52 protein-coding genes and 1 tRNA gene (1 of these 53 running past the window's edge) are annotated in these 55,976 nt (G+C 69.0%); 27 read left to right on the forward strand and 26 right to left on the reverse strand.

Annotated features, from left to right (window positions below; translation table 11 throughout):
* Positions 1-14: 14 nt before the first annotated feature.
* From AC3A5K_RS15100 to AC3A5K_RS15130, 7 genes are all read right to left on the reverse strand, one after another.
* The gene (locus tag AC3A5K_RS15100; RefSeq protein WP_487618373.1) at positions 15-962 is read right to left on the reverse strand and encodes an HNH endonuclease; all 948 of its coding nucleotides are present in this window, start codon (positions 960-962) and stop codon (positions 15-17) included.
* A 137-nt stretch (positions 963-1,099) separates the two neighbouring features.
* Positions 1,100-1,999, reverse strand: coding sequence for an ADP-ribosylglycohydrolase family protein (locus tag AC3A5K_RS15105; protein ID WP_487618374.1), 900 nt, complete (start codon positions 1,997-1,999; stop codon positions 1,100-1,102).
* Between the two features lie 99 nt (positions 2,000-2,098).
* On the reverse strand, positions 2,099-2,482 hold the full coding sequence (locus tag AC3A5K_RS15110) for a hypothetical protein (protein ID WP_487618375.1): 384 nt from the start codon (positions 2,480-2,482) through the stop codon (positions 2,099-2,101).
* Between the two features lie 16 nt (positions 2,483-2,498).
* A complete protein-coding gene (recD, locus tag AC3A5K_RS15115; RefSeq protein WP_487618376.1) occupies positions 2,499-4,700 on the reverse strand; it encodes an exodeoxyribonuclease V subunit alpha in 2,202 nt (733 codons plus the stop codon).
* Positions 4,697-8,320 carry a UvrD-helicase domain-containing protein gene (locus tag AC3A5K_RS15120; RefSeq protein WP_487618455.1) on the reverse strand — a complete coding sequence of 1,208 codons (3,624 nt, stop codon included), beginning with the start codon at positions 8,318-8,320 and terminating at the stop codon, positions 4,697-4,699. The genes recD and AC3A5K_RS15120 overlap by 4 nt, the downstream gene beginning before the upstream one ends.
* On the reverse strand, positions 8,311-11,709 hold the full coding sequence (gene recC, locus AC3A5K_RS15125) for an exodeoxyribonuclease V subunit gamma (protein WP_487618377.1): 3,399 nt from the start codon (positions 11,707-11,709) through the stop codon (positions 8,311-8,313). Before recC ends, AC3A5K_RS15120 begins: the two co-directional genes overlap by 10 nt.
* Positions 11,710-11,764: 55 nt before the next feature.
* Positions 11,765-12,136: a winged helix-turn-helix domain-containing protein gene (locus AC3A5K_RS15130; RefSeq protein WP_487618378.1), complete on the reverse strand. Its 372-nt coding sequence runs from the start codon at positions 12,134-12,136 to the stop codon at positions 11,765-11,767.
* Positions 12,137-12,611: 475 nt separating this feature from the next.
* On the opposite strand from AC3A5K_RS15130, the gene AC3A5K_RS15135 reads away from it, so the two are divergent.
* The 14 genes from AC3A5K_RS15135 to AC3A5K_RS15200 all read left to right on the forward strand — a co-directional run bounded on the left by AC3A5K_RS15135 (position 12,612) and on the right by AC3A5K_RS15200 (position 23,068).
* Positions 12,612-13,409, forward strand: a complete 798-nt coding sequence (locus AC3A5K_RS15135) for an ABC transporter ATP-binding protein (RefSeq protein ID WP_487618379.1) — start codon at positions 12,612-12,614, stop codon at positions 13,407-13,409.
* Positions 13,409-14,152 (forward strand): MlaE family lipid ABC transporter permease subunit, encoded by a 744-nt coding sequence (locus AC3A5K_RS15140; RefSeq protein WP_487618380.1) that lies wholly within the window; start codon positions 13,409-13,411, stop codon positions 14,150-14,152. Before AC3A5K_RS15135 ends, AC3A5K_RS15140 begins: the two co-directional genes overlap by 1 nt.
* Positions 14,153-14,230: 78 nt before the next feature.
* Positions 14,231-14,785 carry an outer membrane lipid asymmetry maintenance protein MlaD gene (gene mlaD, locus AC3A5K_RS15145; protein WP_487618381.1) on the forward strand — a complete coding sequence of 185 codons (555 nt, stop codon included), beginning with the start codon at positions 14,231-14,233 and terminating at the stop codon, positions 14,783-14,785.
* A gap of 14 nt (positions 14,786-14,799) precedes the next feature.
* The gene (locus AC3A5K_RS15150) at positions 14,800-15,447 is read left to right on the forward strand and encodes an MlaC/ttg2D family ABC transporter substrate-binding protein (RefSeq protein WP_487618456.1); all 648 of its coding nucleotides are present in this window, start codon (positions 14,800-14,802) and stop codon (positions 15,445-15,447) included.
* A 20-nt stretch (positions 15,448-15,467) separates the two neighbouring features.
* Positions 15,468-15,734 carry an STAS domain-containing protein gene (locus AC3A5K_RS15155; protein ID WP_487618457.1) on the forward strand — a complete coding sequence of 89 codons (267 nt, stop codon included), beginning with the start codon at positions 15,468-15,470 and terminating at the stop codon, positions 15,732-15,734.
* Between the two features lie 58 nt (positions 15,735-15,792).
* Positions 15,793-16,866 carry an MlaA family lipoprotein gene (locus AC3A5K_RS15160; protein ID WP_487618382.1) on the forward strand — a complete coding sequence of 358 codons (1,074 nt, stop codon included), beginning with the start codon at positions 15,793-15,795 and terminating at the stop codon, positions 16,864-16,866.
* Between the two features lie 205 nt (positions 16,867-17,071).
* Complete coding sequence (locus AC3A5K_RS15165) at positions 17,072-17,218, forward strand: hypothetical protein (RefSeq protein WP_487618383.1); 147 nt, start codon at positions 17,072-17,074, stop codon at positions 17,216-17,218.
* A gap of 38 nt (positions 17,219-17,256) precedes the next feature.
* On the forward strand, positions 17,257-17,418 hold the full coding sequence (locus tag AC3A5K_RS15170) for a hypothetical protein (protein ID WP_487618384.1): 162 nt from the start codon (positions 17,257-17,259) through the stop codon (positions 17,416-17,418).
* Between the two features lie 223 nt (positions 17,419-17,641).
* On the forward strand, positions 17,642-17,788 hold the full coding sequence (locus AC3A5K_RS15175) for a hypothetical protein (RefSeq protein WP_487618385.1): 147 nt from the start codon (positions 17,642-17,644) through the stop codon (positions 17,786-17,788).
* Positions 17,789-17,893: 105 nt separating this feature from the next.
* Entirely contained in the window at positions 17,894-18,310 is a 417-nt protein-coding gene (locus tag AC3A5K_RS15180) for a hotdog fold thioesterase (protein ID WP_487618386.1), read from the forward strand.
* A 55-nt stretch (positions 18,311-18,365) separates the two neighbouring features.
* A complete protein-coding gene (locus AC3A5K_RS15185) occupies positions 18,366-19,166 on the forward strand; it encodes a lysophospholipid acyltransferase family protein (RefSeq protein ID WP_487618387.1) in 801 nt (266 codons plus the stop codon).
* The gene (locus AC3A5K_RS15190) at positions 19,163-20,275 is read left to right on the forward strand and encodes a YheT family hydrolase (RefSeq protein WP_487618388.1); all 1,113 of its coding nucleotides are present in this window, start codon (positions 19,163-19,165) and stop codon (positions 20,273-20,275) included. Before AC3A5K_RS15185 ends, AC3A5K_RS15190 begins: the two co-directional genes overlap by 4 nt.
* An 81-nt stretch (positions 20,276-20,356) precedes the next feature.
* Positions 20,357-22,426 (forward strand): tetratricopeptide repeat protein, encoded by a 2,070-nt coding sequence (locus tag AC3A5K_RS15195; protein WP_487618389.1) that lies wholly within the window; start codon positions 20,357-20,359, stop codon positions 22,424-22,426.
* Positions 22,427-22,450: 24 nt separating this feature from the next.
* Positions 22,451-23,068 (forward strand): YbhB/YbcL family Raf kinase inhibitor-like protein, encoded by a 618-nt coding sequence (locus AC3A5K_RS15200; RefSeq protein ID WP_487618390.1) that lies wholly within the window; start codon positions 22,451-22,453, stop codon positions 23,066-23,068.
* A 45-nt stretch (positions 23,069-23,113) separates the two neighbouring features.
* Here the strand turns inward: AC3A5K_RS15200 and AC3A5K_RS15205 are convergent, their stop codons facing one another.
* The 5 genes from AC3A5K_RS15205 to AC3A5K_RS15225 all read right to left on the reverse strand — a co-directional run bounded on the left by AC3A5K_RS15205 (position 23,114) and on the right by AC3A5K_RS15225 (position 26,946).
* Positions 23,114-23,932, reverse strand: coding sequence for a DUF4377 domain-containing protein (locus AC3A5K_RS15205; RefSeq protein ID WP_487618391.1), 819 nt, complete (start codon positions 23,930-23,932; stop codon positions 23,114-23,116).
* A 252-nt stretch (positions 23,933-24,184) separates the two neighbouring features.
* Positions 24,185-24,979 carry an undecaprenyl-diphosphate phosphatase gene (locus AC3A5K_RS15210; RefSeq protein ID WP_487618392.1) on the reverse strand — a complete coding sequence of 265 codons (795 nt, stop codon included), beginning with the start codon at positions 24,977-24,979 and terminating at the stop codon, positions 24,185-24,187.
* 111 nt (positions 24,980-25,090) lie between these two features.
* Entirely contained in the window at positions 25,091-25,744 is a 654-nt protein-coding gene (locus AC3A5K_RS15215) for a hypothetical protein (RefSeq protein WP_487618393.1), read from the reverse strand.
* 34 nt (positions 25,745-25,778) lie between these two features.
* Positions 25,779-26,438, reverse strand: a complete 660-nt coding sequence (gene pyrE, locus AC3A5K_RS15220; protein ID WP_487618394.1) for an orotate phosphoribosyltransferase — start codon at positions 26,436-26,438, stop codon at positions 25,779-25,781.
* Between the two features lie 7 nt (positions 26,439-26,445).
* Positions 26,446-26,946 carry a GNAT family N-acetyltransferase gene (locus AC3A5K_RS15225; protein WP_487618395.1) on the reverse strand — a complete coding sequence of 167 codons (501 nt, stop codon included), beginning with the start codon at positions 26,944-26,946 and terminating at the stop codon, positions 26,446-26,448.
* A gap of 83 nt (positions 26,947-27,029) precedes the next feature.
* On the opposite strand from AC3A5K_RS15225, the gene AC3A5K_RS15230 reads away from it, so the two are divergent.
* Genes AC3A5K_RS15230 through AC3A5K_RS15240 form a run of 3 tightly spaced genes read left to right on the forward strand, consistent with a single transcriptional unit; the run spans position 27,030 to position 29,418 of the window.
* A complete protein-coding gene (locus AC3A5K_RS15230) occupies positions 27,030-27,848 on the forward strand; it encodes an exodeoxyribonuclease III (RefSeq protein ID WP_487618396.1) in 819 nt (272 codons plus the stop codon).
* A complete protein-coding gene (locus AC3A5K_RS15235) occupies positions 27,845-29,167 on the forward strand; it encodes an AmpG family muropeptide MFS transporter (protein ID WP_487618397.1) in 1,323 nt (440 codons plus the stop codon). The genes AC3A5K_RS15230 and AC3A5K_RS15235 overlap by 4 nt, the downstream gene beginning before the upstream one ends.
* Complete coding sequence (locus AC3A5K_RS15240; RefSeq protein ID WP_487618398.1) at positions 29,164-29,418, forward strand: hypothetical protein; 255 nt, start codon at positions 29,164-29,166, stop codon at positions 29,416-29,418. Before AC3A5K_RS15235 ends, AC3A5K_RS15240 begins: the two co-directional genes overlap by 4 nt.
* A gap of 18 nt (positions 29,419-29,436) precedes the next feature.
* Here AC3A5K_RS15240 and AC3A5K_RS15245 read toward each other — a convergent pair whose 3' ends face one another.
* Positions 29,437-30,570: an anhydro-N-acetylmuramic acid kinase gene (locus AC3A5K_RS15245; RefSeq protein WP_487618399.1), complete on the reverse strand. Its 1,134-nt coding sequence runs from the start codon at positions 30,568-30,570 to the stop codon at positions 29,437-29,439.
* Positions 30,571-30,626: 56 nt separating this feature from the next.
* On the reverse strand, positions 30,627-32,093 hold the full coding sequence (locus tag AC3A5K_RS15250) for a peptidoglycan DD-metalloendopeptidase family protein (RefSeq protein ID WP_487618400.1): 1,467 nt from the start codon (positions 32,091-32,093) through the stop codon (positions 30,627-30,629).
* Positions 32,094-32,292: 199 nt separating this feature from the next.
* Here AC3A5K_RS15250 and tyrS point away from each other — a divergent pair, with 199 nt between their 5' ends.
* Positions 32,293-33,501: a tyrosine--tRNA ligase gene (tyrS, locus tag AC3A5K_RS15255; protein ID WP_487618401.1), complete on the forward strand. Its 1,209-nt coding sequence runs from the start codon at positions 32,293-32,295 to the stop codon at positions 33,499-33,501.
* A 19-nt stretch (positions 33,502-33,520) separates the two neighbouring features.
* Here the strand turns inward: tyrS and AC3A5K_RS15260 are convergent, their stop codons facing one another.
* From AC3A5K_RS15260 to AC3A5K_RS15280, 5 genes are all read right to left on the reverse strand, one after another.
* A complete protein-coding gene (locus AC3A5K_RS15260; protein ID WP_487618402.1) occupies positions 33,521-33,820 on the reverse strand; it encodes a DUF4326 domain-containing protein in 300 nt (99 codons plus the stop codon).
* Positions 33,817-34,263 (reverse strand): HAD-IB family phosphatase, encoded by a 447-nt coding sequence (locus tag AC3A5K_RS15265; RefSeq protein WP_487618403.1) that lies wholly within the window; start codon positions 34,261-34,263, stop codon positions 33,817-33,819. The genes AC3A5K_RS15260 and AC3A5K_RS15265 overlap by 4 nt, the downstream gene beginning before the upstream one ends.
* Before the next feature lie 187 nt (positions 34,264-34,450).
* Positions 34,451-34,846 (reverse strand): MAPEG family protein, encoded by a 396-nt coding sequence (locus AC3A5K_RS15270; RefSeq protein WP_487618404.1) that lies wholly within the window; start codon positions 34,844-34,846, stop codon positions 34,451-34,453.
* 81 nt (positions 34,847-34,927) lie between these two features.
* Complete coding sequence (locus tag AC3A5K_RS15275; protein ID WP_487618405.1) at positions 34,928-36,631, reverse strand: M28 family metallopeptidase; 1,704 nt, start codon at positions 36,629-36,631, stop codon at positions 34,928-34,930.
* Positions 36,632-36,745: 114 nt separating this feature from the next.
* The gene (locus AC3A5K_RS15280) at positions 36,746-37,486 is read right to left on the reverse strand and encodes a DUF4097 family beta strand repeat-containing protein (RefSeq protein WP_487618406.1); all 741 of its coding nucleotides are present in this window, start codon (positions 37,484-37,486) and stop codon (positions 36,746-36,748) included.
* Between the two features lie 106 nt (positions 37,487-37,592).
* Here AC3A5K_RS15280 and gpmI point away from each other — a divergent pair, with 106 nt between their 5' ends.
* From gpmI to AC3A5K_RS15310, 6 genes are all read left to right on the forward strand, one after another.
* Positions 37,593-39,140 (forward strand): 2,3-bisphosphoglycerate-independent phosphoglycerate mutase, encoded by a 1,548-nt coding sequence (gpmI, locus tag AC3A5K_RS15285; protein WP_487618407.1) that lies wholly within the window; start codon positions 37,593-37,595, stop codon positions 39,138-39,140.
* Positions 39,141-39,145: 5 nt separating this feature from the next.
* Positions 39,146-40,414: a murein hydrolase activator EnvC family protein gene (locus AC3A5K_RS15290; protein ID WP_487618408.1), complete on the forward strand. Its 1,269-nt coding sequence runs from the start codon at positions 39,146-39,148 to the stop codon at positions 40,412-40,414.
* Between the two features lie 341 nt (positions 40,415-40,755).
* On the forward strand, positions 40,756-41,232 hold the full coding sequence (locus AC3A5K_RS15295; protein WP_487618409.1) for an endonuclease domain-containing protein: 477 nt from the start codon (positions 40,756-40,758) through the stop codon (positions 41,230-41,232).
* A gap of 298 nt (positions 41,233-41,530) precedes the next feature.
* Complete coding sequence (locus AC3A5K_RS15300) at positions 41,531-42,979, forward strand: S41 family peptidase (protein WP_487618410.1); 1,449 nt, start codon at positions 41,531-41,533, stop codon at positions 42,977-42,979.
* A gap of 576 nt (positions 42,980-43,555) precedes the next feature.
* On the forward strand, positions 43,556-45,604 hold the full coding sequence (locus AC3A5K_RS15305; RefSeq protein WP_487618411.1) for a TonB-dependent receptor: 2,049 nt from the start codon (positions 43,556-43,558) through the stop codon (positions 45,602-45,604).
* A 145-nt stretch (positions 45,605-45,749) separates the two neighbouring features.
* Positions 45,750-46,889, forward strand: coding sequence for an acetyltransferase domain-containing protein (locus tag AC3A5K_RS15310; RefSeq protein ID WP_487618458.1), 1,140 nt, complete (start codon positions 45,750-45,752; stop codon positions 46,887-46,889).
* A gap of 91 nt (positions 46,890-46,980) precedes the next feature.
* Here the strand turns inward: AC3A5K_RS15310 and AC3A5K_RS15315 are convergent, their stop codons facing one another.
* The 3 genes from AC3A5K_RS15315 to AC3A5K_RS15325 are packed head-to-tail and all read right to left on the reverse strand — an operon-like array spanning position 46,981 to position 49,035.
* Positions 46,981-47,643, reverse strand: a complete 663-nt coding sequence (locus AC3A5K_RS15315; RefSeq protein ID WP_487618412.1) for a hypothetical protein — start codon at positions 47,641-47,643, stop codon at positions 46,981-46,983.
* On the reverse strand, positions 47,640-48,674 hold the full coding sequence (locus tag AC3A5K_RS15320) for an ImmA/IrrE family metallo-endopeptidase (RefSeq protein WP_487618413.1): 1,035 nt from the start codon (positions 48,672-48,674) through the stop codon (positions 47,640-47,642). The genes AC3A5K_RS15315 and AC3A5K_RS15320 overlap by 4 nt, the downstream gene beginning before the upstream one ends.
* Before the next feature lie 31 nt (positions 48,675-48,705).
* Positions 48,706-49,035: a hypothetical protein gene (locus AC3A5K_RS15325; RefSeq protein ID WP_487618414.1), complete on the reverse strand. Its 330-nt coding sequence runs from the start codon at positions 49,033-49,035 to the stop codon at positions 48,706-48,708.
* Between the two features lie 71 nt (positions 49,036-49,106).
* On the opposite strand from AC3A5K_RS15325, the gene AC3A5K_RS15330 reads away from it, so the two are divergent.
* Positions 49,107-49,667 (forward strand): sce7726 family protein, encoded by a 561-nt coding sequence (locus tag AC3A5K_RS15330; RefSeq protein ID WP_487618415.1) that lies wholly within the window; start codon positions 49,107-49,109, stop codon positions 49,665-49,667.
* Here the strand turns inward: AC3A5K_RS15330 and AC3A5K_RS15335 are convergent.
* The 3 genes from AC3A5K_RS15335 to galE all read right to left on the reverse strand — a co-directional run bounded on the left by AC3A5K_RS15335 (position 49,664) and on the right by galE (position 52,694).
* The gene (locus tag AC3A5K_RS15335; protein WP_487618416.1) at positions 49,664-50,683 is read right to left on the reverse strand and encodes a beta family protein; all 1,020 of its coding nucleotides are present in this window, start codon (positions 50,681-50,683) and stop codon (positions 49,664-49,666) included. The two genes, AC3A5K_RS15330 and AC3A5K_RS15335, sit on opposite strands and share 4 nt — an antisense overlap.
* Before the next feature lie 704 nt (positions 50,684-51,387).
* A tRNA-Arg gene (locus AC3A5K_RS15340) sits at positions 51,388-51,464 on the reverse strand.
* A gap of 252 nt (positions 51,465-51,716) precedes the next feature.
* Positions 51,717-52,694 carry a UDP-glucose 4-epimerase GalE gene (gene galE / locus AC3A5K_RS15345; protein ID WP_487618417.1) on the reverse strand — a complete coding sequence of 326 codons (978 nt, stop codon included), beginning with the start codon at positions 52,692-52,694 and terminating at the stop codon, positions 51,717-51,719.
* Positions 52,695-53,213: 519 nt separating this feature from the next.
* Between galE and ubiA the strand changes: the two genes are divergently transcribed.
* Complete coding sequence (gene ubiA, locus AC3A5K_RS15350) at positions 53,214-54,134, forward strand: 4-hydroxybenzoate octaprenyltransferase (protein ID WP_487618418.1); 921 nt, start codon at positions 53,214-53,216, stop codon at positions 54,132-54,134.
* Positions 54,135-54,153: 19 nt separating this feature from the next.
* Here ubiA and AC3A5K_RS15355 read toward each other — a convergent pair whose 3' ends face one another.
* Complete coding sequence (locus tag AC3A5K_RS15355; protein ID WP_487618419.1) at positions 54,154-54,882, reverse strand: ComF family protein; 729 nt, start codon at positions 54,880-54,882, stop codon at positions 54,154-54,156.
* Positions 54,883-54,931: 49 nt separating this feature from the next.
* On the opposite strand from AC3A5K_RS15355, the gene bioB reads away from it, so the two are divergent.
* Positions 54,932-55,976, forward strand: partial view of a biotin synthase BioB gene (gene bioB, locus AC3A5K_RS15360; RefSeq protein ID WP_487618420.1) — the 5' portion only. The gene runs 32 nt beyond the window's last position; the window shows 1,045 of its 1,077 coding nt (coding positions 1-1,045); it begins with the start codon at positions 54,932-54,934; the stop codon falls past the right edge of the window.

The raw sequence follows: 55,976 nt of genomic DNA on the forward strand, positions 1-55,976 counted from the left end.
AGCGTGCGTGCTCGCTAAGCGTCCAGGGCTTCGAAGCCGAACCGGCTGCGGTGATCCTGCAGATACGCAGCCTGCGCACTGCTGATCGGGCGGGACAGCTGCACCTGCACGCCGATGACCCCGGCTTTCACCAGCTCGGCGACATCCAGGTCGTCGGCGTACAGCGCAGTACCGTCGTCCGCGAACGACAGCAGTCCGCGATCGAACAGGGCATCCAGGGTTGCGACCAGCGGCAGCCCGTTCTGCGGATCGTGGCGCTCACGATCGTTGGCGTCCCGCCAGGGCTTGATGTGCGATGCGCGCAGCAGCTCGCTGCGATCACAGCCGGTCACCGCGCAGCGGCCGTCCCACAGGTCCAGGACATCGCGCCTGAAGCCGCCTTGTCCGATGCGCGCGAGGATCTCGCTCAGCCGCTCGGTGCCGCCTTTGATGATCTCGGCGATATCGTCTTCCAGGCGCGGCTTGGAATCGACGGTGGCATGCGTTTGCGCAGCGCCGGGATCACCGGCAACGGAGGCTTCGTAATCTGCCGGCATGGCGCCGCTTCCCTCGGTCCAGCGCGCGGTCTCTGCGGATGCCAGACCCGCCTTCAAAGTGTCCAGCATGCGGCCGAACGCCGGATCGCCGTCGATGTCCGCCAGCTCGAAGACATCCGCGCGAAGCGCCTTCCATGACTTGCCCAGAATAGTCTTGATCCGGCCTCTCAGTGCCTCGTTCTCGGAGCGGAAGGTGACATAGCCCCGTCCGTCCCGGTGATAGATGCCGAACAGCGGGCTGCCATATCGCGCGTCACGCGGCTTGCGGCCGAAGGTGACCACATGGGTCGCATTCTTGGCCAGATACACGTCGATGGTTGGAAAGCGCACCCGGATCTGGTGCAAGACCTCGTCGAAACCGCGCCACTCGGCCTCGGTGAATTCGGGATAAGTGGCGTTGGCCACGGGATCCTGCTGCATCTGCATTGCTGTCTATCTTCCTTGTCGTTGCGCGCCCAGCCGGGTTGGCTATGCGATGTCATGAACTGCGCATGCCTATCGGCACCGCTGGTCTCAACTTGAGTGGGCGAGATACGCCGCGAAGCGGACGTGTCGCAGACGGGTCACCGCTGCCGGAGTGCCAACGCCAGTGAGTGAATTGCGTCGTAATGGAACAGGATCGCGCGCCAGTCCTGTGGAATGGCTTCGAGGCCATGGAAAGCGCCGGCAATCTGACCGCAGACGGCGGCAGTCGAGTCCGCGTCGTCGCCTAGGTTTGCCGCCATCAGGACGGCTTGCTCGAAATCGGTGGCGTGCCAGAAGCACCAGAGTGCGGCTTCCAGGCAATCGACCACATAGCCGCGTCCGTGTATTCGGTCCGCGCCCGCGGTGAGGTAGTCCTTGCGGGCAATCCTGTCCATACCTGGGGGCAAGGCCACGTCATCCGCGGCCGCGAGCACCGTCGCTTTGTCTGCTGCACCGTGCAGCGCGGCATGCAGGATCGCGACGAGATAACGGCAGGCCGCCAGGCACTCGTCGGCGGCGTGGGTCGTGCGTGAACTGAGCACCGCCGCATCGAGTGCTGCCTGACGATCATCGAAGAAGTACATCGCTACCGGCGCTAATCGCATCAACGATCCGTTGCCCGCGGTGGCCGGATCGCATGGGCCGGCCAGCGGATTGCCACTCCGACGGAAGCGCATCAGTGAGGCGGCGACCGTCTTTCCCAGGCCGAACGCATGCGGACGCGTCGAGTGGTGGCCCGTCTCCGCCCAGCGCCAGTAGCGCTGCATCTGGTCCAGCGGATCGCTGCCACCAGAGGCAATCAAGCTCTCACCCAGGCAGAGCGCCATGGCCGTGTCATCGGTCCACTCGCCGGGCCGGAGTTCGAACTTGCCGCCGCCGTGCATGCCCTGCACCGGCGGAAACCTGCCACGACGATAGAACTCGACGGGTCCGCCGATGGCGTCGCCGCAGGCGAGACCGAGCAGGCATCCTTCGAAGCGCTGTTGCGTGTCGGTCATCGATCTGTCGGTCACGTTCGGAATGCGATCGACATTCTCGAGAAGTTCTGTCTCAGGGACTGACACCACGGTCGACGGAGTCGCACACGCAGTGTCACGTCAGCCTTCGGGATCCAGCCGGGATGACAAGCGCCCAGCCAGATCGATCATGGCGTCCTGGCGCTCCGACCTCGGGCCCAATGCCTGGAACCGCAGTGAGCCGAACTTTTCCTTGACGCACGCGGCGACCAGCTGCGGTGCAGCGTTCTCGTCCGTTTCCCATTGCAGTGCTTCGCACAAGGCATCGACGATCGGAAGCCACGTATCTGGACAGCTGAAGCGACGCGCGGGCTCAGGAAGTAGATGGCGGCTGTCGGTTGCGAAGATCTGTGGATACTTCCGGAAAAGACGCTCTACAGCCGGGTCTTGCATCAGCGCATCTCCTGGCACGTGTGGGCAGGGCAGGTTGCCGATGGCGCCCGTCCGCGCGCTGGCAAGCGCCATCGTGTTCTGCGGATCGTCAGAACAGCAGACCCTGTGCCGGCGCAGAGGTTGCGCCGGTGTCCACGTCGCCAGGCGAGGCGACGTCGTTATCGCTATCGCCCAACCGCCAGCCCAGTCCCGACCAGCGGCTGGCGTGCCGCGCGAGCGCTTCGGTGATGACGTCGGCACGCGCGGCGATATGCAGCGCGCTGCGGGCGCGGGTCATGCCGGTGTAGACGAGTTCGCGCGACAGCACGCGGTTGAAGCGCTCGGGCAGCACCAGCCAGACCTCGTCGAATTCCGAGCCCTGCGCCTTGTGCACGGTCATCGCGAATGCACTGTCGTGCGCGGGTAGCGCGGCGGGATGGAAGGGGCGCGGATGCGCCGGATCGTCGCCGGGGAACCACGCCATGACCGCGCCGCTTTCGTCGGCGAGGCAGATGCCGATGTCGCCATTGAACAGGCGATGGCGATAGCTGTTCTCGGTGACCAGCAGCAGGCGGCCGTGGAAGTAGCCGGGGCCGGCGCCGCGACGCGTGCTGCCGCCGAGCCCGCTGCCAGACAGCATGGCCTCGATGCGCGCATTGAGTCCGCGTGCGCCCTGCGGCCCTTCGCGGACGGCGGTGAGGAGGCGCAGCCGACCGGCGAGCACGAGCGCTTCGGCCGGATCTGTGGTGTCGGCGAGCGCGGTCCAGTGCGCGAGCAGATGTTCGCGGTGCGCGGCGAGCGGATCGGACTGGCCGTCGTGGAAGTGCACGCCCGCGAGTTCGCCGGCGCGCAGCAGCGAGAGTGCGGCGGTGGCATCGCCGTCGCGCACGGCAGTCGCGAGCGGCGCGAGATCAAGGGCCGCGCTCTGGCGGTAGCCGCGTTGCAGGTGGATGCGGCGGCCGGGGAACATCGACGTGTCAGGGCTTTCTCTACCGTCATTCCCGCGCATGCGGGAGGTGCTTTCCAACAGTGCGCCGCGCTGGTCATCCAGGGACTTTGCGTTTGCTTCGTCCAAGGGCTTCGGATGACTCGTAGCGGGCGCTACTGAAGCACGCGTTGCGTCGTGCGCGGAGAGAACATCTGAAGGCCGATGCAGAGTCCCTGGATTACCAGCCATTCGGTTGTTGGAAGCCCCGCCTGCGCGGGAATGACGATCCGAAGAATGTGAAGCCGAAGTCGCTGGGCCCCGGCCTTCGCCGGGGCGACGGGCCGGGGCACCGAGCAGTATCTGCAATGCATCGGCGTCGTCAGCAGCGATGTCCGTGCCGTTCCCGGCCGCACGCAGAATCCCGCTGAGCACATCGCCGGCTTCGACCGAGGGCAGCTGGTCGGGATCGCCGAGCAGCACGAGGCGCGCGCCGTCGGCGACGGCTTCGACCAGTTTGGCCATCAGCGGCAGATCGATCATCGAGGCTTCGTCGACGACGACGACATCGAACGGCAGCGGGTTGTCGGCGTGGTGGCGGAAGCGCGGGCTGTCGGGAATCGTGCCGAGCAGGCGGTGCAACGTGGTGCCGGCCGTGGGCAATACGTCGAGCAGTGCGGCATCGACACCGGCTGCCGCGAGCGTCTGCACAGCCCTGCGCACGCTCTCGGCCATGCGCTCGGCGGCGCGGCCGGTTGGCGCGGCGAGCGCGATGCGCGGCACGGGACTTCCGGCCTGTTGCGCCTGTGCGGTGAGCAGGGCGAGCAGACGGGTGATGGTCGTGGTCTTGCCGGTGCCAGGGCCGCCCGTGACGAGGACGAGGTTGTGGCGCAACGCGACCGCGGCGGCGAGGGCCTGCAGATCATCGCCTGTGCGGGTATCGGGAAACAGGCGCGCGAACAGCGGCGCGAGCGCATCGGTGACGTCTGTTTCCGGGGTCTGAGCGCCGATGCGGCGCAGGCCGAGTGCGAGGCGGCGTTCGTATTCGCGATAGCGGCGCAGGTAGAGCAGGCCGTGTTCGAACACCAGCGGCGTATCGGCGATGGATTCGGTGTCGCCGTCGCCGGGTTGCGAAATCCACGGCGAAGCCTCGAGTGCCGCGCGCCAGGTCTCGGGTGCGGGCCAGTCGATGTCGGCGTCGATCAGACGCTGCGGCGAGCCGGGATCGAAACCGGCGTGACCGTTGGCGACGGCGAGCGATGCCAGTGCGGCTGCAGCGAGCACGGTGTCGGGCGTGGCGGGATCGAGGCGCCGCAGCGATTGCGCGAGCGCGTTGTCGAGCATGCGCAGGGCGCCGGCGTCGCGGAGGGCCTGCAGCAGCGTCATGCCGCAATCTCCGTGTCATGGCCCGCGAACAACCGATCCAGCGCATCCACCAGCGCCGGCGCGAAGCGCCACGCCTGCACACCCGGCGCGTCGTCGCGTGTCGCGTCCAGTCCGCGGCAGAACAGATAGCGCACGCCGCCGAAGTCGCGCGAGTAGTCGTAACCCTCTCCCAGACGGAAGCGCAGCCAGCGATGCAGCGCGACGGTGTAGATCAGCGCCTGCAGGTCGTATTCGCTGTGTGCCATCGCGGCGTCGAGTTGCGCGGGGCCGTATCCGGGCAAGCGGTTGGTCTTGTAGTCGAGCACGTACCAGCGGCCGTCGTGCACGTAGGTCAGATCGATCAGGCCAGTCATCAGGCCTTCGAGCTGGCGACGCGTGCCGAAACCGCTGCGGGCGCGCAGAACATCGTGACGATGCAGAAGGGCGAGCAGGGCGTCGATGCGCGTCGGTGCGAGCGCGAACTGGAATTCGATTTCCGGGCGACGTGCGTCGGGCGGCACATCGGCGAGGCGCACGCCTTCGGGCAGGGTGACGGTCAGCGTCTGGCCGACGAGCGGGGTCAGGACCTCGATGCCGTCATCGAGATCGGCGTCGGCATACCCGGCGGCGCGCAGGCGCTCGACGATGACATCCGCATCGGCCTCGGGTGCAGGCGCACCGGGCGTCCACGCGGACCAGTGCGCGAAGTCGCTGCGTTCGAGGACATCGTGCAGCACCACGCCGAAGCGTGCACCGGCGAAGCGCGGATCGTAGGCATCGGTCTCGACCGCAGCGTCCGGTGCGGCATCGGGATCGACAGCGGGTTCGTCCAGGCCACCGGGCGCGGCCTGGGTGGACGCGCTCGATGCATCGTGGCCGGACTCGGCATTCGCCAGCTGGGTGAAGCTGTAGACCCACCAGTCGCTCAGCAGCGAGCGCGTGGCGACGCGCGCGGGCGGCACGGCGTCTTCGGATTCAGGCGGCAGCCACGGCAGCGATGCGGGCGGGGTCTGCGTGTCGATGCGGATGGCAGCGCCCAATGCTTCGGCCAGCGCGTCCGGGGTGTCGATCATGTGTGCGATCGCGGCCTTGTCGTAGCCGTAGAACTTCCCGCCCGCGAGCCACAGCGCGTGCCGCGCGCGGGTCAGGCCGACGTAGAGCAGGCGTGCGTCTTCCGCGCGCTGGCCGTCCTGCCAACGCTGCTTCGCCTCATTCCAACCCGAGCGCGACGGCAGCAGTTTCCAGTGCAGGGCGCGGCCGTCGTCGTCGGCCACGGTGACGTGGCGGCCGGCGTCCCGCGGCTTGCCGCCTACGCCGGCGAACGGCAGGAACACGAGTGGATATTCGAGACCCTTGCTCTTGTGCAGCGTGACCACCTGCACCCGGCGCGCGTCGGATTCGAGGCGCAGCAACTGGCTGTCGTCGTCACTGCTGGCAGCGGCGATCGCGCGCGACAGCCAGTCGACCAGACCGTGCAGGCCCAGCGCATGCGCCTGCGCTTCCTGCAGCAGTTCGGCGAGTTGCAGATAATTCGTCAGGCGGCGCTCGCCATCGAGCAGGCCGAGCAGACGGCCTGCGTGCGCGGCGCAGAGATCGGTGATCAGGGCGAGCGGGCCACCGCGTTGCAGACGGTCACGCCAGCCGAGCGCGGCGAGCTGCCAGGTGCGCAACGCGTCACCGTCCTCGTCGAGTGCGGCGACCTGCGTCGCGTCCTCGCCGACCAGCACCGTCGACAGCGCCATGCGCAGGCGGCCATCGTCGGCGCCGTGCAGCAGTGCGAGCAGCAGCGCATGCACATCGCGCGCCTCGGCGGTTGCAAACAGGCTCTGCTTGCCGGCCGCGACCGCGGGAATGCCGACCATTGCCAGCGCGGCACGGATGCGCGTGGCCTCACTGTGCGAGCGCACCAGCACCGCGATATCGCCGGGCTGCACCGGTCGACCTTCGATCAACGCCGTGCCTGCCCTCGCCTCGCTGAGCACGTGATGGATCTCGGCGACGCAGGCCTGCGTGGCGAGTTCGCGCGAACGGCCGGCGCTCCAGGGTTTGACCTTGCCCTTGTGGTCGGGCGGCGGATCGGGCGCCTGCCATAAGGTCAGCGCGGGCGCAGGCGCGCCATCGCGCAGATAGTCGTCATCGCGACGCACGCCGCCCGGGGCGACTTCGCGAAACCGGATGCGGGCATCGACGAACGGCGGGTGGCCTGCGCCTTCCGCCTGCGCGTACAGCGCCGCGACTGCGCGCAGCACACCGGGGCGCGAACGGAAGTTCAGCGCAAGCGGCGGCGCGAGTTCGGCCGAGGCCTGCGCGGCGAGATAGGTTTCGACATCGCCGCCGCGGAAGCCGTAGATCGCCTGCTTGGGATCGCCGATGACGAACAGCGCCGGCGCGCCACTGGCGGCGCCGAACACGCGTTCGAAGATGCGCCATTGGCGCGGATCGGTGTCCTGGAATTCGTCGACCAGCGCGACCCGGTACTGCGCACGCAACTGCGCGACCAGCGCATCGGCCTGTGGGCCGTCGACGGCATCGGCAACACGGTCGATCAGATCGTCGTAGGTCTGCACGCGCTGCTGCTGCTTGAAGCGGTCGACGCGGGCACGCGCGTCATCGCGCAGGCGATGCAGCAGTTCGACGCGGCGCGCGTCCTGCCATTCGGCGATTTCGTCGAGCGCATCGAGATATGCGGGAATCGCATCGCAGATCGGCGAGTCCGGCGTGCGTCCGGTGCCGGCCTTGTTGGTCTTTTCCAGTAACCGCTCGCGATGCAGATGCGGCAACTTGGCGTGTTGGAACGGGGCGTCGTGATTGCCGGCCGCGCACCAGGTGCGCAGATCGGCGAACAGCGCGGTGATCCAGTCCGCCTTGTAGCTGGCGCCGTGCAGGATTTTGTTGTCGACGGCCTCGATCAGCGACGCGCGGAAGTCATCGCCGTGCGCCTGGAACGCATGCGCGAGCGCGGCACCGGCGGCGCGCAGACGCGGCGCGGGATCGTCGGGCAGGTCGGACAGTGCAGGACGCAGCACGCGTTCGCGCACCAGCGGCGACAGATCGCCGGCGAGGGCGAGCGGGCCGCCCGACCACAGGCTCAGCAGATCATCGGCGGCATCGGGCTCGACGCCGTGCGAGCGCCACAGATCGGCGGCGATCGCTTCGCGCAAGGCGGTGTCGCTGGCCATCAGCTCGGGCGCGTCGAAACCCTGCCCGGCTTCCAGCGCATGTTCGCGCAGCACGCGCGCGCAGAAGCCGTGGATGGTGAAGATCGCCGCGAGATCGATCTCGTCGGCCGCCGTGCGCAGACGGCGCCGCAAGGCATCGGCGCTTTCCTCGCCGCGCGCGAGATGCTGCGCGAGCACGGTATGGGTCAGCGCGGCTTCGGGCGAGGCGTCATCGCCGATGTCGGCCTCGACCAGTGCCTCGGCCATCTTCAGGCGCGTGTGGATGCGGCTGCGCAGTTCCTGCGTCGCGGCTTCGGTGAAGGTCACGGCGAGAATTTCGCCGATGCGCAGACCGCCTTCGACGACGAGCCGCACGACCAGCGTCGCCAGCGTGAATGTCTTGCCGGTGCCGGCCGAAGCCTCGATGGCGCGCACGCCATCGAGCGGCAGCAGCAGGTAGGGATCGGCGCTGCTCATTCCGATTCCTCCACGTCGAGTTCCGCGGCGATCGCGCGCAGCGCGTCGGGATCGGTGCCGCCGTAGACCCTGCCGGAGACGACCGCATTGAAGACCGTCAGCGCCTGATCGACGAATGCGACCTGCGTGGCGGCGTCGGTGAAGGGATCGCGCCCGCGCAGCGCGAGGCGCAGGGCTTCGGTATTGCCTTCGCCCCAGCTGCGGTCGCTGCCGTGCCACTTTTTCGCCGCGTTCTGGAGACCGCGTTCGAGCGTCGGCGCGTTGAACAGTTCCCAGCCGCTGTAGGGCGCGAACGGTAACGGCGCGCGCAGGCCCTGGGCGCGCAGCGCGATCAGGTGCGAGAGCAGGGCGCAGGCCTCGTGTGGCGCGAGCGTGGCGCGTGTGTGCGGACCGGCGCCTGCATCGCCGCCATCGTGGAACTGCACCAGCGGCGTCTCGAGTCCGGCCGCGCTGGCGAGCAGCCAGTCGAGACCGTCGCGGATGGCGGAATTGCCGTTCGGTGCATCGAAGCGGATGCGCGCGATGCCGTGTGGATACACGTCGGCGAGTCGCCCGTGCAGGCGCACGCCTTCAATTTCGGTCTCGATGCGCGGTGCATCGGCTATCGCATCGCCACGCCAGGCGCCAAAGGCCTCGGCGTAACCGTCGACCTCGCGTCGTATCGCTTCGAGCGTGCGACATCCCAGCGGCCCGGTCGGCAGCAGGCCGCGTGCGCGGAGCAGGGCCTGCGTGGTCGCATCGTCGTCACCGCGCAGACGCGCCTCGAACACCGCGCGCTGCAGCTGCTGTTTCGCGAGGCCGCGGCCGGGTGCGAGCAACGGTTCGACATCGCCTTCGAGCGTGTCGACCTCGGCCAGTCGCATGCCCAGCCGCTGGCGCAGGAAGGTCTCGGCCGGCGCCTGCAGGAACCGGCGCAGCGCATCGAGCGACAACGCGTCGTCCGCGTCTTCGATCGGCGGCAGCACGGTGCCGTCGAACCAGGCCGGCAATGCACTGCGCCGCTGCACCGGCTGCGATGCGGCCTGCCACCACTGCTGGCGGTACGAGAAGCGACGCGGCTCGTCGCCGGCGCCGAAGGCGGCGGGCGCGAACGGTTGCAGCGGGTGATGTACGACGAGACCGGCTTGCGCATGTGCGTCCGGCGCGTGCTGCGCATCGGCGGCGGCCAGCAGTTCGGTGACCAGCACCGAAGGCTCGCGCACGCTGCCGTCGCGCGGGTCCGCGCCCTGGTAGCTGACGTAGAACACGTCCTGCGCAGCGGCGAACAGCTGCAGGAACAGGAAGCGGTCGTCGTCGCGCGTGCTGCGGTCGCCGATCTGGCGTCGATCGGTACCGAGTTCGGCAGTCAGGCGATTCAAGCCGGCGGCCGAATCGCGACGCGGGAAGTCGCCGTCGTCCATGCCGAGCAGGCAGATCGCACGGAACGGCAGCAGGCGCATCGGCACCATGCGGCCGACGCTGACGCCGCCGGTCAGCAGCGGTGCGCGCGTGTCGGCCTCGCCGAGCACGGCGGCGAAATGCGCGCGTACGGCCTCCGACGGCACCGGCGCATCGAAACCGGCGCGCGTGGCATCGGCGGCGAAGGCATCGATCAGGCTGCGCAGGCGATCGAGCGCGCGCTGGGTGGCGGGCGCGGATGGCGGTTTCGGCAGCAGTGCGTCGAGCAGCCGCAGCAGGCGATCGCGCCAGGCATCGGGCGGCATCGCATCGCCGAGGTCCTGCGCGTGGCGTGCGAGTACGCGTAGCAAACGAATCAGCGTGTCGAGCGCGTCGAGCGCGCTGCCTTCGAGTTCCGGCAATGGTGCGATGAGGTGGCCGGATGCGGTCGCGATCGGCGCATCGCTGCCGCTGGCGTGGCCGAGGAGCAGGCGGTCAAGCGCGAACGCCCAGGTGTAGGCATCGTCGGCCGGCGCGTCGAGACGCGCACGATGCGCGGCGTCGATGCCCCAGCGCGCACCGGCCGCGAACAGCCAGGCATGCAGCCGTGCGAACGCGCCGGCATCGAGCCCGGCGGATTCGGCCAGCGGTGGGCTCGCCAGCAGATCCAGCGTTTCCTCCAGACCAAACCGCGCGACCGGCAGTGCGAGCAGGCGCAGGAAAACATCGGCCAGCGGCTCGCCGGCGAGCGGGCTGGCATCTGCCAGCGCATAGGGAATGTGCTCGTGCGCGGCCTGCCCCTCGCGGCCGCGACCGCCGAACACCGCATCAAGATACGGAATGTAAGGGTCGATGTCCGGTGCCAGCACCGCGACATCGCGCGGCTGCAGCGGCGGATCGAAGCGCGGATCCTCGAACAACGCGCGCAGCTGGTCGTGCAGCACCTGCAGTTCGCGCAGGCGCGTGTGGCAGGCGTGGACCTGCAGACTGGGATCGTCGCGTCGCAATGCGGGCAGACGCGTGCGCGGATCGTCGGCGGCCGGCGTCAGCGGCGGTGACGGCAGGCGCTGGAACAGATCCGACTGCAGACGCCGCAGCAGGCTGCCGTGCAGCGCGCCGCCGCCCTCGGCGGGATCGGCATCGCTGCGCAGTTCGACATCGGGATGCACGACTTCGTAGCTGCCGAGCACGGCCATGAAATCGCGGCCGGCGTGGCCCCAGGCCTGCAGCAACGGATTCTCGGTACGCGCGGCCTCGGCGCCGCCGGCGCGTACGCGCTGCAGATCGCCCCAGTAATCGCGGCTGGGGGAGGGCACGTAGAAATGCAGCGTGCCGACGCGCGCCTGGGTGGCGAGCACGCGCAGCACGTCGGGCGAGACGTTGAGCGTGGCGAACGCGAACAGACGTGGCGGCAGACCGACGGGCAGCGGCGCGTCTGGGCTTTCGAAGCGGTCGAGATACTGCTGGATGCGCCGCGCGCGATGCTGGCGACCGCGCGCGATGCGCCGCCACAGGATGGCCTGCGGATCGTCGGCATCCGCGCCTGCTTCCCAGCGCAGCAGCCAGTCGCGGCGCCAGGCCTGGTACTTCTCGAATACCGAGGCGAGTTCGCCGGCCAGCGCCCACGGCCGCAACGGATCGACGCTGTCGACATGCGCGCGCAGCGCGGCGAGCGCGGGCTGGGCGAGGAAGGCCGGATCGGTCAGCGCGGCATACAGATGCCAGCGCAACGCGGCGGCGTCGGGTTCGTCGGTCGGTGGGCCGAGATTCGCCGACAGCGCCTTGCCGACGAACTCGCCGGGGGTCACGAATTCCAGATTCGCGGCGACGCCGTGTTCGGCAGCGAGCGTGGCCTGCAGCCAGCGCCGCATCGCGACCTGTGGAATCAGCACCACGTCCGGCGCCAGCAAGGACTGCCCGGGCGCCGGCGTGCGCAGCGCGTGCGCCATCAGGCCCGCCAGCACCTCCAGCGCATTGGAGTGGTAGAGGCGGAAGTCGGGCGAGGGCGATGCAGGCATCCGGAGATTGTGCCGCAGCGCGTCGCAGCGCCTGCGATCCACTGCCCCCGACGGCCTAGTCGCCGGCGTCTTCGACGTGCAGCTGCGCCTGCAGCCAGGCCAGTTCGTCGGCGGCGGCGTCGGCCGCGCGCGCTTCGATGCGCCGATAGGTTGCCAGCATGCGTTCGCCGAACTGCGTCAGGCTGGCGCCGCCGCCGCCGCTGCCGCCCGTGCTGGTGGCCACCACCGGTTGCCGGAAATAGCGGTTCAAGGTGTCCACCAGATTCCAGGCGCGCCGGTAGCTCATGCCCATGCGGCGTCCGGCGGCCGAGATCGAGCCGGTGTCGCGGATGCCGTCCAGCAGGTCGGCCTTGCCCGGACCGAGCACGATGTCGGGCGCGAAGTGCACCCGCAGGCGCAGGCGGCCGGGTGGTCTGTCGGCGGACATCCGGGCTCTCGCTGGAAACGGGGCGCCAGTCTACGTCGCGGTCTGCGGGCGTCGTGGTGTCGGACGCCTCCGCACGGGCGTCCAGACATCCGTGGACGTGCCGGTGCCGGTGCAGGGTGTGCGCCGGGGCGATCGCTGTCCCGCGGTGCCGGAATGGTGCGGACGCTCGGGTCGATCGTGCGGGCGAGGGCGCAGGGTGACCGCCGACCCCTGACACCGCGTCATCGGCGCGTTCCGCCCGCTGCATGCGACAAGCGAAGGCTTCGGCGCGGCGGCTCGACACCGGTCCCCACCTCGCGTGTGGACCTGGAGTTCCGCGCATAGCGGGACACAGCCGCCCGGTCATGGGCCAATTTCTGTACTCATCAGTTCACTGACTGGGTTAAGATTCAGTTTGTTCTCGCCATGCTCTGCGGGTTTCGCGCGGTCCTTGCCCCTGCAACCGTGCCTCCATTTTCTGCGTACACACACCCGAATGCCCGAATCCAACGCCCCCGCCGTGCTGCTGCGCGACGTCCGCCTCGACCGGGGCGGGCGCAGCGTGCTGTCCGGCATCGACCTGTCGGTGCCGCGCGGCAGCGTGACCGCGGTGCTCGGGCCGTCGGGCAGCGGCAAGTCGACGCTGCTGTCGGCGCTGACCGGCGAACTTGTGCCGGCGGCCGGCACGGTCGAGGTGTTCGGTCAGCGCGTGCCCACGCGCACCCGCGATCTGCTCGAATTGCGCAAGAGCATCGGCGTGCTGCTGCAGGGCAACGGCCTGCTGACCGACCTGACCGCGGGCGAGAACATCGCCCTGCCGCTGCGTCTGCACACGAAATTGCCGAAGCCGGTGATCGCGCGTCTGGTCGCGATGAAGCTGCAGGCCGTCGGTCTGCGCAACGCCGGCGATCTGTATCCGCGCGAGCTGTCGGGCGGCATGGCACGTCGCGTCGCCCTGGCGCGCGCGCTGGCGCTGGATCCGCCGCTGATGATCTACGACGAGCCGCTGACCGGGCTGGACCCGATCGCCTCGGGCGTGATCATGAGCCTGATCGCGCGGCTCAATGCCAGCCTCGGCCTGACCAGCATCATCGTCACCCACCACGTGCACGAGACCCTGCCGATCGCCGACCACGCCATCGTGATCGCCAACGGCCGCATTGTCTTCACCGGAACGCCCGGCGAACTCGAGGCCTCGACCGATCCGCTGGTGCAGCAGTTCCTGCGCGGCGCGCCCGACGGCCCGATCGCCTTCGACCGCGGCGATCTCGTCGCCCGCACGGAGACCGCTTGATGAGCGCTGCCATCCGCTCCCTCGGCCGCGCCGGCCTGTTCTCGCTGTCGGTGTTCGCCGCCTCGAAGCCGACTGCCGACTTCTTCTCCGAACTGTTGCGCGAGATCTACAAGATCGGCGGCCGCAGCCTGCCGATCATCGCGGTCGGCGGCGCCTTCGTCGGCCTGTCGCTGACCCTGCTGGGCTACCGCGCGCTGGAAACCTACGGCGCCAGCAACCAGGTCAGCGTGCTGATCGGTCTGGGCCTGTACCGCGAGCTGGCGCCGGTGCTGACCGCGCTGTTGTTCGTCGGCCGCGCCGGCAGCTCGATCGCGGCCGAACTGGGTTTGATGCGTGCGACGGACCAGATCACCGCGCTCGGTCTGATGGCGATCGATCCGGTGGCCAAGGCCGTGGCGCCGCGGTTCTGGGCTGCGGTGATCTGCGTGCCGCTGCTGACCGCGTTCTTCTGCAGCCTGGCGCTGTCGGCGAGCTGGTTCCAGGCGGTGCAGATCCTCGGCATCGACAACGGCATGTTCTGGCAGACGATGCAGGACGCGGTCGATTTCCGCGGCGATTTCCTGATCGCGTTCGTGAAGTCGGCCGTGTTCGGCGGCACCGCGGCGCTGGTCGCCTCGTACGTCGGCTTCCACGCCGAGCCGACGATCGAGGGCACCTCGATCGCGACGACGCGCGCGGTGGTCAACGCCTCGCTGCTGGTGCTGATGTTCAATTTCGTGATGTCGGCGTTCCTGTTCCGCTGACGCCCCGCTGCGCGCGGCGATGAACCGCGTCCATTCCATTCACCGCCCTGTGGGCGGTCCGCTGCAAAGGTGACACCCATGACAAGCGCCCGTGGTCCCCGTCTTGAGTTCGCCGTCGGTGCGTTCCTGCTGCTGGCGCTCGCCTCGCTGCTGGTACTGGCGGTGGCGTCGACCAACGGCCAGTTCGGTTTTTCGCGCGGCGGCACCTACGAGCTGACCGCGCGTTTCACCAACCTCGGCCAGCTGCGTCCCAACGCCCCGGTGAAGATCGGCGGCGTGACCATCGGCCGCGTGACCAAGGTCGATCTCGATCCGGTGCGCTTCGATTCGGTGGTGACCCTGGCGGTCGAGAAGCGCTTCAACGAGATTCCGGTCGATACCTCGGCGGCCATCCTCACCGGCGGCCTGCTTGGCGAGAGCTACGTCGGCCTGTCGCCCGGTGGCGACATGGAATCGCTGCAGGCAGGCGAGGAGATCGCCTTCACCTCGCCGGCGGTGGACCTGATCCAGATGGTCGGTCGCTACATGTTCAGCGGCGGCGGCAATGATGCCGATGCCGCCCCGTCGACGGATGCCCCGTCCGACACCGCGTCGCCCGACGCGTCCCCCCGTGACGAAGGAGTCGTTCCATGATCCGTATGCCCCTGATCCGACGTGCGCTGCCGCTGGCCCTGCTGGCCGCCCTCGCGCTGCCCGGCGCCGCGTTCGCCCAGCAGGCCGCCGCGCCTGCCTCCGCCACCGCCCAGGCCGGTGCGCCGAGCCAGCTGGTGCTGGCCAACACCGAGCGCGTGCTGCGCACGCTGGAATCGCGCCGCGCCGAGTTCACCCGCGACCGTGGCGCGCTGCAGACGTTCATCAACGGCGAGTTCGACAAGATGTTCGACCGCGACTACGCCGCGCGCCAGGTGCTGGGCCGCCACGCACGCGGCGCGGCGGATGCCGACGTCAAGCTGTTCGGCGATGCGCTGGCCGAAAACCTGATGCGCCGTTACGGCTCGTCGCTGCTGGACTTCAACGCCCAGCTGCGCGTGCGCATCAAGTCCGAAACCCCGCTGCCGCGTGGCCTCGGCGTGCGCGTGTCGAGCGAGCTGCTGCGCAGCGGCGGCGAGCCGATTCCGGTCGACTACCTGATGCGCCAGAGCGGCGGCACCTGGAAGGTGTTCGACGTGATGGTGGAAGGCGTGTCGTTCGTGCGCACCTTCCGCGACCAGTTCGACCCGCAGCTGCAGCGCAAGTCGATCCCCGAAGTCGCGCGCGAACTGCGCAGCGGCCAGATCCAGGCGGCCGCCGAGTGACAACGCCGTCTTCGGCGGGCGTGCGCCGCGACGGCGACGCGCTGGCGTTCGCCGGCGCGGTGTCGGCCGCGACGGTGCCGGCGCTGTGGGCCGAGGCCCAGGCGCTGCGCACCGGTGCACGCCGGCTGGACCTGCACGGCGTGACCACGCTCGACAGCGCGGGACTGGCCCTGCTGGCCGAACTTGCCGACACCGGTGCGCTGGCCGTCGACGGCACACCGCCGGGCCTGACCGAACTGTGCGGTGCCTACCGTTTGACCCCGTCGCTGGGCTACGTATCGGCCTGAGCCACGCGTGGCCGTCGGCCATGTCCGCTCCGGACCGGTCCTCACCGGACTCCTCCCCATGTCCCTGTCCTCTCCGCTTCGTCTGATCGCCCCGCTGCTGGCCGCCGCGGTCCTCGCCGGCTGCGCCGGTACCGGTGCCCCGCGCGATCGCGTGCCGCCGCCGGTCGCCACCACGGCGGATGCACCGGCCGCGCTGGACGTGCCCTCGGTGGCCGATGCCGAAGCCGCCGATGTCCCCGCGACGCCCGATACCGCAGAAGTCATCGAGGCCTTCGACGACGCCGCCCTCGCGGCCGGCGATGCCAGCCCGGCCAACGGCACCCCGACCCAGGCCGAGCTGGACTACGCCGCGCTGTACGGCGAGTCCGTCTATGACCCGATCGCCGATCCCACGCTGCCTGCCGCCGCGCAGATGCCGCGCAGCTACGATCCCTGGGAGCCCTTGAATCGCCGGGTGTTCGCGTTCAACAGCGCGGTCGATCGCGGCATCGCGACGCCGCTGGCGCGCGCCTATGTCGCGGTGGTCCCGCGTCCGGTGCGGCTGGGCGTGGGCAACTTCTTCAGCAACCTCGGCCAGCCGGTCAGCGCGCTCAATGCGCTGCTGCAGGGTCGGCCGAAGGCGGCAGGGCAGTCGCTCGGCCGCTTCCTGATCAACAGCACGCTGGGCATCGGCGGCATCTTCGATCCGGCGACCGATGCCGACATCCCCCAGCAGAGCGCCGACTTCGGCCAGACGCTGGGCGTGTGGGGCTGGCGCAACTCGCGCTATCTCGAACTGCCGCTGTTCGGTCCGCGCACCCTGCGCGACGGCTTCGGCCTGGTCGGCGACGCGCCGCTGTCACCGCTGCGCCAGGTCGGCGACGACGAATGGCGGTACGGCCTGCAGGGCCTGCAGCTGGTGGATCTGCGCACGCGCCTGTTCGCGGTCGACAGCATGCGCGAGGGCGCGGCGGACGAGTACGCGCTGATCCGCGATGCCTGGATGCAGCGCCGCGCCTACCAGATCGATTCGGTCCGCCGGAGCCGGGACGAGAGTGACGACCTGCCGGACTACCTGTTCGAGGACGACGCGATGCCGACCGTGCCCGTGGATGTGATGCCGATCGTGCCAGGCGTGCCGACCCCGCCATGAGCACATCCGCCTCGAACGAAGCCCCGCATCTGCGGGGCTTTTTTTTTGGTCCGCATCCGGGCAGCGGGGCGCAATCACGAAGCACTGGCAAAAGTGTGAACGCCGGTTGAACAATTTCGTCCAATGACTTTCGGCATGTGGTGTTATCGAACGGTGGTGTTGTAGTCTACCAACACACCAAATCACAACCGCAACGGAGAACGCCATGCAGACCCAGACCGCCCCCCGCACCCTCGACCTCGCCGCCCGTGGCACCCGCCCCATCGGCACCGGTTACGGCCGCAGCAGCAGCTACGGCACCCCGCGCAGCTACAGCCAGTCCTCGGTCCCGGCGCGCTTCCGCGTCGTCTGACCCACCGCTCCGATCGCACCCACCACAGGATTCCCGCCATGAACCGCATGCACGCCATCGTCCACGCCGCCGCCGCCCGACTGCCGGCCATCGATCCCGCTTCCGGCCGTCTGCTCAGCCGCCTCGCCACGCGCAACGCCGGGTATGTCCGCCAGCGCTACGCCGCCGCCACGCTGCCCAGCCGTTTCCAGGTCGCCTGACCCGCACGTTTCCACTGATCCAGGAGTCCGCCATGCCCCGTCTCCATGCCGCCGTCCCCCGTCTTGCGCCGATGACCGCGCTGCCGGCGCGCAGCGTCGGAGACCGTGCAGGCGAACGCTTTGCCGGTCGCCCGTCACGGATGGCGACCCTACGTCCCCGGCCGCACCTGCACTGATCCCTGCGCGTCCGCGCAACCCGCTTCACTCTTTCCGGAGCTTTGCCATGTCCACTGTCACCGCCCCCGCCGGCGTCACGACCGGCCGCTTCGCCCCGACTGCCGCACCACGCGCCCAGGTCGTGTTCGGCACCGGCTATACCCGCCCGCGCTGGACCCCCGCGCCGTTGCCGGGCCGCTTCCGGATCCACTGACCGCATTCCGCCCGCGCGTGCGCAACGGTGTGTCGTCCAGACCGCCTGCGAGCCGCCGCCGAGGGCTTTAAGCTGGCGGGCTCCCCCGCACGGAATCCGCGCCGCATGTTCCGCACCGACACCACCGTCGAGCAGCTCAACGCGCTCTCGGCCGACACCGCGATCGCCACGCTCGGCATCGTGTTCACCGAAATCGGCCCCGACTTCCTGCGCGCGACCATGCCGGTCGACGCGCGGACCCATCAGCCTTACGGCCTGCTGCACGGCGGCGCGTCCGCCCTGCTGGCCGAAACCCTGGGCAGCACCGGCGGCGGCCTGGCCGCGCCCGAGGGCTGCGGCGTCGTCGGCATCGAGATCAACGCCAACCACCTGCGCGGCGTCCGCAGCGGCTTGGTCACCGGCACCGCGCGCGCCGTACACGTCGGCCGCAGCACCCAGGTCTGGGACATCCGCATCGAAGATGCCGGCGGCCGCGCGGTCTGCGTGTCGCGGTTGACCCTGGCGGTGATCCCGAAACCGTGAGGCTGCGCATTCATTTCGCTAGCCGGCGCAGCGCCGCATTGGGTATCGTGCATTCATGACGTCCCCCACCGTTTCCGCCGACGCCGGCGGCACGCCTGCGCGCGCGCTGCGCTACGCAGTCCGCGTGCCGATGCTGTTGTGGCATGTATTCGTGCATCTGCCGGTCGTGCTGCTGCTGGGCGTGCCCGCGCTCGCCGACCGCCGCCGCACCGGCGAAGCGCCCGGACATCGCGCCATCCGCTGGTGGCAGGGCGGGCTGATGTGGATCTTCGGCTTCCGCATGCGCCGGGTTGGCACGCCGCTGCCGGGCGGTGTGCTGTTCGTCGCTAACCACGTCAGCTGGATCGACATCTCCGCGCTGCACAGCGAGCGGATGATGGGTTTCGTCGCCAAGCGCGAGATCGCGGGCTGGCCGGTCGTGGGCTGGCTGGCCTCGCGCGGCGAAACGATCTTCCATCAGCGCGGCAGCCAGGAATCGCTGGGCGGCGTGCTGCACGAGATGGTCGCGCGGCTGCGCGACGGGCGCGGCGTCGGCGTGTTTCCCGAGGGCCGCACGCGGGCCGGCGACCACGTCGGTCCCTTCCATGCGCGGATCTTCCTGGCCGCGGTCGAAGCCAATGTCGCCGTGCAGCCGGTCGCGCTGCGCTACGGCGCCAATGGCGCGGCGCAGGCCACGGTCGCGTTCGGTGAGCGCGAGTCGTTCTTCGCCAATTTCCTGCGCCTGCTCGGTGAGCCGGTGCGCCCGGCCGAGGTCGTGTTCCTCGAACCGATCCTGCCCGGCAACACCGAAGGCCGTCGCCGCATCGCCGACGTGTCGCGCGAGCGCATCGTGGCCGCGCTGGGGCCGGTGGGATGACCACGCTGCATCCGCCTGCTGCGGATGCGCCCCCGGCGTGGGCGGACGGCGCGCGCGTCGTCGGCAGCGACTACGTGCCGCCGCTCTGGCTGCGCAGCCCGCATGTGCAGACCGTGCTCGCCAGCAGCCCCTGGCGGCGCCAGCGCGGCGCGAAGCGACTGGCTGCGACCGGCGCGGTGACCACCGAACATCTGGTCGACGGCGGCGAGGGCGTGCGCCTGCACGGACTGCACAGCCATGTGCCCGGTCGTGAATCGCGCGGCCTGGCCCTGCTGCTGCACGGCTGGGAAGGCAGCACCGAATCGAGTTACATGCGCCTGACCGCGGCGCGGATGCTTGCGCAGGGCTTCGAGGTGTTCCGGCTGAACTTCCGCGACCACGGCGGCAGCCACCACCTCAACGAGGCGATCTTCCACTCCAACCGCATCGACGAAGTGGTGCACGCGGCGGTGGATGTCGCGCGCCTGTTCCCGGCGCGGCCGATGGTCGCGGCCGGCTACTCGCTGGGCGGCAACTTCGCGCTGCGCCTGGGCCTGCGCGCGCCGGCTGCCGGTCTGCAGCTGGCCGGCGTGGCGGCGGTGTGTCCGGTGGTGGATCCGGCGCGGACCATGCTCCACATGGAGCGCGGCCACCGCCTGTACCTGCGGCATTTCGAACGCACGTGGCGCGCGTCGCTGCGGCGCAAGCGCGAGCTGTTTCCGCAGCGCCACACCTTCGACGACGCCACGCTGCAACTGGGCATGCGCGAACTGACCGACTGGCTGGTGCAGTCGCATACCGACTTCGGCACGCTGGACAACTATTTCGACGGGTATTCGATTGCCGGCGAACGCCTGTCCGGCCTGCAGGTGCCGGCCGACATCCTGATGTCGGCGGACGATCCGGTGATCCCGCTCGACGCCTTCCACGCACTGGCGCTGCCGGCGCACGCGCGGGTGGAAGTGAGCCGCTGGGGCGGGCATTGCGGGTTCCTGTTCGATGCGCGGCTCGACGGTTTCGCCGAGGGCTGGGTGACGGCGCGTCTGGCCACGCATGCCGACGCCGCGCGCGAAGCCGGCCTGCGCACCCGGCTGGCCGCCGCGGTGCAGGCGAATCCCGCCGGCGTCTGATCCCGCGCCGGGACGCGCCGGCATCGCTCGCTACAATGGCCGGCCATCCAGACGGACGGCCGCGCGCCGGCAGCAGACCCCATGCACGACAGCATTCTCGACGCCCTGCGCCGCGGCGCCCATGACGAGGCACTGGACCTCGCCCGCCAGGCCGTGGCCGACGCGCCGCAGGACGCCGCCGCGCAGCGTCTGCTCGCACTGGCCCTGCGCGCCAGCGGCGATGGCGAGGGCGCGCTGGCCGCGCTCGATGCCGCCCTGGCGCTGGCGCCGGACGACGCCGATCTGCACTTCCAGCGCGCTGGCATGCTGCTGGGCGGGCGCGATGTCGAAGCCGCGCTCGCCGCGCTGTCGCAGAGCGTCCTGCTGGATCCCAACCAGTACGGCGCCTATGTGATGCAGGCGCAGCTGGCGATCGGCCGCGGCGATCTCGACGAAGGGGAGCGCCAGCAGAAACTCGCTGCCCGCGTTGCCCCGGACCATCCCTGGACCACGATGCTCGAGGGCACCCTGGCCTCGCGTCGCGGCGACCACGACCGCGCGCTCGCGCTGCTGTCCGATGCATCGGCGCGTGCGCCCGAGGATCTGCAGGTCCTCAACGCGATGGCCTTCGCCTACCTCGCGCGCGGCCATCTGGCGTTCGCCGAGCAGTCGTTCCGCCGGGTGCTCGAAACCACCGGCCAGGCGCAGCTGCGCGGCCTGCTCGCGCGGATCGTGCTCGAGCAGGGCCGACCGGCCGACGCGGCCGACATGATCGCCGAGCTCAACGCCGATCCCGCCCAGACCAATCCGGTATGGCAGACGATCGGCGGCGAACTCGAACTGCGCGCCGGCCGCCCGGAGCGCGCATTCCCGCTGCTGCGCGCCGCGTTCGCGGAGATGCCGCAGTCGCGCCGCACGACCGAGGCCCTGGTCGGTCTGTGGACCCGCAACGATGCCGCCGACGAGGCCCGCGAGGCCATCGACCGCGCGCTGCAGACCGTGTCCGATGCCGACCACCTGTGGTTCGCCCGGTTGGCGTTCGAACCCATCGGCAGCGCAGCGGCCGCCGAGGTCGTCGAGCGCTGGAACACCCTGCGCCCGGACCATGTCCCCGCGCTGGTCGCGCGGATGAGCCACCACGCGGTCAGCGGCGATGCCGACGCCGCCGAAGCCGCGTCGCGAGTGATTACCGCGCTGCAGCCCGGCCACACGGTCGCCAACGAATTCCAGTTCAACCGGTTGCTCGAACGCGACCCCGGCGCGGCGGTGAGCTTCGCCGAAGGTCTGCTGCCGAACGCCCACGGCGATGCGCAGCTGATGTTGCGCCGCTGGATCGGCCTGGCCCAGGATGCCGCCGGACGCCACGCCGATGCCGTGGCGACCTGGCTCGCGACCAGCGTCGAGGCGACCGCCCACGCCGGCCGCGGTGGGGATCCCACCGAGCCACCCGCGGCATGGCCGCCGCTGGCCACCGTCGACGCGCCGCAGCCGCCGGTGGTCTTCATGTACGGCGCGCCCGGCGCGAACGCCGACCGTATCGCCGGCGTGCTGCAGCGCGTGGTGCCGGATTTCCGCGCCGACCGTTTCGCCGCGTCGGTGCCGGACGCGCTGCAGGACACCACCGCGCCGGCGCGCTTCGTCGCCGGCCAGTTCAACGCCGAGCAGGTGATCGGCAGCTGGCGCGCACTGCTGCCCGCGCGCGGCATCGAGCAGGGCGCGGTGATCGACTGGCTGCCGTGGTGGGACAACGCCTGGCTGTCGGCGCTGCGCCCGCAGTTGCCGAAGGCCCGGCTGCTGTTCGTCATCCGCGATCCGCGCGACATGCTGATCGACTGGCTGGCCTTCGGCACCATGCTGACGATGCGCATCGACGACGCCGACAGTGCGGCGGCGTGGCTGGCGCGCCATCTGGCGCAGATCGCCGACATCGTCGAGCAGGATCTGCTCACGCACACCCTCGTCCGCACCGATGCTCCCGCAGCCGATCTGCCGGCGCTGGCCGCCTCGCTGGGCCAGGCGCTTGGCGTGGAAGATTTCCCGGAGCCGCCGCGCGACCTGCTGGGACCGGACCGCTTCCCCACTGGCCACTGGCGCGCGTACGCCGAGGCGCTGGCCGGCCCGATCGCCGCGCTGACCCCCGTCGCGGTGCGACTGGGCTATCCCCGCGACTGATTCCGCCCTTTCGGAGGCACGCATATGCGCATCCACAGCGACAGTTTCGAACCCGGCCAGCCGATCCCCGCTGCATTCGCGGCCGGCACCCCGGAGGGCTTCGGCGGCAACCGCAACCCGCACCTGGCCTGGGATGACGTGCCTGCGGGTACGCGCGGGTTCGCGCTGCTGTGCATCGATCCCGATGCACCCACCGATCCGTCATTGGCCGGCAAGGCGGGCGTCGAGATTCCGGTCGAACACCCGCGCGGCACGTTCGTGCACTGGGCGATGGCCGATCTGCCCGCGGACCTGCGCAGCATCGCCGCAGGCAGCGCCAGTGATGGCGTGACCCAAGGCGGCAAGCGCACGCCGCCCGGGCCCGACGGTGCACGCCAGGGCCTCAACGACTACACCGGCTGGTTTGCCGGCGACGCCGATCTGGCGGGCGACTGGTTGGGTTACGACGGTCCGTATCCGCCGCCGAACGACCTGCGCACGCACCGGTACTTCTTCCGTCTGTTCGCGCTTGATGTGGACCGGCTCGAACTCCCGGCGCGCTTCACCGCCGGCGATGTGCTGCGCGCGATCCAGGGCCATGTGCTGGCCGAAGCCTTGGTCTGGGGCACGTACGCCCTGCATCCGGAAGCGCGTCCGGCCTGACCGGACCACGGCGCGGGCAGGACCCGCGCCATGTGTCGCCTGCAATCAGAGGCGGCTGTTCTCCGACTCGACCACCATGTCCAGCACATAGGCCTGCGACGGCGCATCGGCCGGCGGGTCGGCCACGTCGAAGCGCTGGACGCGCACCACGTTGCGCGTGCCGTCCTCGTGCTCGAAGCCTTCGATCTCCTGGTACAGCGGCGCCCAGGCCGCGTCGCCGGGCTGGCGCACGCCGGCTTCGTCGTAGCGCACCGGGCGCACCTGCAGGCAGCGGTGGTCGGGGATCAGCGGGTGGTTGCAGGCGACACGCTCCGGCGCGATCTCGAGAAATGCCTGTTCTCCCGCACTGCCGTAGCGCGTGGCCGGCGTGGGCGCGCCGTCGAAGCGCAGCACCACGCCGTCGTCGGACGTCAGCGTCAGCTGCGGCGTGTCGCCGGCGCGGATCGCGATGCGGTGCGTCCCCGGCAGGCGCTGGCCGATCTCGCGCTCGAGCCGGCCCAGGCGCTCGTCGGTGCAGGCCATCATGGTCGACACGGCGTCGCCCACGTCCAGTTGGTCGTCGTCCAGCGCGACGGTCGCGCTGATCCGGTTGCAGGCGTTGGAGACCGAGACGCCGCCCTCCCGGAAATCCAGCTGCAACGGCGGTTCACCGCCCACGAGCGCTTCGATGGGCGCGTTCGCGCCGTCGCGCGCGTCGACCAGGCGCCAGTGATAGGCGCCCAGCGTCGTGGCGTGGTCGGCGGTCGCGGCGTCGGGCAGTGCGTCCGGTGTGGTGGTCGGCGCGCCGGCGGTGTCCGCAGGCGGCGTGGCCGGGGTGCAGGCGATCAGGGCGAAGGGAAGCAGCAGCGGCAGGGCTCGGCGCATGACGGTGTCCTTGTGATTCGGAACGCGATTGAACGGACGCAGGGTAGCGATGGGGTCGGCAAGGCCGTGTCGGCGCCGCGGAATGCCTGGTCCAGTGCACGCCGGAGCGCCTGCGGCCGGCCCGGATCGGAGATGCGTGGGATGTTCGTGTACGTATCGGGTGCCCGGTCATCGACCGGGCCTGGCACACAGGGCGGGGCGGGCGTTTCCGAAGAGCAGCCGGTTCGACGGCGACTTGCGCCGTCGCCGGTGTCAGGCGCCTGCCGGCATGAACATCAGTAGGCCGGCGCCCAGTGCGATGCGATAGACCGCAAAGCCGGTGAACCGGTGGCGCTTGATATAGCCGAGCAGCCACTTGACCACGATGAAGCCGGTCACCATCGCGGCCACGAAGGCGATCGCCACGTCGCCCCAGGCTTCTTCCCCCAGGCCCTGGTCCATCCAGAGTTCCAGGAACGCGTAGGCGCTGGCGGCGAACATCGTCGGGATACCGACGAGGAACGCGAACTCGGCCGCGGCCGAGCGCCGGCTCAGGCCCAGCAGCATCGCCAGGAAGATCGTCGTCGCCGAGCGCGAGGTGCCGGGGAACACACCGGCCACCACCTGCGCCAGGCCGACCGCGACCGCGACCGTCCACGTCACGTGCGCGTTGTCGCCGCGCTTTTCGGCGAAGTACTCGGCGACCAGCATCCAGATGCCGCCGATGATCAGCGCCCAGGCCACGGGGGTCACGGTTTCCGGCAGTTCCCAACCGGCCATGCGCACCGGCAGGCCGACCAGCGCGGTGACCGCGAAGGCGACGAAGAGCTTCATCGAATAGTCGCGGTGCTCGCGCTCGCGCAGGCCCGTCGTCAGCTGCCAGATACGCTGGCGGAACACCAGCAGCGTCGCGAGGATCGCGCCCGCTTGGATGACGATATTGAAGAAGTCCGAGCGCGCGCCGAGCCAGTGCTGGGCGATCAGCAGGTGGCCGGTACTGGAGACCGGCAGGAATTCGGTGACGCCTTCGATGATGCCGAGCAGAAGGGCGGAGATCGGGTCGGACACAGCGACTCGCGTGCAGCAGGGGAAGGCGGGGAGGATACGCGCCGTCCGCACCCCGGCCAAACCCGGATGCGCGCACGTCGCCCGCTGGTGCCGGGCGCGTGTCGCAGGGGCTCAGTCGCGCGTGGTGGCGGGACTCTGCTTGAGTTCGCGGTAGCGGGTCAGCGCCGCCTGCAGGTCGCCGTCGAGCGCGGCCTGGTCGCCGAGCTGCTGGTCGAGCACCACCAGCTGGCGCATCAGATCCGCGCGCTGGCTGCGGATGCGGTCGCGCAGCGGCTTGTTGATCGTCTGCGCCTGCAGTTCCAGTTCGCCGGCCTGGCGCAGCTGCGACAGCAGGCTGGTGCGCAGGTTGGCCACGCCCATGCGCGAGGTCTTGATCGCTTCTTCGACCAGCACAATGCGCTCGCCGTAGGCGCGGCGCAGGTCGTCTTCGGTCGCGTAGGACTCGATCATCGCCAGCTCGCGGCGGCGCGCGGCGGCATCGGATTCGGCGTCGAGCCGGGCCTGGCGTGCGGTGGCGTCGGCGGCGCTGCGTTCCTCGGCCGTCGGCGCACGGCCGACGTGGGCCGTGGTCAGGCCGCTGCGGGCGCTGATCTCGGTCCGTTCGGCATCGACCGCGGACGCGGGCAGCGCATCACCGCAGACACGGCGGCTGCCTTCGTTCCAGCAATACACCTTTCGGTCGGCGGCGGCGGGCCGCTGCGCGGCCACACTGGTCACGGCCATGGCCAGCAGCACGCCGCCGGCCAGTCGGATGAGATCTTTCATGTCGTCCGTCCCCCTGAACGGCCGATAGGCGTTATCAGCTTTTCGATTCGCTGCCATGGCGTGCCCGGTAGGCGAGCAGGCGGTTGCGTTCCGTTGCCAGTGTCGCGTTTTCGCCGGTAAACGCAAGCAGGTCGGCGAGGCTCGCGATCGCGATCACCGGCACGCCCTGTTCCGCCGCCACGCGCTGCGCGGCGGACAGGCGATCGTCGTCGCCGACGCGTTCCTGACGGTCCAGCGCGATGACGATGCCGGCCACCGTGCCACCGGCATCGGCGATCAGGCCGAGGGCCTCGCGGATCGCGGTGCCGGCGGTGATCACGTCGTCGACGATCAGTACGCGGCGCCCGGCCAGCGACGCGCCGATCAGCATGCCGCCTTCGCCGTGGGTCTTGGCTTCCTTGCGATTGAAGGTCACCGGCAGGTCGCGGCCGCGGCGCGCGTATTCGCAACCCAGTGCGGTCGCCAGCGGAATGCCCTTGTAGGCCGGGCCGAACAGCAGGTCGAAGTCGAGGCCTTCGGCGTCGAGCGCGTCGGCGTAGCAACCGGCCAGCGTCGCGATCGCCGCGCCCGAATCGAAGCGTCCGGCGTTGAAGAAATACGGGCTGATGCGGCCGGATTTCAGCGTGAACTCGCCGAAGCGCAGGGCGTCGGCGTCGAGTGCGAGTTGCAGGAAGCGGGTGCGATGGTCGGTCATGGCGGCATTATTCCATGCCGAGTGCGCGCACCAGCAGGCGCTGCGGCCCACCGCGACCACCGGGCAGGGTTTGGCCGCTGTCGATGAAACCGGCGCGCGCGTACACGTGGAGGGCGACCGTATTGGCCGCGTGCACGTTCAAGGCCAGCTGCTGGCGCTCGGGGTGTCGCTGCCTCAGGTCCGCGATACAGGCCAGCACCATCGGCAGGCCCAGGCCACGCCCTTGCCAGCCGACGTCCAGCGCGAGCGCGCGCAGCGTCGCCGTGTGCCGGTCGACGCTCTGCCGTCGGCGCGGCGCGGTCGGATAATCGAGGCGATAGAACCCGACGACGGTGGCATCCAGCAGCACCACCATGGCGTCGCTGTCGGGCGCCGCCATGGCATTGTCGACGTTGAACGCGATCTCGCCGGCGTAGATGACCTGGGCCGGTGTCAGCACCAGGCACCGCGCGGCCGCGGCCTGGGCGGACGATGCAAGGGCCACGCACGGCTGTGGACCCGACGACATGCGGGAAGCTTACGCGTCCGGGCCCCGGACGGCCGTCGCGAATCCGTTAGGCTTGTCGCCGGTACACGTTGATCCAGGTCTGCATGAGAATCGTCAGCTTCAACGCCAATGGCGTGCGCTCCGCCGCGAAAAAGGGCTTCTTCGACTGGTTCGTCGCCCAGGACGCGGACGTGCTGTGCATGCAGGAGACCAAGGCGCAGGAGCACCAGCTGATCGGCGAGTCGGGTCTGCATGCCGACTTCCTGCCCGAGGGCTACAAGGCCTGGTTCCGCGACGCGACGACCAAGAAGGGCTACAGCGGCGTGGCGATCTATGCGCGGCGTGAGCCGGACGAGATACGCACCTCGCTCGGCTGGGCGCCGTTCGACGAGGAAGGCCGCTATATCGAGGCGCGTTTCGGCAACCTGAGTGTCGTGTCGTTCTACATCCCGTCGGGTTCGTCGGGCGATCTGCGCCAGGGCTTCAAGTTCGAGGTCATGGCCTGGCTCAAGCCCATCCTCGACGAATGGCTGGCCAGCGGCCGCGACTACGTGCTGTGCGGCGACTGGAACATCGTGCGTGCGCGTCACGACATCAAGAACTGGACCAGCAACCAGAAGAACTCCGGCTGCACGCCGCCCGAGCGCGCGTGGCTCAACGGCCTGATCGGCGACGCCAGCGGCGACGGCCTGATCGAGCCGCCCGCGACCGGCTGGCACGACGCGCTGCGCGTGTTGCGCCCCGACGCGCCCGAATACACCTGGTGGAGCAACCGCGGCGCCGCGCGCGCCAACAACGTCGGATGGCGGATCGACTACCAGTTCATCACCCCGTCGCTGCGTGACCGCGTGGTCGCCTGCGCGGTGCATCCCGAGCCGCGGTTCTCCGATCACGCCCCGCTGGTCGTGGACTACCGCGCGTGAGCACCGCTGCTCCGGCGAAGCCCGCCGGCAAGCCGTCGATCTGGCGGGCGTTCACCCAGCCCGCGGCGTGGACGATGTTCTTCTTCGGCTTCGCGTCCGGCCTGCCGTTCCTGCTGGTCGCGGGCACGCTGGCCTACTGGCTGCGCGAGGGCGGGCTGGAGCTGCGCGACATCACGATGATCGCCAGTGCCGGCATGGCGTATTCGTTCAAGTTCCTGTGGGCGCCGCTGGTCGACCGCTGGCGGCTGCCGCTGCTCGGGCGCCTGGGCCAGCGCCGCGGCTGGCTGCTGCTGGCGATGCTGGCGGTGATGGTCGGGCTGATGGCCATGGCCTCGGTCGGTACCGGGCCCTTGCCGCTGTTCGTCGCGATGACGGTGCTGGTGGCGATCTCCGGCGCCACGCTCGACATCGCGGTCGACGCCTATCGCGTCGAGATCGCGCCGCCCGGCGCGCAGGGCGCGCTGGTCGCGACGTACTCGCTGGGCTACCGCATCGCCTTGATCGTCACCGGCGCGCTGGCGCTGGTGCTGGCCGACCACGTCGCCTGGCCGGTGGTCTACCGGGTCATGGCCGCCTGCATGCTGATTCCGGTCATCGCCTGCCTGCTCGCCGCCGAGCCGGCCGTGCTGCGCCCGCGTGTGCACAGCTGGGCCGAAGGCCTGCGCGAAGGCGTGGTCGAGCCGTTCGCGGATTTCTTCCGCCGCTTCGGCGGCCGGGTCGCGATCGGCATCCTGCTCTTCATCCTGGCGATGAAAATCTCCGACCAGGCGCTGATCGGCGGCATCATCGGGCCGTTCTATCTCGACCAGGGTTTCAGCAAGACCGAGATCGCCGCGGTGTCGAAGGTCTACGGCATCTGGGTCGGCATCGCCGGCGCGTTTCTCGGCGGTATCGCGATCGCGCGCTGGGGCATCCAGTGGCCGCTGTTCGCCGCCATCGTCATGGGTGCGCTCAGCAACCTGCTGTACCTGATCCTGATCGGCGCGAACGGCGACCTGACCCTGCTGACGATCGTGATCTCGGGCGAGAACCTCGCCCAGGGCTTCCTCGGCACGGTGGCCGTCGCCTACATGTCGGCGCTGGTCAACCAGCGCTACACCGCCACGCAGTACGCGCTGTTCTCGTCGCTGATCATGCTGCCGGGCAAGGTGCTGGGTTTCTTCTCGGGCCGCATCGTCGAGGCGACCGCCGGCTACGGGACCTACTTCGTGATCACCGCCGTGGTCGCCGTGCCGGCCCTCGTACTGTTCTTCTGGCTCAAACCCCGGGTACGTCTGAGCGACGACGATGCCCCCGCCCTCGGAGATTCCCCCGAATGACCGACCTCCTCGTGAAAGACATCGACGACAGCCTCGTCGAACGCATCACCGCCTACGCCGCCGCCCAGGGCTGGGGCCAGGCGCGCACGCTGCGCTTCCTGCTGGAGCAGGGCCTGCGCGCCAGCATCGGCGACGAACGCTCGAGTTTCGATGCCGAGGAAGACACCGTGCTGGCCGCCGCGATCTCGGCGCTGGAGCAGGTGCCCGACGACACCTTCGCGATGATCGGCCGGGCCGAAGGCAGCGCCTGAGCGGACGTCGCGCCCGGCTCAGGCCGGGTAGATGCCGCCCAGCACGCGTGGTCCTGCCGCGCCGGTGACTGACGGCAGGTTGCCCGGCAGCCCCAGCAGGGTGCGCCGCGCCAGCCACGCAAAGCCCATCGCCTCGACGTAGTCGGGATCGATGCCGTGCGCTGCAGTGGATTCCACCGCCACGCCGGGCAGGGCATCGGCCAGTGCGCGCATCAGCGCGCCGTTGTGCACGCCGCCGCCGCAGGCGATCAGGCGCGCGGTCGCGGGCTGGGTCGCGCGCAGCGCATCGGCGATCGTCGTCGCGCTCAGTGCCAGCAGCGTCGCCTGCACGTCGGCAGCTGACGGCGCGCCGTCGAGTGCGGCCTCCACCCAGCCGAGATGGAACTGGTCGCGGCCGGTCGAGCGCGGCGGCGGCAATGCGAACCAGGGATCGGCGCGCAGCCGCTGCAGCAGTCCGGAATCGACGCGTCCCGCTGCGGCCAGGGCGCCGTCGCGGTCGTAGGCGGCGCCGGTGTGGCGCTGGCACCACGCGTCCATCAGCCCGTTCGCGGGTCCCGTGTCGAAACCGCGGACCGCATCGCCCGCGCCCGGCAGCAGGGTCAGGTTGCCGATGCCGCCGAGGTTGAGCACGGCCCGGTCTTCGCCGTCGGCGTGCAGCAGGGCGGCGTGCAGGCCCGGCAACAGCGGCGCGCCGTGGCCGCCCGCGGCGACGTCGCGGCGGCGGAAGTCGGCGACCGTGGTGATGCCGGTGCGCTCGGCAATCCGCGACGGGTCGCCGAGCTGCAGCGTGAAACCGTGGACGCCGTCGTCGGCACGCCCGCGCGGGCGATGGCGCAGGGTCTGGCCATGCGATCCGATCGCGGTGATCTCGTCCGCCGTGCATCCGGCGTCGGCCAGCGCGCGCTGCGCGGCGTCGGCAAAGCCGTCGGCGATCCGCGTCTCCAGCGTGCCCAGGTCGTCCAGCGACAGCGCCGTCGCCTGCTGGCCCAGCGCCACCAGCTGCGTGCGCAGCGCGTCGTCCCAGGGATAGGTGCGGCCGAAATGCAGGACTGCGCGGCGATGCGCCGGCGCGTCGTCGTCGAAGGCGACGATCGCCGCATCGATGCCGTCGGCACTGGTGCCCGAGATCAGGCCGAGAAAGAGGTCGGGCATGGCGTCAACCGGACGCGGATGTGGAACGCCCGGCCGGAGCCGGGCGTCGTTGCGGATCAGCCGCGGCCGTTGCGCGCCGGCGTGGCGGTCGCGACCTGGCGGTCCGGATCGGGCTGCGCCGGCACTTCGGCGTAGATCAGTTCCTCGACATCGCGGATGCGCGCGAGGGCGGGGCCGGTCTGCTGGCGGAACTGCGCCAGGGCCGGACCACGCAGCGGATCGGGCTCGGGCATCGTGTGGTTCAGCGGATTGCGGTGCACGCCGTTGACGCGGAATTCGTAGTGCAGGTGCGGACCGGTCGACAGGCCGGTGGTGCCGACGTAGCCGATCACCGTGCCCTGGCTGATGCGCTGGCCCTGGCGGATGTTGCCGAAGCGCGACATGTGCGCGTACAGCGTGGTGTGGCCGCGGCCGTGGTCGAGGACCACGGTGTTGCCGTAACCGCCCTGCACACCGCGGAACTGCACGCGTGCATCGCCCGCGGCCATGATCGGCGTGCCGGTGGGCGCGGCGTAATCGACGCCCTTGTGCATGCGCGAGGTGCCCAGCACCGGATGGCGACGGTTGCCGAACCGCGAGCTCAGGCGCGCGTACTGGATCGGCATGCGGATGAAGTTCTTCTTCAGCGGGCGGCCTTCGGCGTCGTAGTACTCGGCCTTGCCGTCCTGCTCGTAGCGGAAAGCGGTGAAGGGCTTGCCCTTGGCGGTGAACACCGCCGCCTGCACCGGACCGCTGCGGATCAGTTCGCCTTCCCGCCAGATCTGCTCGACGACGACGCTGAAGCGGTCGTTCTGGGTGACGTCGGTGTTGAAGTCGATGTCGTACTTGAAGATGTCGTCGGTCAGCGTGTTGATGTTCGCGCCCGACAGGCCCAGCTTGCGCGCCGAGTGGAACAGCGAGCGGCCGACGTTGCCGCTGATGACGACGTTGCGCACTTCGACCGGGCGCTCGATGACCTGCTCGCGGACCGCATCGGTCGCCACGGTCAGTTCGACGCGCTCGGTGTCGCTGCGGTCGTAACGCAGCTTGTTGAGGCTGCCGTTGGCGGCCAGGTCGAAACCGAGTTCGGTGCCCGGACGCATGCGCGTCAGCTTGGCCTTGGCGTCGGGCAGTTCGAGGATGCGGTGCATCGTCGACGCCGGCAGGTCCAGATCGGAGAAGATCGACCCCAGCGTCTGGCCGCGCTCGACGGTCACCAGCTGCCAGTTGTCGTGCACCTGCTGCGCGCTGCGCTGCGCGGCGGTCAGCGGCGGCAGCGCCAGCGACATCGTGACCAGCGCGTGCGAATCGTCATGGCCGTCGCGCATCGCCTGCGACAGGCCGGGAATCAGGGCCACTACCAGTGCACCGACGGTGGCGAACAGGCTCACATGCGCCCAGTCGCGGCGCGTCCATCGGCCGGGATACAGGGTGACGCGCCGCTCGGTCCGCTCGCGCGCCGTATTGCGTGCCGCTGCCTCCAGGTTCTCGTGAAGCACTCGCTGGTGGTGCGCGTCGCCGTGCGGCGGGACAGGTGTCGTCATCGTGGCGGGATCCCGGATGGCGTGAAAGGCGTGTCAGCGGGGTAACATAGAGATGTGAGGTCCATGCGTCAAATGCCTGAGCGGATTGGAGTTTTTCGCCTTCAGGCGTCGTAACGGACCGTTAACGAGCCGGCCCGCCGCATTCACTTTGTGAATACGCAGGCGTCACGAATGCTTCACTGAACGAGAGTTGCGCCCGATGTCCCAGCCCCCCGCCATCGATCTGATCGCCCGCGGTACCGATGAAATCCTCAAGCGCGAAGATCTGGTCGCCCGTCTCGCCCTCGGCCGCCCGCTGCGGATCAAGGCCGGCTTCGACCCGACGGCGCCGGACCTGCATCTGGGCCACACGGTGCTGCTCAACAAGCTGCGCCAGTTCCAGGACCTCGGCCACCAGGTGATCTTCCTGATCGGCGACTTCACCGGGATGATCGGTGACCCGTCCGGCAAGAGCACGACCCGCAAGTCGCTGTCTCGCGAGGACGTACTGGCCAACGCCGAGACCTACAAGGCGCAGGTGTTCAAGGTGCTGGACGAGGCGAAGACCGAAGTCCGCTTCAATTCCGAGTGGTTCGGCGCGATGGGCGCGGCCGACATGATCCGCCTCGCGTCTTCGCACACCGTGGCGCGGATGCTCGAGCGCGACGACTTCGCCAAGCGCTACGCCGGCCAGCAGCCGATCGCGATCCACGAATTCCTCTACCCGCTGGTGCAGGGCTATGACTCGGTCGCGCTGCAGGCCGACGTCGAATGCGGCGGCACCGACCAGAAATTCAACCTGCTGATGGGCCGCGGCCTGCAGGAAAGCCACGGGCAGGCGCCGCAGATCGTGCTGACGATGCCGCTGCTGGTCGGGCTCGACGGCGTCAACAAGATGGGCAAGTCGCTCGGCAACTACATCGGCGTGACCGAGCCGGCGATCGACATGGTCAACAAGACCATGAAGATCGGCGACGCGCTGATGTGGGACTGGATCGAACTGCTGAGCTTCGAGATCGGCATCGATGAGGCCAAGGCGCTGAAGGCGCAGGTCGAGGCCGGCACCTTGAACCCGCGTGACGTGAAACTGCGCCTGGCGCGCGAACTCGCCACGCGCTTCCACGACGCCGACGCGGCCGAACTCGCGATCCGCGGCTGGCAGGTCGCGATCTCCGGCGAAGGCGACGTGTCGCTGCTGCCGCTGCAGGACGTGACCGTTCCGGCCGAGGGCCTGCGCATCGGCGCGCTGCTGACGGCCGCCGGCATCACGCCGAGCAATTCGGAAGCCAGCCGCAAGCTGAAAGAGCGCGCGGTCAAGGTCGATGGTGCAGTCGTCGAGGATGCCGGCATCGAGTTCAAGCCCGGATTCGAAGGCGTGCTGCAGGTCGGCAAGCGCAACTTCGCACGCGTGCGTCTGGTCGCGGCCTGATCCCGGACGGCGCGCGCCGTCAGGCGTTCGCCAGCGCCAGCAGCACGTCGGCGTGGCAGGGCCCGTCGAGGCTGCACCAGCAGGCGAGATTGCGTCCGCGCAGCGGCGCAAGATCCAGCGCCGCGGGCTGTGCGGTCCACTGCCGCGCGCATTGCGCGACACAGGCGGCGCGATCGCCGTCGATGCCCATGCGGAACGGATTGCCCCAGCGCGAGGGCCGCGCGACGACGGTTGCCGGTCGACCGCTGCAGGCATGCGAATGCGGCTGCAGGTCGAACCCGCGGCGGCGCGACAGCTGCAGGCGCAGCGGCGCGCTCATCCCGGGACCGGTGCCTGCCACGGCTGACCGCGCCAGGTGGCGTGATCGGCCAGTGCCAGCAGCGCGTGGTCCTCGTGCGTGTCGCCATAGGCGTGGATCGCGCGATAGCTGTCGAGGTCGTAGCGGGCGCGCACGCGGCGGGCCTTCTCGTCCGCCACGCACTGCGCGCCGGCGTAACGTCCGCTCAGCCGGCCATCGCGCACGGCCAGTGACGAACAGATCCAGTCGATGCCCTGGGCGCGGCACCACGGCGCCAGATAGACGTCGAAGCCGCCGGACACCACGACCACCGTGTCGCCCCGCGCCCGGTGCCAGTCGATCCGCGCCTGCATCTCCGGGCGCACCAAGCCCGGCAACACGTCGGACGCGAGCACCGCGCCTGCGGCTTCGACCGCGGCCAGTGGCACGCCGCTGAAGGCATAACGCACGAGCGCCGCGCGCAACAGCGCGACCGTACCACGCCCAGGCGGTAGCCCACGACCCACGGCGCGAACAGCACGCGGCCGAGCGCCAGTCGTCCACGCGGCACGGCGCGGGCCATGAAGTCGGGAAAGGTCTCGCGCGTGGTGATGGTGCCGTCGAAGTCGAACAGCGCCAGGTCGCGCGCGGCCGGCGGCGAGGCCTCCATGCTCAGCCGATCGTCAGTGCGGCGCGCACGAACAAGGTGGCGACGCAGCCCAGCGCACCGAACCACGCGAGGCTGCGCAACCAGGCGATGTCGGCGACGTAGGCCACGCCGTGCACGATGCGCAGCGCGACGAACGCGAGTGCGAGAGTGGCGATCGACGCCGCGCCGACACCGGCCAATTGCGCCAGCACGACCGCGGCCGCGAACGGCGCAAAGGCCTCCAGTGCATTGAGATGCGCGTTGTAGGCGCGGCGCAGCTTCCGGTTGTCCTGGGCTGCGATCCAGCCGCGCGGATCACGGTTGTCGTAGTGCGGCGCCGAGGCCTTGGCGACGGCCACCCAGAGATAGGGCAGCAGCGCAGCGACGAGGACGCACCAGTAGGCGGTGGCGAGGGTCATGGCAGAACTCCGGTATCCGAATGCACGAAGGGCGGCGTCTCCGCCGCCCTTCGAAGGGAATCGCCTGGTGCGCGGACGCCGTTACGGCGTGCCGCCCGCCTCGGCCCGCTGCGCGTCGCGCGTGGCCTTGAAGGCATTGCCCTCGTACCAGTTCGGCCAGCGCGCGGTGTCGTCGACCAGCACGCGACCCACGCCGTACAGCGCTTCGAGATCCTGCACCACGCCTTCGAGATTCCAGTCCGGGTTGTACTCGTCGCTCGGCTGGTGATAGCGCTTGGCGTAATCGTCGGTGGCCGCCTGGCCGGCCGCGGTGCCGCCGTCGACGAGATCGTTGCCGCCCTTGGCGTACAGCGCCGGGACGCCGGCCTTGACGAAGTTGAAGTGGTCGGAGCGGAAGTAGAAGCCGCCCGCCGGATTGCCTTCCTCGACCAGCGTGCGGTTCTGTTCGTCGGCGAAGGTCTTGAGGATGTCCTCCATCTCCGAGTTGCCGAGGCCGGTGACCACGAAGTCACGCGACGGGCCGGCGACGCTCATCGCGTCCAGGTTGATCACGCCGACCGTGCGGGCCAGATCGATGCTCGGCTGCGCGACGTAGTACTTGCTGCCCAGCAGGCCCGATTCCTCCAGCGTGACCGCCAGGAACACCAGCGAACGCTTCGGCTTCGGCTCGGTCGCGGCGAACTTCTCGGCGATCTCGATGATGCCGGCCACGCCGGTCGCGTTGTCGATCGCGCCGTTGTAGATCTGGTCGCCGTCCTCGCCCTCGTGCGTGCCCAGGTGATCCCAGTGCGCGAGGTACAGCACCGCCTCGTCCGGCGTCTCGGTGCCCGGCAGGATGCCGATCACGTTGCGCGAGCTCTTCTCGGCGATGGTGCTCTTGAGGTCGAACGACACGGTCGCATTCAACGGCACCGGCTTGAAGCCGCGCGTGTTGGCGGCCTGGATCTGTGCGTTGAGATCGAGACCGGCATCGGCGAACAGCTGCGTCGCGACCTCGCCGGTGATCCAGCCCTGCGCCGGCAGGCGCGGTTCCGGATCGTCCTCGGCGCGCAGGTCGAACTGCGCGCCCGACCAGGAATTCTTCACCACGTCCCAGCCGTAGGATGCGCCGGGCGTGTCGTGCACGATCAGTGCGGCAGCCGCGCCCTTGCGCGCGGCTTCCTCGAACTTGTAGCTCCAGCGACCGTAGTAGGTCATGCGCTCGCCGCCGAACAGCGTCGCGTCCTGGGCGTGGAAGCCGGGATCGTTGACCAGAATGACGACCGTCTTGCCCTTGACGTCGAGGCCGGCGTAATCGTTCCAGTTCTGCTCCGGCGCGTCGACGCCGTAGCCGACGAACACCAGTTCGCTGTCGGCGACCTTGACCTCGGTCTCGCCGCTGCGCGTGCCGATCACCATGTCGTCGCCGAACGCGAGCGTGCGTGCACCGGTGCTGGTGGTGAGCTGGAGCGCGGTGGACGGATCGGCCGTGGTCTCGACCATCGGCACCGTCTGGTACCAGCTGTTGTTGTCGCCGCCCGGCTGCAGGCCGATGCGCTCGAACTGGGCCTTGATGTACTCGACGGTCTTCTCTTCGCCGTCGGTGCCCGGTGCGCGGCCGCCGAATTCGTCGGAGGCCAGCGTCTTCACCAGCTCGTCGAAGTCCTCGGCGTTGATGTCGGCCGAGAACGCGTGCGCGGCCTGGGCATCGGGCAGCGCCGCCGCGTCGGACGGGGCGTCCTCGCGTCCGCAGGCGGACAGCGCCAGTGCCAGCGGCAAGGCCAGCAGAAGAGGGGATCTACGCATCCAGGCAACCTCCGAAAATCATGGAGGCCGCACTATACGTGCGTTCAGCCGCCGGTGTGGTCGGGCCAAGTGGTGGCCGGCGCGCGTGCTGATGCACGCGACCGGCGTGCAGGTTTACTCCTGCGGCGCGCGCGGGGTGTCGTAGGACACGGCGGTGGCGCCGGTGATCGCACCGGTGCGCGCGCTGGTGTGCACGTACAGGGTGACGTCGCGGCGGAACTCCAGCGGACCGTCGACCACCGCGTCGGGGCCGATGATCACCCGCGGATTGCGCCGGCTGACCGTGATCGGAAACCAGTTCGACGAGGGCTTGTCGATGGTCAGGCCGCCGCGTACGTGCGAACCGGCGCCGATGGTGACGTCGCCGTTGACGGTCTTGATGTCGCCCGTGACTTCCACGCCCACGAGGCCGATGGCGCCGTTGACCGTGCCGATGTTGCCGGCCACCCGGCCGCCGCGGTCGACGAACAGGCCGCCGCTGACGCTTTCGATGTTGCCGCCGACGCGCGCCTCGGTGCCCACCCGGACGCCACCGTTGACGGTGGTCAGGGTTTCGACCTGCGCGCGCGCGCCCAGGTTGATGCCGCCATTGACCGTTTCCAGATTGCCGGCCTGGATGCCGTCGCCGCCGCGGATGCCGCCGTTGACGGTCTCGGCGTTGCGCAGGCGCGCGTCGTCGCCGATGCGGATGCCGCCATTGACCGTGCTCAGGTCGCGATAGGTCTGGCCGGCCTCGGCGGTGATGCCGCCGTTGACCTTGGAGACGTCCTCCTGGGCGAAGGCGTTGCCGCCGAACGCAAGGGCGACTGCAAGCAGCAGGGGCGCAGGACGGATGCGTGCATGGGAGATGGACATGGCCAGGACCTCGTGGAAGCGGGGGCGGGCACCCGGCCCGCGTCCACCGTAGCTTGCCGCCGTGTCGCTACAATCGCATCTGTCTTTCGTCACTGGGCCAAACGTCGTGCCGCATGCCGCCAGCTCACCTCGTCCTCGCCCCGTCGTCCTGCTGATCCTCGATGGCTGGGGCCATCGCGACGACCCGCGCGACAACGCGCTGGCACTGGCGCAACTGCCGGTCTGGCGTCATCTGCTCGCCGAGCATCCGACCACGCTGGTCCATACCGAAGGCCGCCACGTCGGCCTGCCGGACGGGCAGATGGGCAATTCCGAAGTCGGCCACATGAACATCGGCGCCGGCCGGATCGTCTACCAGGATCTGACCCGCATCGACGCGGCGATCGACGACGGCAGCTTCTTCGACAACGCCGAACTCAACGCGGCCTGCGATGCGGCGCTCGCCAGTGGCGGCACGCTGCACGTCTTCGGCCTGCTGTCGCCTGGCGGCGTGCACAGTCACGAAGCGCACGTGTTCGCGATGCTCGATCTCGCGCACCGGCGCGGTGTGCCGCGCGTCGCCGTGCATGCGTTCACCGACGGTCGCGACATGCCGCCGCGTTCCGCCGAGCCCAGCCTGCGCGCGCTGCAGGCGCGCTGCGATGCGCTGGGCAACGCGCACATCGCCAGCATCGGCGGGCGCTATTTCGCGATGGACCGCGACCAGCGCTGGGACCGCGTGCGCAAGGCCTGGGACGCGGTCGTCGACGCCGGCGGCGAGACCGCGCCCGATGCGCTGGCCGCCTTGCGCGCCGCCTATGCGCGCGACGAGAACGACGAGTTCGTCGCGCCGACCGCGATCGCCGGTGCGACGCCGATGGCCGATGGCGACGCCGTGGTGTTCATGAATTTCCGCGCCGACCGCGCGCGTCAGCTGACCGCGGCCTTCGTGTCGCCGGGCTTCGATGGCTTCCAGGCGCGCCGCCCGCAGCTCTCGCGCTTCGTCTGCCTGACCGAATACGACGCGTCGCTGCCGGCGCCGCTGGCGTTCGCGCCCGACACGCTGCCCAACACGCTCGGCGAAGTGCTCGGCGCGCAGGGCCTGACCCAGCTGCGCATCGCCGAGACCGAGAAGTACGCGCACGTGACGTTCTTCCTCAGCGGTGGCCGCGAGGCGCCGTATCCGGGCGAAGACCGCATCCTGGTGCCGAGCCCGAAGGTCGCGACCTACGATCTGCAGCCCGAGATGAGCGCGCCCGAAGTCTGCGCGCGGCTGGTCGAGGCGGTGCGCGAGCAGCGCTTCGACGTGATCCTGTGCAATTTCGCCAATCCCGACATGGTCGGCCACACCGGCGTGCTGTCCGCGGCGATCACCGCCGTCGAGACCGTCGACAAGGCCGTCGGCGAGATCGTCGCGGCCGTGCGCGCCGTCGGCGGCGAACTGCTGGTGACCGCCGACCACGGCAACGTCGAGATGATGCGCGACCCCGAGACGGGCGAGCCGCACACCTCGCACACCGTGGGTCCGGTGGACCTGGTGTACGTCGGCAGCCGGCAGACCACGCTGCGCCGCGGAGGCGCCCTGCGCGACCTCGCGCCGACGATCCTCGATCTGATCGGCGTCGAGCAGCCGGCCGAAATGACCGGTCGCTCGCTGCTGCAGGCCGACGGCTGAGCATGATGCGCGGAGCCAGGACGACAGGCACCGCGCTGTTGCTGGGCACGCTGCTGTTCGCAGCCGTGCCGGTGCCGGACGCGGCGGCCCAGACCAGCCGCGAGACCGAGCGCCGGCTCGAGCGCGTGCGCAAGGAGTTGCGCGACGTCGCCGCCGAGCGCCGCCGGATCGAAGGCCAGCGCGGCGCCGCGGCGCGCGAACTGCGCCAGGTCGACGAGCAGGTGGCCGCATCGTCCAAGGCGCTGGCCGACACGCGCAGCAAGCTGGCCGAGGAACAGGCGGCGCTCGAACAGCTGCAGGCGCGGCGGCAGGCGCTCGACGCCACCGTCGAAACCCGGCGCACGGAACTGGCGTCGCTGGTGCGCGCGGCCTACACGATCGGCGACGACGCCGCGCTCAAGCTCATGCTGGCCCAGGACCGCGTGGCCGATGCCGGGCGCCTGCTGGTCTATCACCGCTATCTGCAGCAGCAGCGCAGCGAACGCATCGCGACGCTGCGCGCCGAGATGGCCGAACTCGACGGCATCGAAGCGCAGATCCACGATCGCCGCGCCGCACTCGAGGCGGCGCAGACCGAACAGCGCAGCCGGCTCGCGCAGGTCGAGGCCGACCGCGGCAAGCGCGCCGAGGCCATGCGGGGACTCGAATCGCGGTTCAACGACCGCAGCGAACGCGAGAAGGCACTGGGCAGCGATGCGCGGTCGCTCGAACGCGTGCTGGCGCAGCTGCGCGAAGCCGCGCGTCGTGCCGAAGCCGAACGCCGTGCGGCCGCAGCGGCGGAACGTGCGCGCCAGGCGCGTGAGGCCCGTGAAGCGCGCGACAGCGGCACCCCGGCCACGCCACGTCCGCCGCCGCGTCCTCGTCCCGAAGTGGCGAGTGCGCCTGCGCCGCAGGTCGGTGGACTGGGCTGGCCGGTCAGCGGCAGCCTGCTGACCGCCTATGGCGGACGCCTGCCGGATGGTCGCAGCAGTACCGGTGTCCTGATCGGTGCGCCGGCGGGCACGCCGGTCAAGGCGGTCGCCGATGGCACCGTGGTATTCGCCGAGTGGATGACCGGCTACGGCATGCTGCTGATCGTCGATCACGGCAACGGCTACATGAGCCTCTACGCGCACAACGACGCTCTGCTGAAGAACGTCGGCGACCGCATCGCCCGCGGCGACACGCTCGCCAGCGTCGGCAACTCTGGCGGTCAGGGCCGGTCCGGCCTGTATTTCGAATTGCGCCAGGGCGGCAAGCCGGTCAATCCGTCGACCTGGCTGCAGCGCCGCTGAGTGCGGCGCGCCCCACGCGAGTGGGGGCGCCGTGGTGTGGCCGGTCTGTGCGCGTGCCGGCATTGCAGCGCGGAATGCCGGGCCTTGGGGTTTATGCCGCCTGTGGACCTCGTCTGGACCGACGTAGATACCGATGTTCCGCGTGCGCTGCACAGGAGCGCCGCTGATTCGTGTGCGTGAGAGCTCACGCCGGCCGCGGTGCGTGACCTGCACCGCGTGTCGCGTCTTTGGCGCGAGGCTCTGACGTCCGCGGCGATACACGACACCAGCTTCGGACTTTCCTGCTGCCGGTCCCTGCCGCGACGGCGCAGCCTGCAGGTCAGGGACGCGGGAGCACACGGATGTGCACTTCGACCACACGTTGTTTCAGCCGCGCGCAGCACCGGCAAACCGCCGATGCGAGCCGCCTGCTCTGGCATCACCTGCGCGACCGCCGCATGGACGGCGTCGCCTTCGAGCGCACCCACCCGATCGGTCCATTCGTCGTCGATTTCATCGCCCTTGATGCGGCGACGATCGTGGAGATCGATGCCGTGCGATCGGCCGTTGGACTCGATGTGGCGCGCGCGCACTTTTTCGCGCGCAGGGGGTTCCGTGTCGTCCGGGTCTGGGACCACGACGTGCTGGTGCGCACCGAACAGGTACTCGAACGGATCCACGACGCCGTGCTGGCCCAGCGTGCGGCAGGCACCGGGCGATGGCGCGACGCGGGCCTGCGCCCGCCCACCGGACTCACGCCCGCATCGGCTGCAGTGCTGACAGTCGGCGATGGCGAGGCGGTTGCACCTGAGCCCTGTGCGGCACACGCGCCCGGATAGCGTGCCGACAGGTGCCGCGTGCGCCACCCGCGTGGGAGGCGGACGTTCTGGATGTCGATCGACAGTCATTCCGGGCGCCTGCCCGCACCCGAAGGGTAGTCACAGCGGCAGCCCGGGCTGCGTCAGACGAAGCCGGATGGGCCATATCCATGCCGAGCCGGAAGCCCGGCCGCAACGCACTTCCGGACCACCGGTGGAACTGAATATCCCCGCGCGTCCTTAACGCATTCACACACCCGGACCGCATAATCGATCCGCGCGCGCAGCCGTGTGCGTCTTCCCGTTTCCGGAGTTCTGCATGCGCGTTCGTACCCTGACGCTGGCCCTGTCGCTGCTGTTGTCGCCCGTGGCCTTCGCCCAGGATCCGACGCCACCGTCCGAGGCGCCCGCCGCGACACCCGACGACGCTGCAACCGGGACCGACGAAACGCCGCCGGCCGAAGCCGCGCCCGCTGTCGCGCCCGACGAAGCCCAGGCTGCGCGCGAAGTCGCGGCCAGCGACGATCCCGATGCGATCGAACATGCGTCCAGCCGTGTGCCGCTGGAAGAGATCCGGCGCTATGTCGGCGTCTTCAATGCGGTGCGCCAGGCGTATGTCGAACCGGTCGAGGACCGCAAGCTGATGTCCTCGGCGATCCGCGGCCTGCTGCTCGATCTCGATCCGCACAGCGCCTACATGGAAAAGGCGGACGCGGAAGCCTTCGACGAAGGTACGACCGGCGCCTATGACGGCATCGGTGTCGAAGTGATGTATCTGCCCGAGGGCAGCATGCGCGTGATCGCGCCGATCGACGGCACCCCGGCCGAGAAGGCCGGCGTGCGCGCGGGTGACGTGATCGTCAGCGTGGACGGCCGCTCGCTGTCGCCGTCCGACAACGAAGGCCCCGGCCCGCTGCGTGGCGCGCCCGGCACGGCGGTGACGCTCGGCGTACTGCGCGACGGTGAGCGCGCGCCGCTGGAGATCCGCGTCCAGCGCGAGACCATCCGCGTCGTCAGCGTGCGCGGCCGCATGCTCGAGCCGGGCTACGGCTACGTGCGCGTCAGCCAGTTCCAGATGGACACCGCGGCGGAGTTCAGCCGCGTGGTCGGCGAACTCAAGTCCGGCAGCGGCGGCCAGCTGCGCGGTCTGGTCATCGACCTGCGCAGCAATCCGGGCGGTCTGCTGACCGCGGCGGTGCAGATCGCCGACGACCTGCTCGACACCGGCAAGATCGTCAGCACGCGTGGCCGCATTCCGATCAGCGAAGCCGAGTTCACCGCGACGCCGGGCGACGTCCTCGACGGCGCGCCGGTGGTACTGATCGTCGACGTCGGCTCGGCCAGTGCATCCGAAGTGCTGGCCGGCGCGTTGCGCGACAACGGGCGCGCCCGCGTGGTCGGCAGCCGCACGTTCGGCAAGGGCTCGGTGCAGACGGTGCTGCCGCTGGACAATGGCGATTCCGTCAAGCTCACCACCGCGCGCTACTACACCCCCAGCGGACGTTCGATCCAGGCCCGCGGTATCGATCCCGACGTGGTGCTGCGCGCCGAGGGCGCGTCCACGGATGCGAACGCGCCGCGCGCGGCCACCGCGTATACCGAAGCCGCCTTGCCGGGCCATCTGCGCGGTGACGAGGAAGACGGCAGCACCGGCGGCGAAGCGCTGCCGGGCGATGCGCCGATCGCGGCTGCGCTGACCGAGCTCAAGACGCCGGGCGCCACGCCGGCGGTGCCCGCAGAACCTGCGGCGCCTGCTGCCGCGGAATGAGTGTTGCGCCTGCGCAGTGTGCGCAGGCGGACCCGTGAATCCGATCCAGGTGCCCGGAGTGTTCTGCGGCCACGTCGGCGCGTGGCCGGTGAATCTGCTGCGCAGGCTGTAGCCGGATTCCCGCCGCGTCGAATGTGGTGCGTTGTTCTCGGTCGCGCCACGACTGTCGTGCCGTAGTGGCACGCGTGGTTCGCACGCGTGACCGGGCGCGGTCTGCGCCTGAATTCCGATGGTCCAGACGTCGCGTTTCAAAGCGCTGGCGTGCTGCCTGGCGTGCTGCCTTGGATGCCGCGCGGATCTCGCGCCGGGCGTCGTGGACATCGATCTCGTGCCCAGTGTCGTGCCTGCAGCGGCGCGGCCGACAAGCGACTGCCCGGAGTGCGTCTTTCCGCGCACCGGAGCATCGACCAGCGGTCCAATTCAGCGCCGACGCACTCGGTGAAGATCCGTCGTCGTCCAGCCACGGCTGGCTGCTCAAATTGAAATGTTATAAAGTATCGATTCAAGGCGCCTGCGCGCTCCCTGCGCCACTGCACGCCGCCCCGTTGCGGCACGCGCGCTCCTACGGAATCGACAATGACCCGCACATTCACTGCAGCCGTGCTGGCTGCGCTTTCGCCATTCGCCCATGCCCAGGCGCAGACCGGCACACCGGCGATCACGCTCGGCACGGTCGACGTCCGCGGCGCGACCGGTGGGCCGCTGCCGGCGGGCAACGTGCTGACCTCGGTCGATGTGATGGGTCGCGACAAGGTCGAGGACAAGAACGTGACCAACAGCTGGGAGCTGCTCGGCCAGATGCCCGGCATCCAGCTCACCGAGACCCGCCAGGGCGCGGAGTCGGGCAAGGCGACCTTCCGCGCGTTCAACGGCGAGGGCTACATCAACGGCATCAAGACCCTGATCGACGGCGTGCCCAGCAACGTCAACAGCGGCAACCAGCGCTTCATCGACATGGTCTTCCCGCTGGAGATCGACTACATCGAAGTCGTGCGCGGCACCAACGATCCGCGCTACGGGCTGCACAACATCGGCGGCAACATCAACTTCGCCACGCGTCAGGGCGGCGACTACGTCGACGCCCGCTTGAGCTACGGCAGCTTCAACACGCGCGAAATGCAGATTGCGCTGGGCACCGAATCCGGCCGCATCGCGCAGAACTATTTCGTCGGCGTGCAGGCCTCCGACGGCTATCGCGACCACGACACCTCACGCAAGCACACGCTGGCCGGCAAGTGGTTCTACACCGACGAGGCCGGCACGCTGCGGGCCGGCGTGGTCGCACGCGTGTATCACCACGAAGCCGACGAACCAGGCTTCCTCACCGCCGGCGAACTTGCCGATGCGCGGCGTCGCTCACCGGAGAAGAACGCCAACGACGGCGACGACCGCGACATGCGCCACCTCGGCGCGCATCTGGACTGGTCGCTCGCCGTCGGCCTGGACTTCGGCGCCAAGGCCTATCGCAACCGCTACGTCGACGACCGCACCGTGACGTTCACCGATTACCCGGTCGGCAACGCGCCGCGCCAGCGCCGGCAGTGGGATGAAACCCAGACCGGCGCGCTGGCCAGCCTGACATGGGCCGCGCGCGATGGCGTGACCGTCGAAGCCGGCGTGAATGTCGAGCACCAGGACAACATCTATCGCCGCTTCCGCTACGACTTCGCCATGCCGACCGACTTCGATGGGCCGCCGGCCCGCGTGCAGAACGACGACCGCTACACGTTGCGCAATGTCGGCGCCTATGTGCAGGCCGTCATCGAGCCCGTCGATGCGCTGAAGATCGTGCCGGCGTTCCGCGTCGACCGGTTCTCCGGCGACACGCATCTGCTCGGTGGCGTGCAGGCGCCGCTGCAGGATTACGGCTCGATCCGCCAGCCCAAACTCAGCGTGGTCTACGCGCTCGGCCCCGCGACGAACGTCTATGCGAACTGGGGGCGAACCTTCCAGGTGCTCACCGGCTCCGCCGCGCCCGCCTATCTGACCGCGGGGCAGGCCACGTTCCGCCCGTCGATCAATACCGGTACCGAAGTCGGCATCAAGCTCCAGCCGGCGGCGGGCGTCGAGGCGCGCGTGTCGGCGTGGCGACAGGATGCGACCGACGAGGTCGCCAACATGCCCAGCACCGGGACCACCGTGGGGCTCGGCCAGACCCGGCGCCAGGGCCTGGACCTGCAGGTGAACGCACGCGTCGGCGAGCACTGGACGCTGTGGGCATCGCATGCGCTGCAGAAGGCCGAGGTCGTCAGCGCGTTCACCGCCGACGGCACGTCGCTCGCGGGACGCGAGGTCTTCAACACGCCGCGCCGCGTCAGCAATGCCGGCGTCGACTATCGCCCGGGCGGCGCCTGGTCGTTCGGTGCGCAGGCGCGCGCACAGGGCGACTACTTCGTCGACGAACGCAACGCGCAGGGGCGCTTCGGCGGCTTCACCGTGCTGGATGCGAGTGCGCGCTACCAGCTGTCCGAACGGCTCAGCGTCGACCTGCAGGTCCGCAATCTCACCAACCGGCAATACGAATACGTCTGGTACGACAACTTCTTCTGGGGCGGCGACGATCAGCCGATGTTCTCGCCCGCGCCCGGGCGCTCGGCGTTCGTCTCGCTCAACCTGAAGATGTAAGTCGCGCCCGCCTGCGCTGCTGCCGCGTTCGCGGACAACGCATCCCGCCAACGCACACATCGCGTCGCCGCATCGCGGCATTCCACGCCGAAGCTTCCAGGTCATCGCATTGAATACCCCCGTCGCCACGCCCGCCCACGTCGCCATGCCCGGTGCGTCCCGTCTCGCGTCCATCGACATCCTGCGCGGCGTGGTCATGCTGCTGATGCTGCTCGACCACGTGCGCGATACGTTCTTCCTGCAGCACCAGGTCGGCGATCCGGTGAACGTGGCCGAGGTCGAGCCGGCGCTGTTCGTCTCGCGGCTGCTGGCGCATCTGTGCGCGCCCGCGTTCGTGTTCCTCACCGGTATATCGGCGTGGCTGTACGGCAACCGTCACGCCGGCGGGCGGGCGGCGACCAGTGCGTTTCTGCTCAAGCGCGGCCTGTTTCTCGTGCTGCTGGAACTGACCCTGGTGAACTTCGCCTGGACCGCGCAGTTCCCGCCGACCGTGGTGTATCTGCAGGTGATCTGGGCGATCGGCCTGAGCATGATCGCGCTGTCCGCGCTGCTGTGGTTGCCACGCTGGGCGCTCATCGCGCTGGGTGTGGTGATCGTCGCCGGACACAATCTGCTCGATGGCGTGCAGGCCGTACCGGGCACCTGGGGCGGCACCGCGTGGATGATCCTGCACGAGCGCGGCTGGCTGGAGATCGCGGACATCCGCATGCGCACCTCGTATCCGGTGCTGCCGTGGATCGGCGTGATCGCACTGGGCTATGCCGCCGGCATCTGGTACGCGGACGCAACCGATCCCGCACGCCGGACACGCCTCTGGCGCGCCGGCTGCCTGCTGCTGGGCGCCTTCCTCGCACTGCGGGTGTTGAATCTCTACGGCGATGCGCCCTGGCAGGCGATGGGCGATCTCGGCACCACGCTGATGAGCGTTTTCAACGTCACCAAGTACCCGCCGTCACTGCTGTTCCTGCTGCTGACGCTCGGCATCGGCGCGTGGCTGCTCAGCCTGTTCGAATCGCCGCGCGTCGCAGCGACGCTGGCGCCGCTGTCGACGTTCGGTGCCGCGCCGATGTTCTTCTACCTGTTGCATCTGTACGTGCTGAAGCTGCTGTACCTGGCCGCCGTGGGCATCTGGGGCTTCAACTACGGCACCGTCTTCGGCATCCACAGCGTGGCGGGTTTGTGGGCTCTCGCCGTGGTGCTCGCACTCGCGCTGTGGATCCCGACCCGCGCGTTCGCCCGGCTCAAGGCGCGTCGGCGCGACTGGACCTGGCTGCGCTATCTCTGACGCAGCGTTCAGGCGACGACTGTGGTCCTCCCCATGATGGGCTTGAGCAGGCGACTGTGTGGGCTTCCACGCTTTGCACCTTCGATGTTACTCAGGGCCCGACGGGAATCGACAGCAGATGCTGCGGTGTGTACTTGTTCCCTGTCCCGGCAGCTACATCGTTGATGTAGCTGTTGAGTCCCTCGCAGACGTTCTTCTCGCTATTTGCGGTTGTTCGCCCGAACGCAATGCTCAGTGCGATGTTGGCTTCCGGGCACTGACGGACCTTCTTCGACACATGTGTATGACTGAAGTGCTGAATGAGTAGTGCGATGGCATCTTCGAGACACAACAGACGAGCCCAGATCTGACCTTCTGTTCCGATGCCATCCACATTTGACAGGGCAACGAGTGCACGCTTGTCGCCTGTGATCAGGCCGCTGTCGAGCGCATCTAATAGGGCCGCGAACAGCGCCAACTCTCCGCCATCGATGTCAGGTGTCGCCTCCAGCAATGCTTGATTGGCCGCACTCACCATAACGCTGACCTCTGCGGCACGAGACACCAGCAATAATGCTTGCGCGACTGCCAGTTCGGATCCGAGCTTCTTCAACGCCTTGGCGGTATTGCCGAGATGCAGTTGGAATCTGAGCTGCGGCAGGACACACAACGACTCCAGCCCGACGCCAAGCGCCTGTGCCAGGTCCTCGATCAGGCCGTACCTGCAGATGCAGGTGGCCGCGTCGCTATCGAGCAACCAGCGATCGACCTTCATGCGAATCCCTGCGCATCGAGCAGATGGTCACGGTTCTCGTCCGTTAGACGTGCAAGATCCGTGTTCTCCCGAAAGCACTTCGACATGAGCGAGAGCGCTGTCTTTGTGTCGGGTAGGTACTTCAGGGCCAGATTGGCGTTGAGCCAATCGTCGTACTGACTGGCATAGGACAACAGGAGATGACCTGCGTCGATCCCGCGCGCATGTCCGGCCTGAGCTGCAGCGGCGGCGAGGCCGGCCGACGAAAGGCGGCCAGGAAGCGCCTGTAGGGTTGCGGGCTGGCCTCTTCGAATCAGCGCAAGAGCGAACGCGTCCGCTTGGCGTTCCTCCTTGTCGCTTGCCCCAGTACCTGCACCCTCGAGTGAGTCGGTGACCGCATCGAGTTCTTCGTCAATCAGAGCGCTTCCTTGCGCGACATGTCCCAAGCAGATGTGGGCGAGCTCATGCGCGAGCACAAACAATTGTCGCGCGTTCTGCTGCGAGTTCAGGCCGAGCACAACTACAGGCCGGGAGTCGACCTGGATCGCCATTCCGGTCACCCGTTTGCTGGTTTTGGGAAGTTCCTTGAGGAAGAGAACCGGCACACCGCGCGACCAGCAGTACTTGAGAAGAGCTTCGAAGCTGATCGCACGCTCGCCGCTCCAAGCGATCACGTCCGCTGACAACACAGTCGGATCTTTCGGGAGTGTTCGGTACTGCGAGTCCGTCGAGAACACGGCCAGACGCGCCAAGGCCAGGCCAACCGTGGCTGCCACCTGCAGCTCATCTTCTTGAGTCGCAGCACGATGCTTGAAACGGGCTCTGTTCAAGCCAGTGAGCACCTCCATTTCGCCGTCTTTGGCAAAACGGACCTCCACCCCCAAGCGCTGCTTAAGGATTGTCGCGAACTGCAAGGTGCCGGCACTGGTCTTGAGAAGCGCGTTGTCCCACCAGTCTGGCAAGGAACGCTTCACGTACGCCATCGGGAATCCTGCGGCTGCTAATGCCGCATATGCTCCCTTCGCCGAAATCACGGGCGTCTTGGTATTCATCCTTGGCCTCCACATCGGCCTGGGGTTATTTTCACATGCGCGCCTGATGGTGTGCGAGTAAGAGCTTCGCCAACTTCCGCGCATGCGCTTCAGATCCATCCCAGACCTCGGCCAGTGCCGCCATCAGCACCGCCGATTGGCTGGGGTCTCCAATGCTTTCGTATGCATCAACACCTGCATATTTGCATAGGGCCATCATGACTCTCCCTGTGCGCTTCGGCTTACCGAACAGATTGCGATAGACCTGTGGCTGACCTAGCCCACTTGCCCTTGCTATCTCTGTTGCCGTTGCCAAGCCGCTTGCCCGGAGTTGGTCACGAACTTCTCCAGCAAGGCTTGCGGCATCTCTGATCTTACGCATCCAGCTAAGATAGCAAATATGCATAAATGCATGTTCGTGTTACTATTTCCAAGCGCATTTGGCAGACGCATATGAAAGAAGCCCACATCAAGAAGGCCCTGACCGAGCACCTGATGCGTACCGGTCCAGTGGAGTCGAATGCCTTCCTCGAGGAGCTGCGACTGCACGGTGGAGAGATCCGGGCCGATCTGGTCCAGGTCGATCAGATGCACTGCTACGAGATCAAGAGCGAGGCAGACACCCTTACGCGTCTCATCGGCCAAGGCTCGCGCTACGCCAGATTCTTCGACCGCGTGACGCTCGTGATGGCCGAACGCCATGTGGCCAAGGCCATGGAGCTGCTACCACCGTGGTGGGGCGCGATGATCGTGGATGGACACACTGGACACTTCGAATCTTTGCGCGAAGCAGGCATCAACGTGCGGCAGAACTCCAGCACGCTTGCCTCTGTCCTCACAAAAGATGAGGCGCTGCAGATCCTTGAGGACTTGGGAAAAGCCAAGGGTTTGCGGAGCAAGAGCTTGTATCTCCTGCAGGATCACATTGCCTCCTCACTTACGCTTGAGGAAATCAAGTTGCGTATTCGCAACGCCCTGCTGGTGCGCGCCGCCAGCGTGACCTCACCGCACTAGTACTGATCCTTCACCACGAACGCGATGTGGTGACTCCAATACTCGGTGATGTGATAGTGCCCACACTTCTTGTCCTTCTCGGGAACCGTGGGGTCCGCGCGATCATGGATGAGCTGGTCTCCGAACGAATAGGTTGGGGGCTTCAGGCCAGCTGCGTAGGTGGTTGTCATGAGCGTTGAGATCGCGATCGAGTCGGCAGTCGTATTGCTAGCAGCTCGAAGGACGCGCCATCTGTCTCCTAATGCGTAACGGATTACCGATCGGCCGCCACGCTTGGTGAGCACTTCTTCCGACCAGTCAGGTGTCAACGGCCCGTAATCGGAGTAACCGATCAGCGTTTGAGGACTTGCGGCTGCAACGTTCTGCCAGAGTCCCCAGTCACGTCGCTCGATCTCATGCATGCCCTCGATACCTTGAAGGCTGGCAGGAAACGCGCCAGAAGCAAGATGCAGGTTTTGAATGCCCGCTGCTTTCATCGCATGCAAAGCAAGAGCGAACGTGTTGAGCTCACCCTGAGTTGGGTTTCCATTCGGCGTGATCCGTAGGTCGACGATCAGTCGATCGACATGCATGCCAACACCCAGCGTCTTCACGATCTTGTCGATTGCGTACTGGTGGTTGCCAGCCTTGGTGAGATCGTCCAATCGGAGACGCAGCGTGATCTTCCGATTGCCGAGTAGCCCGGCGACGGTCGAAAGCGATTTCGCTGTCACGTACGGACTTAGAACGGGCGATGCGAGAACTGATGAGCCCGTCCCCAACTTGAGGAATTCGACAAGCTCAGCCAAGCGCGCTGGTGTGAGATTTCCGTCTGGATCCGAGTAGTCGACCAGCGAGGCAGCCTTCCACACGCTGTCGAACTTCGACATCAGTGTTCTGTGCTGGCTCGAGTCCCGGACTTCGATGCAAGGCAAGACTCGCTGCGCAGCATCCGGATAGACGTGCTGCAAAGCCTTCTGTTCGTAGCCCTGCCATTTCAAAATCGGTACGTACTGCGGATACATCGCGTACTGCATCGCCATCCCCCTCCTTGGCTCATTCCATCGTGCGTCGATACTGGAGATCGACTGCGCTAACCCTCCGCGCGTCTGTGGGGAAGGGGAGTTGCTACCCCTCCACTAGGACATGTTCGAACGGTGACCAACGCGGAGTCAAACGCGGAGTCAATGGAGAGGGGGCTAGCGTTGCGGTGTCCGCTTGCCTAGTACTGCCTTTGGTGAGACGGCATCCTGCGTTGCAGTCAGTACGGTCCGTCAGATGCGGAAGCGCAGCGTGATCGCTCGAACACCCAATGCTTCGGCCAGCTTGCATACGAAGGTCAAGCCTCGCCCTAGATACGAACTTCCAAGGTTTCGTTGAAGATTCGCTCCGCGTCCGCTCGGTAGTCCTTCTGGGGCTCGAACGCTTTCCGAGCTCCGCCGAGGCGACCGAACCCCGCGCACATGTCCGCTTCTGGCTGATAGCGGGCTTACGGATGACGCTGCGGCGAAGAACTCTTCGGTCGCTGCTTACGGAGACGCTCCCCTGAGAGATCCCAGCGCCACTAACGCCTTCCACCTGATGGCAACAAGTGAGCAATCTGGGCCGACTGCAAGCAGATAACGACCCCCAAACGTCCTTAGGGATGATTGGCGGGTCAACGGCCAAAAACCAGAGGTAAGTGAGAATTTCCCCACTTATCGCTTGTGTGGTCAAGCGGCATGCACGGTGTCACGAAAATTGGTGCGCCTGGAGGGATTCGAACCCCCGACCAATGGCTTCGGAAGCCACTACTCTATCCGGCTGAGCTACAGGCGCATCGGCCGCCGCGCCACGTGGGCGGGCGGCTGGAGAGTGTAGCGGAAACCGGTCGCCGGGAGGATGGGCAGGGCGGTCGGCCTGCATCGCGAACGCGCCTGCAGGGCCGCCGCCGTTGCCATCCGTTCGCATCGCACGGCGGTGGAAGCGCAGTGCGGCCGGTCGGGGATCGGGACGCGCGCTGCGCTCGTATCGTCCGGACGGTCAGGCCGCCCCACCGCGAATGGATCACGCAGGCGCATGCCCGCGCCATCAGTACGCCGGATTGCAGTGCCAGCGCCATGCGGTTTCGACGATCTCGGCCAGCGAGGTATAGCGCGGCGCCCAGCCGAGTTCGCGACGGGCCAGCGCGCTCGCGGCCACCAGCACGGCCGGGTCACCCGCCCGCCGCGGCGCCACGTCGTAGGCGATGCGACGTCCGCTGACCGCTTCCGCCGCGGCGATCACGTCGCGCACGGAAAATCCCTGCCCGTTGCCGAGGTTGAAGGTGTGCGCGCCGGTGTGCGCGTACATGTAGGCCAGCGCATGCCAGTGCGCCTGTGCCAGGTCGTCGACGTGGATGTAGTCGCGCACGCAGCTGCCGTCGGGCGTGGCCCAATCGTCGCCGAAGACCTGCAGGCGCGCGCTGCCACCCAGCGCGGCGCGCAGCACGTTGGGGATCAGATGCGTTTCGGGGGCGTGGGCCTCGCCGATGTCACCCGCGGCGCTGGCGCCCGCCGCGTTGAAGTAGCGCAGCGTGACCGAACGCAATCCGTAGGCCCTGGCGGCGTCGGCCAGAATGCGCTCGACCATCAGCTTGCTGGCGCCGTAGGGATTGATCGGCGCTGTCGGATGCGTCTCGTCGATGCGCGCATGCACCGGCTCGCCGAAGACCGCCGCCGTCGACGAGAACACGATCCGGCCGACGTCGTGGCGCTGCATCGCGCGCAGCAGGTTGAGCGTGCCGACCACGTTGTTCTCGTAGTAGTCGTAGGGCTGCTGCACCGATTCGCCGACCAGCGAGCGCGCGCAGAAATGCATGACCGCGTCGAACGGTCCCTGCGCGAAGGCTGCGTCCAGCGATGCGGGATCCATCAGGTCGGCCTCCAGCACCGGACCGAAGCAGGCCGCGGCGCGATGCCCCGTCGAAAAGTTGTCCAGCACCACGGCGCGACTGCCGTGCGCGGTCAGCCACTTCGTCATGTGGCTGCCGATGTAGCCGGCGCCGCCGCAGACGAGGATCGTGCTCATCGGGCTGGCCGTCGGTTGCATGCACCGGGTCTGCCACGTGGCGCGATGGGCGTGGGGCGTCGAGCAGCGCAAGGCTTCGCCATGAGGCGACGTCGGGCCGCGCGCGGGGTCTGCATGGCCGACTCGTCTGAAGGCCCGGATCGGACCGGCGCCACCATGGCGCGTCGCCGCGACGGCGGCGGTGCAGTCCACGATCGCGCAGGGGCGGTAGCGCGCAGAACGTGCAGGCCATCGAACGGGCGCAACGCGCGCCGGGGCCGAGACGCCCCGGTGTGCCGCCAGGGAAGCCGCGCCGCGCCGCGATCAGGTCAGGGTGCGACGCGAAGCCGCCGCGCCCGCGCGACATCAAGAAAACGCGATGCCTTCCCCGACGCGGACGCCGCGCGTGTCTCCATCCGAGGGGAGCCGATGCGCCTGGCGCCTCCGCGCCGTCGATGCCGACCGCCTCGCCGGCATGCCCGGCCCCAACCGCAGGCGCCCCACGCAGCGTCGCCCGCCGGGCTGCTACCCTCCGCGCCGATGCACGACTACGAACGCTTTTCGGCCCCGGTCCACACGCCCTGGCGGGTGCGCGCGCGGCAGTACTGGACTCTGATGCGCGGCGACCGGCCGATCGGCTGGTTGCTGCTGTTGTGGCCGACGTGGTGGGCGTTGTGGATCGCCGCCGGCGGCGTGCCGCCGCTGTGGACGCTGGTGGTGTTCAGCGCCGGCGTGTGGCTGACGCGCTCGGCCGGCTGCGTGATCAACGACTACGCCGACCGCTGGCTGGATCCGCTGGTCGAACGCACCAAGGACCGGCCGCTGGCGAGTGGTGCGCTGCGCGGGCGCGAGGCGCTGGTGCTGTTCGCGGTGCTGATGCTGGTCGCCTTCGCCCTGGTGCTGACGATGAACCGGCTGACGGTGCTGATGAGCGTGGTCGGCATCTTCCTCGCCGCCAGCTATCCGTATCTCAAACGCCACACGTATCTGCCGCAGGTCTATCTGGGCGTCGCGTTCGGCTGGGCCATCCCGATGGCGTTCGCGGCTGTCCAGGGCACGGTGCCGCCGGTGGGCTGGGTGCTGTTCGTCGGCAACATCTTCTGGGCCACGGCCTACGACACCTGGTACGCGATGGTCGACCGCGAGGACGACATCCGCGCCGGTTCGAAATCCACGGCCATCCTGTTCGGCGATCTCGATCTGGTCGCGCAGGGCGTGCTCTATGCGCTGGCGTTCGCGGCGCTGGCGCTGGTCGGCCGCGAAGCCGGGCTGGGACCGAACTACTGGCTGGGCCTGGCGGTCGCGGCGGGGCTGGTCGCCTGGCAGTTCGGCATCGCGCGCCACCGCGAGCGCGCGGCCTGCTTCCGCGCCTTCCTGCACAACCACTGGGTGGGCATGGCGATCTTCGCTGGCATCGCCGCGCATTACGCGCTGCCGCCGGTGACCGCGCTGCTGGGCTGATCGGATCGCGTGGCGCGCTTCAGGGCACGCGCGCGCAGACCCAGGCGTCCACCCGTTTCACCCCCGCGCGGCGCAGCGCCACTGCGGCCGAGTGCAGCGTAGCGCCGGTGGTCATCACGTCATCCACCAGCACCACGTACGCCGGCAGCGGCCCGCCGCGTGTGGACACGAAGGCCCGGCGCAGGTTGCGGCGACGGGCGATGGCGTCGAGCTGCGATTGCGGCGCGGTCGCGCGGCTGCGCTGCAGCAGGTCGCAGCGCAGCGGCACCGCCAGCTGCCGTGCCAACGGCCGGGCCAGTTCCAGCGCCTGGTCGTAGCCGCGGCGCCGCAGCCGCGTCGCATGCAGCGGTACCGGCACGAGGGCATCGGGACGCGGCAGCGGCGCGAACGCCGAGACCATGCAGCGCGCGAGCATCGCGCCCGCCGCCAGGTCGTGGTGGAACTTGAAACGCGGCAGCAGCCGGTCGACCGGGAAGCCATAGACGAAGGCCGCGTGTACCGCGTCCAGTGGCGGCGGGCGGCGCAGGCAGGCGCCGCAGGGGCCGCTATCGACGGGCAGGGGCATCGCACACCGGGGGCAGGCGGACCCGGGCCAGGGCAGCGCCGACAGGCAGGCCGTGCACAGATCGTGGCCACCGGCGGCGCGTTCGCGGCAGACCAGGCACCGGCTTGCGAACAGCCGTCGCAGCTGGCGCCGCCAGCCTTCGTCAACCGGCGGCATGAGCTTCAGGTTGACAGCGGCAGGCATGCTTTCCAGACTGCCGCCCCTGTCCCACCGCTTCCGTCGGTATATCGCCATGTCCGCTGTCAGCCACGCCCGCGAATCCGCCGGCCAGCCCATCGTCCTGCGCCACGACTGGTCGCGCACCGAGATCGAGGCGCTGTTCGCGCTGCCGTTGACCGAGCTGCTGTTCCGCGCGGCGACGGTCCATCGCCAGCATTTCGACCCGACCGAGGTCCAGGTCAGCACGCTGCTGTCGGTGAAGACCGGCGGCTGCCCCGAGGACTGCAGCTACTGCCCGCAGGCCCAGCGCTACCACACCGGCGTCGAGGCGACGAAGCTGATGGAGACCGAGGCCGTGCTGGAGAAGGCCCGTCAGGCCAAGGCCGCCGGCGCCTCGCGCTTCTGCATGGGCGCCGCCTGGCGCTCGCCGAAGGACCGCGACATCCCGAAGGTCGCGGCGATGATCCGCGAAGTGAAAGCGCTCGGCATGGAAACCTGCGCGACGCTGGGCATGCTCAGCGCCCCGCAGGCGCGCGCGCTCAAGGACGCGGGCCTGGACTACTACAACCACAACATCGACACCGATCCCGAGTTCTACGACGCGATCATCCACACGCGCGAGATCCAGGACCGCTTCGATACGCTGGAACACGTGCGGGACGCGGGCCTGAAGACCTGCTGCGGCGGCATCGTCGGCATGGGCGAGACCGGGCGCCAGCGCGCTGGCCTGCTGCGCACGCTGGCCAATCTGCCGGTGCATCCCGATTCGGTGCCGATCAACCGCCTGGTGCAAGTCGAAGGCACACCGCTGCACGGCACCGAGGCGATCGATCCGTTCGACTTCGTGCGCACCATCGCGGTCGCGCGGCTGCTGATGCCGCGTTCGATGGTGCGGCTGTCGGCCGGCCGTCAGGACATGAGCGACGAGCTGCAGGCGATGTGCTTCCTGGCCGGCGCCAATTCGATCTTCTACGGTGAGCAGCTGCTGACCACCGGCAATCCGGACACCGAGCGCGACATGGCGCTGTTCGAACGCCTCGGTCTGCGGCCGATGCAGGTGCATGTCGATGCCGAAGGCCATGATCATCCCGGCACCGTGCATGCCGACATCATCGAGC

The organism is Luteimonas sp. Soil_C_5 (assembly GCF_057656615.1).

Coding starts and splice junctions, on each gene's coding strand:
- AC3A5K_RS15100 (WP_487618373.1), bottom strand. CDS start 962: ATGCAGATGCAGCAGGATCCCGTGGCCAACGCCACTTATCCCGAATTC.
- AC3A5K_RS15105 (WP_487618374.1), bottom strand. CDS start 1,999: ATGACCGACACGCAACAGCGCTTCGAAGGATGCCTGCTCGGTCTCGCC.
- AC3A5K_RS15110 (WP_487618375.1), bottom strand. CDS start 2,482: ATGGCGCTTGCCAGCGCGCGGACGGGCGCCATCGGCAACCTGCCCTGC.
- recD (WP_487618376.1), bottom strand. CDS start 4,700: ATGACGCTGCTGCAGGCCCTCCGCGACGCCGGCGCCCTGCGCATGCTC.
- recC (WP_487618377.1), bottom strand. CDS start 11,709: ATGCCTGCATCGCCCTCGCCCGACTTCCGCCTCTACCACTCCAATGCG.
- AC3A5K_RS15130 (WP_487618378.1), bottom strand. CDS start 12,136: ATGTCCGCCGACAGACCACCCGGCCGCCTGCGCCTGCGGGTGCACTTC.
- AC3A5K_RS15135 (WP_487618379.1), top strand. CDS start 12,612: ATGCCCGAATCCAACGCCCCCGCCGTGCTGCTGCGCGACGTCCGCCTC.
- AC3A5K_RS15140 (WP_487618380.1), top strand. CDS start 13,409: ATGAGCGCTGCCATCCGCTCCCTCGGCCGCGCCGGCCTGTTCTCGCTG.
- mlaD (WP_487618381.1), top strand. CDS start 14,231: ATGACAAGCGCCCGTGGTCCCCGTCTTGAGTTCGCCGTCGGTGCGTTC.
- AC3A5K_RS15160 (WP_487618382.1), top strand. CDS start 15,793: ATGTCCCTGTCCTCTCCGCTTCGTCTGATCGCCCCGCTGCTGGCCGCC.
- AC3A5K_RS15165 (WP_487618383.1), top strand. CDS start 17,072: ATGCAGACCCAGACCGCCCCCCGCACCCTCGACCTCGCCGCCCGTGGC.
- AC3A5K_RS15170 (WP_487618384.1), top strand. CDS start 17,257: ATGAACCGCATGCACGCCATCGTCCACGCCGCCGCCGCCCGACTGCCG.
- AC3A5K_RS15175 (WP_487618385.1), top strand. CDS start 17,642: ATGTCCACTGTCACCGCCCCCGCCGGCGTCACGACCGGCCGCTTCGCC.
- AC3A5K_RS15180 (WP_487618386.1), top strand. CDS start 17,894: ATGTTCCGCACCGACACCACCGTCGAGCAGCTCAACGCGCTCTCGGCC.
- AC3A5K_RS15185 (WP_487618387.1), top strand. CDS start 18,366: ATGACGTCCCCCACCGTTTCCGCCGACGCCGGCGGCACGCCTGCGCGC.
- AC3A5K_RS15190 (WP_487618388.1), top strand. CDS start 19,163: ATGACCACGCTGCATCCGCCTGCTGCGGATGCGCCCCCGGCGTGGGCG.
- AC3A5K_RS15195 (WP_487618389.1), top strand. CDS start 20,357: ATGCACGACAGCATTCTCGACGCCCTGCGCCGCGGCGCCCATGACGAG.
- AC3A5K_RS15200 (WP_487618390.1), top strand. CDS start 22,451: ATGCGCATCCACAGCGACAGTTTCGAACCCGGCCAGCCGATCCCCGCT.
- AC3A5K_RS15205 (WP_487618391.1), bottom strand. CDS start 23,932: ATGCGCCGAGCCCTGCCGCTGCTGCTTCCCTTCGCCCTGATCGCCTGC.
- AC3A5K_RS15215 (WP_487618393.1), bottom strand. CDS start 25,744: ATGAAAGATCTCATCCGACTGGCCGGCGGCGTGCTGCTGGCCATGGCC.
- pyrE (WP_487618394.1), bottom strand. CDS start 26,438: ATGACCGACCATCGCACCCGCTTCCTGCAACTCGCACTCGACGCCGAC.
- AC3A5K_RS15225 (WP_487618395.1), bottom strand. CDS start 26,946: ATGTCGTCGGGTCCACAGCCGTGCGTGGCCCTTGCATCGTCCGCCCAG.
- AC3A5K_RS15230 (WP_487618396.1), top strand. CDS start 27,030: ATGAGAATCGTCAGCTTCAACGCCAATGGCGTGCGCTCCGCCGCGAAA.
- AC3A5K_RS15240 (WP_487618398.1), top strand. CDS start 29,164: ATGACCGACCTCCTCGTGAAAGACATCGACGACAGCCTCGTCGAACGC.
- AC3A5K_RS15245 (WP_487618399.1), bottom strand. CDS start 30,570: ATGCCCGACCTCTTTCTCGGCCTGATCTCGGGCACCAGTGCCGACGGC.
- AC3A5K_RS15250 (WP_487618400.1), bottom strand. CDS start 32,093: ATGACGACACCTGTCCCGCCGCACGGCGACGCGCACCACCAGCGAGTG.
- tyrS (WP_487618401.1), top strand. CDS start 32,293: ATGTCCCAGCCCCCCGCCATCGATCTGATCGCCCGCGGTACCGATGAA.
- AC3A5K_RS15260 (WP_487618402.1), bottom strand. CDS start 33,820: ATGAGCGCGCCGCTGCGCCTGCAGCTGTCGCGCCGCCGCGGGTTCGAC.
- AC3A5K_RS15270 (WP_487618404.1), bottom strand. CDS start 34,846: ATGACCCTCGCCACCGCCTACTGGTGCGTCCTCGTCGCTGCGCTGCTG.
- AC3A5K_RS15275 (WP_487618405.1), bottom strand. CDS start 36,631: ATGCGTAGATCCCCTCTTCTGCTGGCCTTGCCGCTGGCACTGGCGCTG.
- AC3A5K_RS15280 (WP_487618406.1), bottom strand. CDS start 37,486: ATGTCCATCTCCCATGCACGCATCCGTCCTGCGCCCCTGCTGCTTGCA.
- AC3A5K_RS15290 (WP_487618408.1), top strand. CDS start 39,146: ATGCGCGGAGCCAGGACGACAGGCACCGCGCTGTTGCTGGGCACGCTG.
- AC3A5K_RS15295 (WP_487618409.1), top strand. CDS start 40,756: ATGTGCACTTCGACCACACGTTGTTTCAGCCGCGCGCAGCACCGGCAA.
- AC3A5K_RS15300 (WP_487618410.1), top strand. CDS start 41,531: ATGCGCGTTCGTACCCTGACGCTGGCCCTGTCGCTGCTGTTGTCGCCC.
- AC3A5K_RS15305 (WP_487618411.1), top strand. CDS start 43,556: ATGACCCGCACATTCACTGCAGCCGTGCTGGCTGCGCTTTCGCCATTC.
- AC3A5K_RS15310 (WP_487618458.1), top strand. CDS start 45,750: ATGCCCGGTGCGTCCCGTCTCGCGTCCATCGACATCCTGCGCGGCGTG.
- AC3A5K_RS15315 (WP_487618412.1), bottom strand. CDS start 47,643: ATGAAGGTCGATCGCTGGTTGCTCGATAGCGACGCGGCCACCTGCATC.
- AC3A5K_RS15320 (WP_487618413.1), bottom strand. CDS start 48,674: ATGAATACCAAGACGCCCGTGATTTCGGCGAAGGGAGCATATGCGGCA.
- AC3A5K_RS15325 (WP_487618414.1), bottom strand. CDS start 49,035: ATGCGTAAGATCAGAGATGCCGCAAGCCTTGCTGGAGAAGTTCGTGAC.
- AC3A5K_RS15330 (WP_487618415.1), top strand. CDS start 49,107: ATGAAAGAAGCCCACATCAAGAAGGCCCTGACCGAGCACCTGATGCGT.
- AC3A5K_RS15335 (WP_487618416.1), bottom strand. CDS start 50,683: ATGCAGTACGCGATGTATCCGCAGTACGTACCGATTTTGAAATGGCAG.
- galE (WP_487618417.1), bottom strand. CDS start 52,694: ATGAGCACGATCCTCGTCTGCGGCGGCGCCGGCTACATCGGCAGCCAC.
- ubiA (WP_487618418.1), top strand. CDS start 53,214: ATGCACGACTACGAACGCTTTTCGGCCCCGGTCCACACGCCCTGGCGG.
- AC3A5K_RS15355 (WP_487618419.1), bottom strand. CDS start 54,882: ATGCCTGCCGCTGTCAACCTGAAGCTCATGCCGCCGGTTGACGAAGGC.